Here is a 52,824-nt window from a genome sequence, read left to right as displayed (position 1 = left end):
GAGATCACGCCCCCCCCCCCCCCCCCACCCCCCCCCCCCCCCCTCCTCCCCCCCCCCCCCCCCCCCCCCCCCCCCCCCCCCCCCCCCCCGACCGGGTACGCCTCCAGACCGGGCGTGGCCAGCACATCGGCGATCAGCGCGGCCGAGCCGCACACATACGTGCTGACCAGGTCGACGTCACCGCCCACGCACCAGGCCCGGTCCTGCGGCCACCACAGGTCGGGCAGCTCGGCGAACTCGTCGGCCGACACCGGCGACAGGGCGTCGGCCAGGGGGCCGCGGAGCAGCACCTCGTCGCGGCCCGGCGTGACGAACGTGGGCACGCCGTCGAAGTCCCAACGGCCGTAGCCGTGCCAGAGGCCGAACCAGCACCGCTCCGCCGTGCCGGTGTGCCGGGCGAGCACGGGGATCAGCGCGTCGGCGACCTCGGGCGGCGTCGGGCCCTCCGCCGGGTGCTCGTCCCACACGCCCGACAGGCCGTACTCCGCGGCCTGTTGGTAGTCCCGGCCGGCCCCGATGACCTCGTACCAGTCGGTGAGCGGCCCCAGCTCACGCCCGTAGGCGGCGGCCACCGTGTCCCAGCGGACCGGGCGTTCGCCGAGGGAGGCCGGATGCAGCACACGGGCGCAGGCGTCGAACCCGGGCGCGGCGACACCTGCCACCTTCCCCAGACTCCAGTGCTCCGAGGGGCTCTTGCCGATCCACTCGGCGGGACCCAGGTCGTCGACGCACACCAGAAGCCGTCCGTACCGTTCGGGCGTGGGCTCTCGGTGCACCGGGGGGTAGTCGTTCATCCGCACAGTCTGCCCGGCCGCGCGCTCCGTTGATCGGACTTTGTTCCGACCCCGGGCGCGAGGCGGTCGCGGGGGCGGGGGATCGGCGAGGATCCGTGCATGGATGAGATCGTGCTCATGTCAGATCCGGAGATCGCCGCCATTCCCGTCGCCGACTGCGGTGAGCCGCTCGTCGACGTACGGCTCGACGGCTCACTCGTCGTGGACGCCCGCCAGGAGGACGGCCCGGGGGCCTTCGCGCACCTGCGGGAGGGCGTCCTGGCCCGGCTGGTCAAAGCCCAGGCCCAGCTCCCCGACGGACTGCGTCTGCTCTTCGTCGAGGGGTACCGGCCGCCCTCGCTGCAACGGCGGTACTTCGAGGAGTACGCCGCCGAGTTGCGCGCCGCGCACCCGGGCTGGCCCCCGGACCGGGTCCGCCGCGCCGCGAGCCGGTACGTGTCCCCGCCGGAGATCGCCCCGCACAGCGCCGGTGCCGCCGTCGACCTCACCCTCGTCGACGCGTCCGGGCGTGAACTCGACCTGGGTACGGCGATGAACGCGAACCCGGAGGAGAGCGGCGGGGCTTGCTACACCCACCACCCCCACATCAGTCCCGAGGCGCGGGCCAATCGCCGTGTCCTCACCGACGCGCTGACCTCGGCAGGTCTGGTCAACTACCCCACCGAGTGGTGGCACTGGTCCTACGGCGACCGCTACTGGGCCCTCACCACGGGCGAACGAACCGCCCGCTACGCCCCCACGGAACTCCACCCCTGACGCCCCGGGCCGGTGAGTGCCTCTGCGCAGTTCCCCGCGCCCCTGAGCCTGCGCAGTGGGTCGGCTGCCACGCCGGTGGGCGTGATCGCGCAGTTCCCCGCGCCCCTGAACGTTCACGGCTGCCAGGCCGGTGGTGTGTTTGCGCAGTTCCCCGCGCCCCTGAGTGTTCACGGCTGCCAGGCTGGTGGTGTGTTTGCGCAGTTCCCCGCGCCCCTGAGTGTTCACGGCTGCCGGGCTGGTGGTGTGTTTGCGCAGTTCCCCGCGCCCCTGAGTGTTCACGGCTGCCGGGCCGGTGGTGTGTTTGCGCAGTTCCCCGCGCCCCTTGGGTAGTTGGGGCTGGGGTCGGTCGGGAAGCGGGGCACCTCTGACGTGGCGGAGGGCAACGCGCAAAAGGGGCGCGGGGAACTGCGCGAACGCCCGCCCCGGGCGGTCAGCCGGAGACGGCCGCGAGGCACAGGGGCGCGGGGAACTGCGCAAATGCACCCACCGGCCGGTACGCCGACAACGCACCCCCACCCGCCCAGCCCAGCCCAGCGCAGCGCCTAGCCGCGACGGCCGTACGCCACGAAGTGACACGCGAAGAACCGCAGGTCGGCCGCATCACGCTCCAGGCCGTGGAACGCCTCGTCCCAACGGGCGAGATCGGCCGGTCCGGCCAGACCCTCCGCCACCAGCGCGTCCCGTGCCGCCCAGGCCGGCCCACGCATACCGGGCGGAGGAGCGACGACCTCGATGTGGCCCTCGAACTCCGCCACCTCCAGCCCCGCCGCGACGAGCAGCTCGTCGAGGCGCGCGCCGACGGCGAGATCGTTGCCCCGCCGCAGATGCAGCTCGCGGTAGCGGTCCTCCAGTTCGAGGAGGACCTCGGGCGCCCCGCGCAGCCGGAAGTTGCGGACGTCGATGTCCACCAGATACACCGCGCCCCCGCCCGGCCGGGCGAGCGAGGCCAGGTGGTCCACGATGGCCTGCTCCCGGCCGCCGTTGTGCGCGAGAACATGCCGGAGCATCACCAGGTCGAACGTCCCCGCGGGCAGCCCGGTCGCGTCCGCGGCCCCGGCGGCGGTGTGCACCGCCACCCCCGCCCGCCCCGCGAGCGCGTCGGCCGTCGCGAGAGCGTCACTGTCCCGGTCGACCGCCCAGACGCCGCCCTCGGGACCCGCCATGGCCGCCAGCCGGACGGAGACCGCCCCGGGACCGCATCCCACGTCGGCGATCCGCGCCCCGGGCACGGCCCCGGCGGCGCTCCACAGCTCGCGCTCGCGCCGCTCGGCGGCCTCGGCCATCATCCGGTAGCGGGCGATCTCCGGTTCACTGAGGGACAGCAGGTAGTCGGCCACCCCACCATCGTGCACCCGGCGGACCGGAGCCGCCCCCCGTTCGGCCGAAGGGCCGGAGAACGCCCGGGCTCAGGCGTCGTGCGCCGCGTACACCCGCCGCCCCTCCACGAACGTCTCCAGCACGCGCGTGGCGGCGATCTCCCCGGCCGGGCCCGCGAACGGGTCTCGGTCCAGGACCACCAGGTCGGCCGCCTTGCCGACGGTGATGCTGCCGGTGAGGCCGTCGAGACGGTTCACATACGCCGAGCCGGCCGTGTACGCGGCGATCGCGGTGCCCAGGTCGAGCCGCTGTCCGGGCAGGAACACGGGCGTGCCCTCGGGCGCGCCGGGCTCGACGCGGTTGACCGCCACATGCAGCGCCTGGAACGGGTCCGGGCTGCTGACCGGCCAGTCGCTGCCGGCGGCGAGGGTGGCCCCGGCCCGCAGCAGATCGCCGAACGGGTACTGCCAGGACCCGCGCTCGGCGCCGAGGAACGGCAGGGTCAGCTCGTCCATCTGCGGCTCGTGCGCGGCCCACAGCATCTGGAGGTTGGCGCTCGCGCCGAGTGCCCGGAACCGCGGCAGATCCTCGGGGTGGACGACCTGGAGATGAGCGAGGTGATGGCGGTTGTCGCGCCGCCCGTTGGCGGCCGCGGCCGCCTCCACCGCGTCGAGCGCCTCGCGCACGGCCCGGTCGCCCAGCGCGTGGAAGTGCACCTGGAAGTCCAGCGCGTCCAATTCGGTGACGTACTTCCGCAGCTCGCCCGGCTCCACGAAGCTGATGCCGCTGTTGTCCGAGGCGCACCCGCAGCCGGTGAGGTACGGGTCGAGCATCGCGGCGGTGCGGTTCTCCGCGATGCCGTCCTGCATGATCTTCACCGTGCTCGCGCGGAACCCCGCCCGGGTCAACTCCTCGCGCCGGGCGACGAGTTCGGCGATCTGCTCGGCGCCCCGCTCCCGGTCCCACCACAGCGCGGCGACCACCCGCGCGGTGAGCAGCCCCTGGTCCAGGGCCGCGTGGTACGAGGGTGCGGGGTCCGTCATGTTGGCGTACGCGCCGACGATCGCGTCCTGCCAGGCGGTCACGCCGTACGAGTGCAGCACGGCCTGGGCGCGCAGCAGTCCGGCGAGCTGCTCCTCGGGCGTCGGGTCCGGCACCAGGCGGCCTACCAGGTCGACCGCGCCCTCCTGGAGCATCCCGGTGGGGCGGCCCTGGGTGTCCCGCTCGATCCGGCCGTCCGCCGGGTCGGGGGTCCGCGCGTCGAGACCGGCCAGCTCCAGCGCCCGGCTGTTGACCCAGGCGCCGTGGTGGTCGCGGTTGGGCAGGAAGACCGGCCGGTCCGGCACGATCGCGTCGAGCGCGGCGGCCGTGGGGGAGCCGCCGGGGAAGGCCTCCAGTGACCAGCCGCCCCCGGTGATCCACCGGGCGTCGGGGCGGGAGTCGGCGTACGCCTTGATCCTGCGCAGGTACTCGGCCGTGTCGGTGGTGTCGCCGAGGTGGCACAGGCCCAGTTCCAGGCCCGCGCCCTGCGGATGGACGTGCGCGTCCTGGAAGCCGGGCAGCAGCAGCCTTCCGGCGAGGTCGACGACCTCGGTGTCCGGGCCGGTCAGCTCGCGGACCTCGTCGTGGCCGACGGCGACGATCCGCCCGCCGCGCACGGCCACGCTGCCGGCCGTCGCGCGGGCCGGGTCGACGGTGTGGACCGTACCGCCCGTGAAGAGGAGGTCGGCGGGTCCCTGAGGGTGTGTCATCAGTGCTGCTCCAGTGGGTGGTTCAGGCGGGGGTGCGGTCCATCGGGAGGGTCAGGGAGTCGGGATCGGTGCCCTGCCCCGTGGTGAAGTAGGGCGAGCGGCGGACGTACTTCGCCACGGCGGCCATGACCAGGCCGGCCAGGACGATCGCCGTGGGCAGCGAGAACATGAACCAGCCGTTGTCCGGGCTCAGTTCGAAATGGTCGCTCATGGTCAGGTACGAGTACGCGAGATAGCCGCCGAGACCCAGCAGGACCGCGCCCGACGCGGCGGGGACGACGACGGCGGGCAGGGCCTCGCGGGCGCCCTGGCGCAGCGCGGCGCGGAAGCGGACCGCGCAGGCCAGGGCGGTGAGGCCGTAGTAGAGGGCGACGACGAGCCCGATCGCGTTGACGGCGGCCAGCAGCATGTCGCTCAGCTTCGGCAGGGCCACGGCCAGTACGGCGATCGCGGCGGCCACGCCGAGCACGATGACGGTGCCCGCGGCGGGAGTGCCGTAGCGCGGGTGGATCCGGGTCCACACCTTGCCCATGGTGCGGTCGCGGCCCATGGCGAACAGGCCGCGCGCGGTGGGGATGAGCGTGGCCTGCACGGAGGCCACGGCGGAGAACATCAGGGCGAGCAGCGGCAGGGTCGCCCACGGCTCGGCGGCCAGCTTCGCGCCGAGGTGGGGGAGGGCCTGCGGGCCGTGGCGGACCAGCTCCGCCAGGCTCATCTCCCGCTGGAACGCCACCGAGCAGAACAGGAACAGGCCGAGCATGGCGAACAGGGCGATGAAGCCGCCCCGCGCGCTGTCTTCCGTGCGACGGGTCTCCTCGGTGACGCTGAAGACCGCGTCCCAGCCCCAGAAGAAGAACACCGCGAGCACCATGCCCTGGGCGAAGGCGGTGCCGTCGGAGATCGCGAACGGGTCGAACCAGGACCAGGAGAAGGCGTGGTCGCCGGTGACCAGGGCCCAGCCGCAGAAGACCAGCAGAACCGCGTACTCGAAGACGAGCAGCGCGAACTGGAGCCGGGTGGCGGACCGCACCCCGGTCACGGTGACCGCGGCCAGGGCGAGCAGCACCACCAGGCCCACCGCCGTACTGATTCCCGTGGACGCGGGGTCGAGGGCGACACCGGCGAGCGTGTGCAGGCCCGCGTTGTTCACCAGGTACAGCAGGGTCGAGCCCATCACCGCGCTGGTGTAGGCGCAGAACACGATGGAGCCGGCCAGGACGACCCAGCCGGTGAGGAAGCCCGGCCACGGGCCGAGGGTCCGGCCGACCCAGACGTAGCCGCTGCCGCAGTTGGGCTCGGCGCGGTTGAGACGGGCGTAGGCGACGGCGATACCGAGCACCGGGAGGAACGCCAGCAGGAGCAGCGCCGGGGCCTGGAGGCCCACCACGGACGCGACCGCGCCCATGCCGATGCCGATGCTGGTGGTGGCCGCGGTGCTGGACGCGGCGAGGGCGACACCGTCCACGACGCCCAGGGAACGGCGCAGGACGGGCGGGGACACGGGGGACGACATGGAAGGGCTCCTCGCTGTACGGGGGCGCTGATGTGGGGGAAGAGCCGCGCGGGACTGCGATCGAACAACCCGCCGTCATGTTGCGTCAATCCTGTTGACGTAAGGCGCCCGGGAGACGTTCACTGCGAGGCGACACCGCACCCGCGCCTAGGGAGCCCGCCATGCCGAGCCGTGTCCCGCCCGAGCGCCGCAGGCGCCGGCCCACCGCCTCCGGAGTCCTGCTCTCGGAGGAACTGATCGTGGACACCGCCCTGCGGCTGATCGGCGCGCACGGGGCGCAGGCGCTGAGCGTGCGCCGCCTCGGCGCGGCCCTGGGCTGCGACCCGACCGCCCTGTACCGCTACTTCCACGACACCGACGATCTGGTGCTCGCCGTCTCCGACCGGCTCATCGGCGACGCGATGAAGGGGTTCGTGCCCGGGGAGGACTGGGTGGCCTCGCTGCGGGAGATCGCCGTACGGGTGCGGGACGGCTACCTCGCCCATCCGAGGGCCGCCGCGCTGGCCGCCCACCGGGTCACCCGGCGGCCCAACGAGATCGGCGCGGTGGAGGCGGGCATCGGCCTGCTGCTGTCGGCGGGTTTCGAACCGGCCCGCGCCACCCGGATGTACCTGGCGTTCATCGACACCGTGCTGAGTCACGCGGCCACCGACGCGGCGTTCCACGCGCTGCCCCAGGAGCGGCGCGCCGCCGACGAACGGGCCTGGCGGGAGGTCTACCAGGACCTGGACCCGGCCACCCACCCGGCCCTGACGGCCGTACGAGAAGAACTGCCCGCGATGGCGGACAGTTCCTTCGAGGACGCGGTGGACCTGCTGCTCGAGGCGCTCGCGGCCCGGGCGCCGGGCGGCGGCGCTCAGCGCCGGGGGAGGTGACCCGGCGGCGCGCCCTCCGGCCGCCCGCTCAGGTCAGGGTCGCCCGCAGTGCCGCCTCGATCTCGAAGCGGGCGTCGGGGTCGGAGAGGGCGTCCCGGAACAGCGCCTGCACCTGGTGCAGGCGCTGCCGTGCCGTCTGGGGGTGGATGCCGAGGCGGGCCGCGATCTCCGGCGCCGTGCTGTGGGGCGTCTGGAGACAGGCCAGCAGGGTGCTGGCGAGACGGTCGCGCTGCTTGGGCGTGAGGGACGCCAGGGGCGCGAGATGCCGGTGCGCCATCAGCCGTACGAGCGCCGGGTCCGCGAGCAGCAGCAGCCGGGCGAGGGACGGATCGGTCACCGCCGGGGCGTCCGGAGCGGCGGCGGCCCCCGCGTCCCGCAGACTCCGGGCCCAGCGCAGCGAGTCGGCGGTCTGCGCGGGCGGTACGGCCGGTCCCACCACCGCGCCCGTCTCGCGCAGCAGTTGCAGCAGCCGTGGGTCGGCGAGCAGCAGATGCGGGGTCGGGACGACGAGGCAGGGCTGGGGGCTCTCCAGGTCGGCCAGCACGGAACCCGGCAGCCGGTGGCGGCGCAGGGCGGAGAGCGCGGCCCCGGCCTGGGCGGCCCTGGTCGCGGACGGCTGCCCGGCGGCTCCGGACTCCCCGGGGAACGCGCCCTCCCCGGCGAACACGGCCGACAGGACCGAGGCGGCGGCCGCCGCCGTCTCGGCCGGTTCGACGGAACCCATCGAGACGCCGGACCAGTTGAACTCGGCGGCTCCGTCCGCCGCGGCGGACGGGACGGCACGCGCGGCGCCGTGGTCCTCCGGCGCGGTGGAGCGTGCGGCCGCGGCGGCACGCGCGGCCCGCTCACGGCCGGCCGCGTGCTCACGGCCCGCTGCCTGCTCCCGGCCCACCGCCCGCTCATGGCCCGCCTCCCGGTCGCGACTCGCCTCCCGGTCGCGGCCCGCCGACGCGTCGGGCCCGGCGAAGGGGCCGGTGCCCGGGTTCCCCGCCGCGCCCGCAGCCGAGGGCGCCGACCCGGCCCGCCCGTCCATCAGCCGCAAGGGCCCCTGGTCCGCCCGGCGCCCCAGCGCCACCGCCGCCACCGTGTCCGGCAGCGGCCACTCCGCGTCGGCCGCCGCCTGCCTCAGGGCCTCGGCGTCGGGGCTGCCGGACGTGAGGAGCAGCAGCAGCCGGTGCCGCCGGCGCCCCACGGCACCCGCCTCGTCGGCCTGGGCCTCCGCGTAGGCCTGGACGGACACCGCGGCGATCTCGTCGATGTGCGTGAACACGGCCTCGGCGAGCAGCGCCACCGCCTCCGTGCCGAGCGCCAGCCGGCGGGCGACCCGGGCGTAGCGCCGCCAGGCGATCCGGGCGCCGAGGCGGTACGCGGCCTGGAGCGCGTCGAGGCTGCGGCCCTCGACCAGTTCCCCGCGCCCGAGCGCGCGGTACACCGGAACCCGGGCGGCCTCCAGCGGTCCGCCCGCGGAGGTGACGCGTTCGGCGAATTCGAGCAGCGCCGTTTCCACACCCTGCTGGATCGAGGCTCCGAATTGCCCCGAAAGCGGTCGGGAGAATTCCGGGATCTGGGATCTGATCTCGTGGATGATTTCTGCCGCGACCGTACGGTTCTCTTTCTGGAGTTCGGCCCCGAGGCGGCGTGGAAGGGCAGTCCACGGACCACCGCGGGGCTCCCTTCCCGGGCCGCGGCTCGCTCCGCCCGGCGCCGACTTCGTGGTCGTCACCCTGCGGAGTATGAGTACAAGTTACCGGCCGGTCAAGGGATCTGGCAGAGGTCAACTACCACTGCTAATCAACCTCTCCTCGTGTTTTGCCGGACCGTGAGACTTCGACGGACGCGAAAGCGCGCACTTGGGTGAGCGTTTTACGATCCGGCCTCCGGCGGAGCTGACACCTGGCTGAGCGGCGACCACCGGAGCGTGTTCGGTCCATTGCCCAGTGTTCCGGTTCCTTCCTACTTTCGCTGCCCAACCCCACCTCTATTCCAGGACAAGGGACGGAACTGGATATGAGCCGTAGAAACTTCACCCGTGCACTCCTCGCCGGAGCCGCCACGACCGCGCTGCTCGCCCTGAGCGGCGGCACCGGCTATGGCGCGGACGACCGCCTGGACGTCGAATACAGCTTCGCCGCCGGTTTCGCGAAGGGCGTGTTCCACCCCGCCGAGGCACCTCCCGGAGCCAACGACTGGGACTGCCGCCCCACCGCGGCGCACCCCGAGCCGGTGGTCCTCGTGCACGGCACGATGGAGAACATGAACGCCATCTGGCGCGGCGCAGCCCCGCTGCTGGCGAACGAGGGCTACTGCGTCTTCGCCTTCAGCTACGGCGGCGCCGACGCCGACGCGCCCCTCCAGGGCGTCGGTTCGATGGTGGACGGCGCGGCCGTGCTCGCCGCCTTCGTCGACCGGGTGCGCGCCGCGACCGGAGCCGCCGAGGTCGACCTCGTCGGCCACTCCCAGGGCGGCGGACCCGTGCCGCGCTACTACCTGAAGCACTTCCCCGGTGCCGCGGCCAAGGTCGACCAGCTCGTCGGCATCACGCCCTCCAACCACGGCACCACCCTGAGCGGGATCACCGAACTCGGCCGCACCCTGCACCTGCTGGAACCCGTCAACGGGATGCTGCAGAAGGACTATCCGGCGCTGGTGGAGCAGCAGATCGGCTCCGACTTCAACCGCGCCCTGGACGCCGGCGGCGACACCGTCCCGGGCGTCGACTACACCGTCGTCGTCACGCAGTACGACGAGATCGTCAGCCCCTACACCAACGGCTACCTGACCGCGGGCCCGGGCGCGACCGTCGACAACATCCATGTCCAGCAGACCTGCTGGCTCGACGCCACCGACCACCTCCAGGCGCCCTACGACCCGGTCGTCCTCACCCACGTCCTCAACGCCCTGGACCCGCAGCACCGGCGCACCGTTCCCTGCCAGGTGGTGCTGCCGCTGACCGGTCCGGTCCTCCCCGTGAACTGACCCTCGACGCAAGGCGGGTGGGGCGCGCACCGGCGCACCCCACCCGTGCCGCGTACGACGGACCCTCAGACCGCGGCAGCCGCGGCCGCCGCGGCGGCCCGCTCCTCACCCCGGCGGCGCGCCCGCTTGCCGTACATCGCGGTCCAGGCGCCCAGCGCGCCCAGGACGACGTAGATCAGGACCGGGCTGAGCACCACCATGGTGTCGGTGCTCAGCACGAGGACCAGCCCGACGCGGACGGCGGCCTCGACGCAGTAGGCGACACCCCAGACCGCCGTCATCGTGATCATGGTCCGGCGGAAGTCGGAGTACTGCCACAGCCCGTTCCACCACGCCGTGCTCCCGGCGGTGCCGTCGGTGGCGAACTTGCGGCCGAAGTAGAACATCAGCGGCCGCGGCGCCAGCAGCGTCGCCAGGCACAGCAGCCCGAACAGCCCCGTGACACCGGAGTCCTTGATCAGCAGGGCACGGGCGGAGTGCGCCCCGACCAGCGACACGACGGCGGTGATGACGAGGAACACCAGCGTCACCACGGCGAACTCGTCCAGGCGCCGCCGCCACGCGATGTGCACGACACTGTCCACCACCGGCCACGCGCTGCTCGCCAGCAGCGCGCCGAACTCGCTCCAGCCCTGGTCGCGCAGCGCGTTGTAGGTCAGGACCGGCGCGACGACATTGAGCCCGATGGTCAGCAGCCAGCCCCTCAGAGCGGCGCCTTTGGACCGCTCGGGTGCGGCCGGGCGTTCGCCGGCACCCGCGCCGGCCTCACCGCCCGCGGCCGGTCCGGTGTCTTCCTCGGCGTGTGCGGCCGTGGTGTCCTGCTGAGACACGATTCCCCCTGGTTCGGCGTCCGTTGCAGTGCGCAAACGTACGCCGACCGGTTGTGCCCGGACACCACGGCCACACCAAATGATCACCAAGAATGGCGGAGGTCCTGGTTCCTCATTCGCCCTTCGGCGCCGCCTGCTGCACCACCTCGAACGACCACAGGGTGGACCCGGAGGCCGCCGGCTTCGGCCGCTCCCCGCCCTCCGGGCCGCCGCCGCCCTGGTGGGCCGCCTTCATCGGGCCCTCCATCCAGGCCTGGAAGGACGCCTCGTCGCGCCAGCGCGTGTAGACGAGGTAGCTGTCGGTGCCCTCCACCGGCCGCAGCAGCTCGAACCACTCGAAGCCGTCGGAGTTCTCCACCGCGTGGGCGCGGGACGCGAAGCGCTTCTCCAGCACCTCGCGCTGCTCGGTGGGCACGGTCAGTACGTTGATCTTGACTACGCTCATGCCCTCATCCTGCCGCACCCCCGCCCGCCCCGGCCCGGCGCCCCGCGCGGCGCACGCGGGTCACCCGGTCCCGGACACCGGGTCCTGATCCAGGACTCCCAGGCTCTCGGCCCTGATCTCCGAGCGGACCAGTTCGAGCAGTCGGCCGATCCAGTTGCGGCCGGAGCCGCCGTTGTCGCCCCAGAAGTCGGAGTCCATGTGGTCGTAGACCAGCGTGGCGTCGGCGGTGTCCAGCAGGACCTGGGCCAACGGCGGGTGCTGGGCGTACTTGGCCCGCAGCAGCCGGGCCATCACCGCCGTGCGCGCGTGCTCCCAGCCCGGCCGGCGGCCCGCCGCGGCGGACAGTTCGCGGGCTGCGAAGGAGTTCGGGGCCTCGGCGATCGCGGCCCGGGCGGTCACGTCGTCGGTGGCGAGGGCCCAGTAGGCGTGCGTCACCGTCGGATAGACCGTGCGCTCGACCGTCACGGGCGCCGGATAGTCGTTGCGCAGCCCCTTCCTGCCCGGATCCGCCGAAGGCGTGAGCGGATAGCTCTGCGCGAGGTGGATCGCGGGGGAGAGCGGCGAGGCGGGCCCGTCCGCCGGCACCCGCAGAGGGCGCTCGGCGATCCACGTGGCGCGCTCCTCGAAGTAGGCGATCGCGTGGTCGTACCCCTCCTGGGACACCGGCTCCGGCGGCCCGTCCGGCAGCTGTCCGCCCGGCCCGGCCGCGAGCACCTTCAGCGGACCGTCCTTGTGGTCCATGTCCCCGAGCGCGTAACGCCGTTGGGTCGCGGGTATCGCCAGATACGCCTCGCGGAGCGCGGCGCGCCGCTCCTCGGTGCGGTCCGCCAGGAACGCGTCGACCGCCGTCAGGCACCGGTCCGTGGACGTCGGCCGCCCGTTGAGCTCGTCGACGGTGTCGCGCACCTCGGCCAGCAGCAGTTCGGGGGTGTACCAGGTCCGCGGCTCGGCGAACCGCCAGGCGGCCCCCAGTTCGAAGCCGGACGCGTCGCCCCCTTCCGGGAGTTCGGTGGCGACCCGGCCGCTGTGCAGCTTGCGCTCGAACTCCTCCAGGGTGACCAGGCCCCAGCAGTCGACGAGTCCGTCCGCGTAGATGAACAGGTCGGTCAGGTGATAGTCGAGGTTGCGGATGAAGACGTGCCGCCAGGTGCCGCGTACGCGCCTGCCGTCCGCCATGCGGTGGATGATCTTCTTGCCGAGCATCCCGGCATTCTGGCCCAGTGCCGACGCCCGCTCCACCGATTACCGCCGCGGCCCGTGCCGCCCCGCTCAGGCCACCGCGCTCAGCGTGTCCGCGAGGCGGCGGCGGGCCGACCGGGAGGCCGGGAGGGCCGCGAGGGCGGTCGCGCCCAGCACCGCGCTCGCGCACAGGAGCAGCAACAGCACGGGCGAGGGCCCCTGGGCGATACCGGCGCCGATGCCGCTGGACCGGCCCTGGGCGTCGATCAGCCAGTGGGCCAGCGGCAGCCCGAGGGCCGTGGCGAGGAGCACGGCCGCCAGGGCCGTACCGCCGGTCGCGGTGACCGTGATCGCGGTGATCTGCCGGGGCGACAGCCCGATGGCCTTCAGCGCGAGCAGATCGCGCTCGGACTCGCGGACCGTCCCGCCGATCGCGGTCAGCAGCTCCACCAGGCCGATCAGGGCGAGGACGGCGATCAGCCCGAGGACGACCCCGCGCAGCGGGGAGAGCCCGTCCGCCGGGTTCACCACCGCGTGCACGTCCAGATGACCGGCCCCCGCTCCGGCCAGCCGGCCGGCCACCGTGTGCGGGTCGGCGCCCGGGGCGAGACGGACCTGGTAGAGGGCCGGACTCAGACCGGGATCGTTCTCGCGCAGGGTGTCCAGCGTGGTCGAGATGACCCGGCCGGCGTTGTCCGGCTCGATGGAGCGGCCGACGATGTGCAGGATCTGCGGCTGGTCGCCGACCGTCATCCGCACCCAGTCGCCGACCCGTACGTCGAGCAGGTCGAGCAGCCCCTGACCGGCCACGGCCTCGTCGGGCCCGCGCGCCGGGCGGCCCTCGGCCAGGGCGTACGGGTAGGGGTCCTGGCGGGTGCCGAGGCCGCGCAGGGCGATGGTCTCGGTCTGCCCGGGGACCAGCGCGGCCACCTCTACGCCCGGGTACGCGGCGGAGACCTGGGGGTCCCGGTCGAGCAGCGCCTCGGTGCGCCCGGCGCCGAGGGACGCGTCGGGGTGGACGGTGAGCGCCGCGGGCAGGCCGATCTGGTCCGGCCTGCTGTGGAAGCGGTCCATCGTGGTCCAGGCGCTCATCGCCACGACGATCAGCAGCAGCGGCAGTGCCAGCCGGCCGATCGCGGCGAGGGAGCGGGGGTGACGGGCGAAGGCCCGGTGGCAGCCGAGGACCAGGGCGGGGGAGACGCGCAGCCGGGTCAGCGGGGAGCGGGCGGCGCGCAGCCAGGCCGCGGCGGCCCCGGCCCCTGCCGGACCGGACGCTCCGGCCCCTGCCGGACCGGACGCGGCGGTCCCGGCCTGCGCGTTTCGGCCGCCCCCGGCGCCGAGGGCCCAGCGGGCCGCTCCCGACAGCCGACCGCCCCGGGGCGCCGCGGGCCGGGGCACCGGCACCGGCGGTACCCGGCCCGCCCGCCACGCGGCCAGCCCCGTCGTCGCGCCGATGAACAGCACCGCCGCCACCGGCACCGCGAACAGCGTCACGGTCTGCCCCGGCAGACCCTGCCACACCCCGACGGCGTCCCCGAGGCGGCCCGGGACCAGACTGCCGAGGGCCTCGGTGAGCGCGGCGGCGGCCACCGCACCGAGCAGGGCGTAGGCGAGGTGCTGGAGCAGGAAGAGGCGCACGACCTGGGCGGGCGTGAAGCCGATCGCCTTCAGGACGGAGATGTCCCGCAGATGCCCTCTGATCCGGGTGCCGATGGCGCCGTGCACGGCGAACCCGGCGGCCAGCAGGGCGCCGAGCCCGAACAGGCCGAGCACCTGGCCGAGCAGCCGGTTGTCGTTCTGGGCCTCGGCCCGCGCCTGCTGCCAGGTGGCGACCTCGCCGATGGCGCCGGCGCCCAGCACGGTCACGGCCCGCTGGACGGCGTATCCCGTGTCCGAGGGGTCCTTCAGCCGCAGGCCGATCACCTGCCCGTCGGGGGCCGGCAGAGCGGAGGGCAGCGCCCAGACCAGGCCGCGCCGCTCGCCCGTCCGGTAGCGCGGCTCGGCGCTGTCGGCGACACCGACCACCGTGAGGCGCTGCGACTCACCCGGCAGGCTGAGCGTGTCGCCCGGCTCGGCCAGCAGCGCGCGGGCGAGCCGGGTCTCCAGCACGACACCGTCGGGTGTCGCCGGATCCAGCCAGCTTCCCGAGGTCAGCAGCGGACGGCCGATCCCGGGCCGGGCAGCCGTACCGCGCAGTTCCACCGAGGCGCGCGCCCCGCGCGTGGCCACCGTGACGGAGGCCGCCGGGTAGGGCCCGGCCACGGAGTCGACACCGTCGAGCGCGGACAGCTTCCCGGCGTCCGCGGAGGAATCGGTGTGCAGCCACACGTGCGCCCCGTTGGCCTGCGTGAACACCCGCTGCCAGGGGTTGGTGGCATACCCGAACAGGGCGGCCGCGAGCAGCAGCGACACGACGATGCCCGCGGTCGCGAGGACGAGGAACAGCGCCTCGCCGCGATGCGTCCGCAGATCGGAGTGCGCCCAGCGCAGAGTGGCCCGCATCTCAGTCCCTGAGCTCCAGCACCCCGGACGTCCCGGCCCGGCGAGGGGGAGCCGCGTCGAGTTCCGCGTCGTCGGCTATCCGTCCGTCGAAGAAGCTGATCACCCGGTCCGCGGCACTCGCGAGGCGGGCGTCATGGGTGACCAGGAGGATCGTCTGGCCGCGCTGGTGGAAACGGGACAGCAGCCGCATCACCTCGCGGGTGCCCTTGCTGTCGAGGCTGCCGGCGGGTTCGTCGGCGAGGAGCAGCGGCGGCTGGTTGACCAGGGCGCGGGCGAGCGCGACGCGCTGCTGCTCGCCACCGGACAGCTCGCCCGGTATCCGGCGCTCCTTGCCCGCGAGGCCCAGCTCGGCGAGCAGCTCCTCCCGCTCGGCACGGGCCCGCTTCGGCGGTATCCCGGCGAGCAGCGCGGGCAGCTCCACGTTGTCGGCGACGGACAAGTTCGACACCAGGTTGAAGAACTGGAAGACGATCCCGATCCGCCGGCGCCGTTCCACCGCCCAGCGGGACTCGCTCCAGTCGTCCGCGCGCACGCCGTCCAGCCACACACTGCCCGCGTCCGGCCGCTGGAGCCCGCCCAGCAGATGCAGCAGCGTGGACTTGCCGGCGCCGGACGGTCCGGTGATCGCCACGAACTCGCCCGGCCGCACCGAGAGATCCACACCGCGCACGGCGTGCGCGGGCGCTCCCTCGCCGTGGTGGGTCTTGGTCAGTCCCTCGGCGCGCAGTGCCGGTGTCACGGGAGCGGTGCCCTCGGTCACTCCAGCTCCTCCAGCTCTTCCTGGCACCGCTCCAGCCAGTCGAGGTCGGCCTGGAGGTGCAGCATCGCGCCCTCTATCAGCAGATGCGAGATGCGGTTGTCGCGGTCTTCGGAGGCGGCCAGCTTGGACAGCTGCCGCATGGTGTTCAGGTACTGGCGCCGCTGTCCGTTGATCAGGGCGATCTGGTCGGCGAGGCCGGTGCGCGGGGCCACGGCCAGCTTCATGAAGAACTCGTCCCGGACCCGTGGCTCGTCCTCGGGCTCCGCGAACCAGGTGCGCAGCGCCTCGCGCCCGGTGTCGGTGAGGTGGTAGACCTTCTTGTTGGGCCGGCTGGACTGCTCGACGTCCTCGCCCTCGATCAGACCCTGTTTCTCCAGGCGGCCGAGGGTGACGTAGATCTGGCCGACGTTCGGCTGAGGGTACGCGGAGCCCAGCAGTTGCTCAAGGTCCTGCTTCAGCTCGTAGCCGTGGGCCGGACCGCGGGCGAGGAGTGCCAGGAGGGGCAGGCGCACGCGTGCTGTCCTCCTGTCCTGGTGATGTGTGCCAGGCCCTAGTATCGCCCATGCCTAACAGGTATACATGGCCTTTGACGCCGTGCGAAGGTGCCCGGCGCCGGGGTACAGGGAGGAACCTATGCGGTGGACACGTGCCGCGGGTAGGGGCCTCCTCGTTCTCCTCGTCGTCCTGACCGGCTATGTCGCCTTCGGAACCCGTGCCCAGGAGGGCCCCGGTGAAGGGCGCGGACCGCTCACCCTGGCCACGGCCGGGGACCTCACGGGCTATCTCGGCCCGCTGCTGGAGGGCTGGAACGCCACCCATCCCGGCGAGGAGGTCACCCTCGTCGAGCTGCCCGACTCCGCCGACGAGACGCACGCGCAGATGGTCACCGACCTGCGCGGGGGCGAGCGCAGCCGGTTCGACGTCCTCAACATCGACGTCAACTGGACCTCGGAGTTCGCCGCCGCGGGCTGGATACGCCCGCTGGACCCCGACCGCTTCCCGCTCGGCACCTTCCTGCCGCCGGTCGTCGACACCGCGACCTACGACGGCCGTCTGTACGCCGTCCCGTACGTCACCAACGCGGGCCTGCTGCTGTACCGCAAGGACGTCCTCGAGGAGGAGGGCCTGCCGCCGCCCCGCACCTGGGCCGAACTGGAGCGCTACGCCGAGACCGTCGCCCCCCGGCACGGCCTGGGCGGCTACGCCGGACAGTTCCTGCCCTACGAGGGCCTGACGGTCAACGCGGCCGAGGCCGTCTACTCGGCGGGCGGCACGATCCTCGGCGACGAGGGCTCGCGCGTCACCGTCGACTCCGCCGCGGCCCGCGAGGGCATCGGCTTCCTGGTGCGCGGCGTCCGTGAGGGCTGGATCCCGCGCGAGGCGCTGACGTACAAGGAGGAGGAGTCCAAACAGGCCTTCCAGGACGGCCGGCTGCTGTTCCTGCGGAACTGGCCCTACGCCTATGTCGGCGCCTCCGCCGAGGGCTCACGGGTCGCCGGACGGATAGGCGCCGTCCCCCTGCCGGGCCCCGAGGGGCCGGGCACCAGTGTCCTCGGCGGCTCCAACCTCGCCGTCAGCACGCACGCGCGGCATCCGGACACGGCCGCGCGGCTGATCGCCTACCTCACCAGCGAGCCCGTCCAGCGTCAGGTCCTGACCCGGGGCGCGCTGCCCCCGGTGCGCGCCGACCTGTACGAGAACCCTGATCTGATCAGGGAGTTCCCCTATCTGCCGACGCTCCGCGAGAGCGTGCTGGCGGCCGCGCCGCGCCCCAGGAGCCCACGCTACGACCAGGTCAGCCTGGCGGTGCAGGCGGTCGTGCACGACGCGATGACCGGACACCAGACGCCCGAGGCCGCCGTGCGCCGACTCGCGCACGAGCTCGACGCCATCGCCCGCTGATAGTTACTTGTTAAGTAACGCCAGGGTCTCATCCCGCCTCTTCCTGCCCTGATTTATCCGTATTTTCGCGGTCAACTCATCGGTAGCTTCTGTCCAGTTCATTGACACCCCCTGGAAACGGCTACTTAACATGCATACATGTTGAGTAAGTACGACCGCTGGTGGCGTGACGCGGTGATCTACCAGGTCTACGTCCGCAGCTTCCTGGACAGCACGGGCGACGGCGTCGGCGATCTCGCCGGCGTCCGGGCGGGGCTGCCGTACCTGAAGAAGCTGGGCGTCGACGGGATCTGGCTGAGCCCCTTCTACCCGTCGCCGCAGCACGACCACGGCTACGACGTGGCCGACTACTGCGAGGTCGACCCGGTCTTCGGCGACCTCGCCGAGTTCGACCTGCTGGTGCGGGCCGCGCGCCGGCTCGGGATCAAGGTCCTGCTGGACGTCGTCCCCAACCACTGCTCCAGCGAGCACCCGTGGTTCCGCGAGGCGCTGGACGCCGAACCCGGCAGCCCGGCCCGCGCCCGCTTCCACTTCGCCGACGGCCGTGGCCCGGACGGCGCCGAGCCGCCCAACAACTGGCACGCCATGTTCGGCGGACCGGCCTGGACCCGGGTCGCCGACGGTCAGTGGTACCTGCACATGTTCACGCCCGAGCAGCCCGACTGGAACTGGCGCAACAGCGAGATCCCCGCCGAGTTCGACCGGATCCTGCGCTTCTGGCTCGACCGGGGCGTGGACGGCTTCCGCATCGACGTGGCGGCCGGTCTCTTCAAGCACCCCGAGCTGCCCGACTCCGACGACCCCGAGGCCGACGCCCGCACCCGCGACTCCGTCAACCCGCTCGCCTGGAACCAGCCCGAGGTGCACGAGGTCTGGCGGCACTGGCGCTCGGTCTGCGAGGAGTACACCGCCCGCGACGGCCGCGAACGCCTGCTGGTCGGCGAGGTGTCGGTGCCCACCGCCCGTGAGCACGCCCAGTACGTCCGCCCGGACGAGCTGCACCAGGCCTTCTTCTTCGACCTGCTCGGCGCCGCCTGGGACGCCGACGCCTTCCGCAAGGTCGTCTCCGAGGCCATGCAGGACATCGCCGGCACCGGCTCCACGGTCACCTGGGTCCTCAACAACCACGACCAGGTCCGCACCGTCACCCGCTACGGCGAACCCGCCCCCGGCGGCAGCGGACTCGGCGCCGCCCGCGCCCGCGCCGCCGCCCTGCTGATGCTGGCCCTGCCCGGCGCCGCGTACATCTACCAGGGCGAGGAACTGGGCCTGCCCGAGGTCGTCGACCTGCCCGACGACGTGCTCACCGACCCGATCTTCCGGCGCACCGGCGACCGCGCCCGCATCCGCGACGGCTGCCGGGTGCCGCTGCCCTGGTCGGGACAGGCCTCCCCGTTCGGCTTCACCTCCGGCGCCGAGAGCGCCAAGCCCTGGCTGCCGCAGCCGGATTACTTCGCCGAGTACGCCTTCGACCGCGCGCTCGTCGACACCCGCTCCTTCTGGCACCTGTACCGCGACGGACTGCAACTGCGCTCCGCGCTGCCCCAGCTGGGCGAAGGGACCCTTCGCTGGCTGGACACCCCGCCCGGCGTGCTCGCCTTCGTGCGCGGCGACGACCTCGTCTGCGCCGTCAACTTCGGGACCACCCCCGTGCCCGCGCCGGTCTCCGGCACCCCCCTGCTGTCCAGCGGCCCCTGTCCGGCCGGGGTGCTCCCCGGCTCGACGGCGGCCTGGTGGACAGACGACTCACCCACCCCCTGACCCACGACCTCCCACTCGACTCCTCACCCCCGCGAAGGGACATCGACGATGATGCGACGCACCACCCTGCTCAGCGGCTGCACCGCCCTGGTTCTCGCGCTCGGCGCCACCGCCTGCGGAGGCGGTGACGACGTCTCGGCCGGCGGCGGCGACAAGGCGCTGAACGGCAAGACGCTCACCGTGGCCGGTGTATGGACCGGCAGCGAGCAGAAGAACTTCCAGAAGGTGCTCGACGCCTTCGCGGAGAAGACCGGCGCCAAGCCGCAGTTCGTCTCCACCGGCGACAACGTCTCCACCGTCGTCGGCAGCAAGATCGAGGGCGGCAACGCCCCCGACGTGGTGATGGTCCCGCAGGTCGGCGTGCTCCAGCAGTTCGCCGCCAGCGGCTGGCTCAAGCCGCTGTCCGCCGCCGCCGAGAAGTCCGTCGACGCCAACTTCGCGCCCGTGTGGAAGAACTACGGCAGCGTCGACGGCGCCCTCTACGGCCTCTACTTCAAGGCCGCCCACAAGTCGACCGTCTGGTACAGCCCCGACGCCCTCGCCCAGGCGGGTGTCAAGGCCCCGAAGACGTACGACGAGATGCTCGAGGCCGGCCGGACCGTCTCCGACTCCGGGCTCGCCGCCTTCTCCGTCGCCGGACAGGACGGCTGGACCCTCACCGACTGGTTCGAGAACATCTATCTCTCCCAGGCCGGACCCGAGAAGTACGACGCCCTCGCCGCCCACGAGCTGAAGTGGACCGACGCCTCCGTGGTCGAGGCGCTCACCACGCTCGGCGAGCTGTTCAAGGACAAGCAGCTGATCGCGGGCGGCCAGAAGGGCGCCCTGAACACCGACTTCCCCGGCTCGGTGGAGAAGGTCTTCGGCCCCGAACCCGAGGCCGGCATGGTCTACGAGGGCGACTTCGTCGCCGGTGTGGCCAAGGACCAGTTCGGCAGGACCATCGGCGAGGACGCCGACTTCTTCCCCTTCCCACCGGTCGGCTCCGGCACCGCGCCCGTGGTCAGCGGCGGCGACGCGGCCGTGGTCCTCAAGGACGGCAGGAACGCCGACGCCGCCATGGCCTTCCTGGAGTACCTCGCCACCCCGGAGGCCGCGGCCGTCTGGGCCGAGGCGGGCGGCTTCCTCTCCCCGAACAAGAAGCTCGACCCCGCCGCCTACGGCGACGACACCACCCGCGCCACCGCCGAGTCCCTGGTCGCGGCGGGGGACTCGGTCCGCTTCGACATGTCCGACCAGGCCCCCGCCGCCTTCGGCGGCACCAAGGGCGCCGGTGAGTGGAAGATCCTCCAGGACTTCCTGCGCGACCCCTCGAACCCGGCGAACACCGCCGCCCAGCTGGAGTCCGCCGCGGCCAAGGCCTACAAGGGCTGACCGGTCATGACCGCCACGCTCGTGAAAGAGACGAGCCCTCCGCCCGCCGCGGGCGCCGGACATGCCCGGCGCCTGCGGCGGCGGGGCCGGGCCGTCGCCCTGCTCTTCGTCCTCCCGGCGCTGCTCCTGCTCGGCGCGCTGGTCGTCTACCCGGTCCTGTTCTCCGTCGGCCGTAGCTTCTTCGACGCCTCCGGCACACAGTTCGTCGGCGGCGACAACTACACCGAGATGTTCAGCGACCCGGCCACCATGAGAGCCGTGCGCAACACGGCGATCTGGGTCGTGGTCGCCCCCACCCTGCTGACCGGCCTGGGCCTGATCCTGGCCGTCCTGGTGGAGAAGATCCGCTGGGCCACCGCCTTCAAGCTGCTGCTGTTCATGCCGATGGCCGTGTCCTTCCTCGCGGCCGGCATCATCTTCCGCCTCGCCTACGACGAGGACCCCGACAAGGGCGTGCTGAACGCGGCCGCGGTCTCCGTCCACGACGCCTTCGCCGGCACCCCGGCCTACCCGAGCGCCCGCGCCCGCGACGGCCAGGGACTCGCCAGGACCGCCGACGGCGGCTACCGGACCACCGCGACCGTGTCACCGGGCGACTCGCTGACCCTCGGCCTGGTCGGCGTACAGCCCAAGGACCTGCCGGCCGACGCGGCCGCCGCCCGGACCGCCGCGGCCGCGCCCGGCGAACTGCGCGGTGTGGTCTACCTGGACTTCACCCCCGGAGGGGGCGGGGAACAGGGCGCGGTGGACCCGGAGGAGAGCGGACTGCCCGAGGTACGGGTCGAGGCCGTGCGCGACGGCGACACGGTCGCCTCCACCACCACCGCCTTCGACGGCACCTTCCGCTTCGAGGGACTCGACGACGGCCGGTACACGGTGAACCTGCCCGCCTCGAACTTCGCCGCCCCCTACGACGGCATCTCCTGGCTCGGGCCCACGCTCGTCACCCCGGCCATCATCGGCGCCTATCTGTGGATCTGGACCGGCTTCTCCATGGTCCTCATCGGCGCCGGACTGTCCACCCTGCCCAGGGACGCGCTGGAGGCCGCGCGGATCGACGGCGCCAGTGAGTGGCAGATCTTCCGGCGCATCACGGTCCCGCTGCTCGCGCCTGTGCTGACCGTCGTGTTCATCACCCTGGTGATCAACGTGATGAAGGTCTTCGACCTCGTCTACATCATCGCGCCCGGCCCCGTGCAGCAGGACGCGACCGTGCTCGCGACGCAGATGTGGCTGGTGTCGTTCGGCGGCGGCAACGACCAGGGCCTCGGCAGCGCGCTGGGTGTACTGCTCCTGCTGCTCGTGGTGCCCGCGATGGTCTTCAACGTCCGCCGTTTCCGAAGGAGCCAGCGATGAACACCGCCCGCCGCTATCTGGGCAACGGGGTCGTCCAGGCGTTCCTGGTGATCGTCGGACTGCTCTGGATGACACCGCTGGCCGGACTGCTCCTGTCCTCGATGCGCTCCGCGGAGGACACCGCGAAGGGCGGCTGGTGGACGGTGTTCACCAGCCCGGGACAGCTGTCCTTCGACAACTACTCGGCGCTGCTGGAGAACGCGGGCATGACCCGGGCGTTCTGGAACACCGTGCTGATATCGGTGCCCGCCACCTTCCTGGTGGTCGTCCTCGCCGCGCTCGCCGGATACGCCTTCGCCTGGCTCGACTTCCCCGGCAGGGACGCCGTCTTCCTGCTGGTGGTCGCCCTGTTGGTGGTGCCGGTGCAGATCGGGCTGCTGCCCGTCGCCAAACTCTTCGGCCAGCTCGGCCTGTTCGGGACGATCCCCGGCGTGGTGCTCTTCCATGTGGCCTACGGGCTGCCGTTCGCGGTGTTCCTGCTGCGCAACTACTTCGCGGAGATCCCGAAGGAGATGCTGGAGGCGGCCCGGATGGACGGGGGCACGGAGTGGCGCATCTTCACCCGGCTGGTACTGCCGGTCGGCCGGCCGGCCATCGCGAGCCTCGCCATCTTCCAGTTCCTGTGGGTGTGGAACGACATGCTGGTCGCGCTGCTGTTCGCGGACAGTTCCGCGCAGCCGCTGACCGTGGAACTCCAGTCGCAGATCCGGCAGTTCGGCAGCAACATCGATGTGCTGGCACCGGGCGCGTTCCTGTCGCTGATCGTCCCGGTGGCCGTGTTCTTCGCCTTCCAGCGGCACTTCGTGCAGGGGGTGATGGCGGGCTCCGTCAAGTAGGGAGCCGAGGGGCGCACCCAGGAGCCGGCCGGTGCCGACGAGCCGGTACGGCACCTGGGTGCGAGCAGGGAGCCGGGCGGCCGGCCGCCGCGGGGGCGGGGCCGGCCTCCGGTGCCTCATCGGGGGCCGGTGTCTCACCGGCCCGTGTCTCACCGACGGCTGGTGTCTCAGCGGCCCCTGGGCACCTCCTTCATCTCGTCCACGACGGCCCGCTTCATCACGGCGCTGGTGGAGATGACCGTGCCGGGCTTGATCAGGCCGTCCTCGCCGCTGGTCCCGCTCACCTGCACGGACCGCTGGCCCAGATAGACATGGGTCTTCTTGTCGAAGATCCACTCCTCGCGCACACCGTAGTCCTCCCGGGCCACCGCGACGCCGTGCCGGCCCACCGCGTCCACCGCGTCGTTCACCACGACGACCCCGGGGATCTTCGCGGCGGCCTTGAACAGCGCCGGGTACAGCTTCGCGGGCGGGTAGCTCTCGTTGAGGAGGTCGCCGATGGTGGTGAACGCCTGCTGGTCGGGGGAGTTGCCCATCCCCTCCGTCTCCTTGTAGATCTTGGCGAGCAGTTCGTCCGGGTCGGTCGTCAGCGCGGCCAGGTAGTCGTAGGACGGGGCGTTCAGGGTGGCCTCGGGCGTATTGCCCTGCTCGTCGGGGAGGGAGAGCGTCTCGCCCTCGGGGCCCTCGTTGACGCGCGGGTCGATGAGCCAGCCCCTGGTGCCGTCGGCGGACTCCCAGATCTGACGCGTGCTCAGGTCGTGGCTGACGAGGCTGGACTTGCCGTGGTCGACCTTGACGAAGGTGCCCGTGCCCCGGCTCTCGATGTAGATGTACTGGCCGGGACCGACCTTCGGGTGGCTCTCCTCGCCCGCCGCCACGGCGATCTCGTCGACCAGCTGCGGAAGGCCCGCGGTGGTCACGGCGCCGACGGGCGTGGTCAGGGCGGGACCGGTGCCGAGGCCGCCGCCCGGCGCCTCCTGGCCCTGCGTCAGCGTCAGGGCGAAGAACGCCCCGGCGACGGCGGTGGCGATCACCGGGAGGGCGATCGCCGGGCGCATCAGCCGCTTGCGGCGCGGCTGGGCGGCGGCGGTGGTCGGGACGTGCTGTTCCTGCTGGATCTGGGCCATCAGACGCTCCTTGTGGAACTGGTGACGGCCCGCCGGCAGATCACGCGCCGTCCGCGAGAACAGCTCGGTGGCGTCCTCGTGCTCGGCCGGACTCTGCCGGGGCGTGTGCGCGTTCATCGGTTTCCTCCCTGCGCGGGCCGGACCACGTGAGTGTGATCGCCATTTGTCTGTCGAGCGGGGCGGCCGAATTCCCGGTTTCCCGGAAATTCTTTCGCGGCCCCCGCTCCGGAGGCCCGCGCCGAGGGCGCGCCCGGTGGCTCGTCCTCGGCGAGACGGCGCAGTTTCTTCCGGGCCCGGGACAGCCGGGAGGCGACCGTGCCGACCGGAATGCCGAGGGCCTCCGCGGCAGCCTCGTACTCCAGGCCCTCGCCCAGGCACAGGGCCACCACCTCGCGCTCGGTCCGGCGCAGCGCGGCCAGCGCGGTCAGGGCCTTCGTGAGGCGGCGCCGGTCGTCGACCCGCTCGGCCACCTCGTCGGCGTGGTCGGGCACCGACATCTGAGCCGCGGCGGCGGCACCGGCCGCCGCCCGGTAACGGCGGTTGCTGCGGTACTGGTTGCGCGCGGTGTTCGTCGCGATGCCCAGCAGCCACGGGCGCAGCGAGCCGCCCTCGGCGTCCACCCGGTCACGCAGCCGCCAGGCCTCCATGAAGGTGGCCGCCATGACGTCCTCGGCCGTCGACCAGTCCGCCGTCAGCCGGTAGGCGTGGTTGTACACCGCGCGGGCGTAGCTGTCGAAAAGCTCCGCGAAGGCGCTCGGATCCCCGTCCCGTACCCGGGTACGCATTTGAGTGCTCACATCCGTCAGCTGTCCGGCACCCCGGTCCGACTTCCCGTGACCTGCGTCACAGGCCCGGCGGGGTTTCCCGGCACGCGGTTCATCCCCGTGCCCTGCGCAGTATCCGGCGGGCCCGGCCCGCGGCACCGTAGGCGACATCGCGGGCGGCGAAGCCCTGGCTGACGAGAACCCGGCCCAGGCCGCCGCCCGTCGCGCGCCGGCCGTCGCCGCGCCGCGCCGCCAGCGCCTCCTCGAAGAGCAGCTCCGCGCGGGCCACCACGGGACCGGGCGCGAACCGGCGCGCGTTCTCCGCCGCCGTACGGCCCATGCGGCGGCGCCGCTCGTCGTCGCCGACGAGTTCCAGCAGGGCGGCGGCGAGCGCGTCGCGGTCCCCGACCGGTACGAGCCGGCCGTCGGCCCCGTCCCGGATGATCTCGCCCGGCCCGTAGGGGCAGTCGGTGCTCACGAAGGGCAGACCGCAGCGCATGGCCTCGACGAGGGTCATGCCGAACGGCTCGAAGTCGGAGGCGGCGGCGCCGATCGAGCCCTTGACCCACTCGGCCTCCATCGGGGACGCCACGCCCATGAGCCGGACGTTACCGGCGAGGTCCAGGTCCTCGACCAGCTGCCGCAGCCGGGGCAGTTCCTGGCCCTTGCCGTAGATGCGCAGCTGCCAGTCGGGGTGCTCGGCCGCCACCCGGGCGAACGCCTCGATCAGCAGGTCGAAGCGCTTGACCGGAACGAGCCGCCCGGCCGCCACGACAACCTTCGCGCTGCCGTCGGACACCGGCAGCACGGGGTCGGGCACGCTGTTGGGCAGGGCCGCCAGGCGCACCCCGGGCAGCAGCATCTTGCGCCGGTAGGCGGCCGCGTCCGCCTCCGTGACCGTGGTGAGCACGTCCAGGCGCCGGTAGGCGCGGCGCAGCGCGGTGCGCAGCCGGGGCGGATGGTTGTCCAGGGTGAGATGCTCCTGCCCGACCCGCACACTGCGCTCGGGCCCCTGGAGCGCGAGATGCACATTGAGGCCGGGCCGGGTGCCCACCAGCACATCGGCGTCGCTGGCCGCGAGGCATTCGGCGATCCGCCCGTCGGTCAGCTCGCTGTACTGCCGGTACCGGTACTCGGCGGCCGGGAAGACCGCCGCCGGTCTGCGGTGCAGCGGGTGGTCCCGCTCCTCGCGCAGATCCACGAGCGGCCGCAGCGCCACCCGTGGGTCCAGCGCGATCTCGGGTCTCTCCCGATGGCGCATCACGGACACGATCTCCACGTCGTGGCGGTCCGCCAGCGCCCCGGCGAGATTGAACGTCGTGCTGATCGTGCCGCCGATGCCGTACGCGTTGTGCAGCAGGAACGAGATCTTCATGCCGGTTGAGAGTGCCCGTACACCTGTCCGGTTCCCCGCCGTCGCCACGACGAACACCGGCCGGGTGGCGTGTCGTTGGGCCGAACGGCGGGCCGGTGTCACATCTTGGTGCCGAAGACCTGTGTCCACCACGGTCCGCCCGAGCCCTGGTGGACTCCGAGACCCGTCTCCTTCACCGAGCAGTTGAGGATGTTCGCGCGGTGCCCCGGGCTGTCCATCCACGACTGCATCACGTCGGCGGCCGTCTGCTGGCCGCGGGCTATGTTCTCGGCGTAGGTGCTCCAGGTGTAGCCCGCCGCCGTGATGCGGTCGCCCGGGTCCTCGCCGTCCGGGTTGGTGTGGTCGAAGAAGCCGCGGGCGGCCATGTCGTCGGAGTGCCTCTGCGCGGCCGTGTCCAGCGTGGAGTTCTGGGTGACGGGTGAGCAACCCGCCTTCGCCCGCTCGGCGTTGACCAGCGCGAGCACCTGCCCGGCGACGGAGCTCGGGGGCGCCGGGGCGGCCTCCGGAGTGACCGGGTCGGGCGCGGGGGGCGGTGTGCTGCGGGTCGGGGTGGGGGTGGGCTTCGGCCTGGGCTTCCTCGTGGGGGCCTTGGTGCTGGGCGAGGCCGAGGGGCTGGCCTTGGAGGGCGACGCCGAGGGGCTGGCCTTCGAGGGCGACGGCGAGGGGGCCGGGGCCGACAGCGCGGTGTCGGCGGGCGCGTCCTGCGCGGTCACGGGCCGGCGGGTGTCGTCGGCGTCGCCGGGTATCAGCAGGGCCGCGCTGCCGCCGCCCGCCACCAGCGCGGCCACCGCGGCCACCGCCACCCGGCGCCGACGCCGGCGGCGCAGGCTGTGCCGCTGCTGGAGACGGCCGCCGGGGGCGCCGTCGGCCAGGTCCGTGCGGTCGTGGACCAGCGGCTCCTGCCCGCCGGTCAGAGGATCGCCGTACACGCCCGCCGCCCGCGCGTCCGCCGCGAGCGCCACGTACTCCCGCGGCGACAGCGTGGCCAGTGCCCCGCCCACCGGGACCAGGGCCAGGCCGACGAGCAGACCCTCCGCCGGGGCCAGACCCACGCCGAAGCCGCCGCACACCGTGCAGTCACGGGTGTGCCGGGCGATCCGCTTGCGCCACAGCGCCGACGGCGCCCCGTCCCAGGTCGCCACCAGATCGTCGAGCAGCACACAGCGCGGCACCGCCGACAGGGCCCGCACCACGACCCGGGCCGTCTCCAGCCGCTCCTTCATCCGCTGCACCCGCACGGCGGTGTGCTGCGGGGACAGTTCCATCGCGGCCGCGACCTCGGCGCGGGTGAGCCGCCCGGCGGCCTCCAGCCACCACAGCGACAGCAGGTCCCGGTCCTCCGCGTCCATCCACCGCGCGGCCTCGGCGACCTCGCGGCGCTGCCCGGACAGCCCGAGCCGCAGGATCGTGAGCCCCTCGAAGTCGGCGCCCGGGTCCGGCACGTCGTACGCCTCGTGCAGGCCGTGCTCGGCCGGCGCGTGACGGTCCTGGCGCAGGCTGCGGACCCGGTTCATCGCGATGGCGACCAGCCAGGAGCGGAAGCCCGCGGGGTCACGCAGCGAGCCGAGCCCGTTCAGTGCGCGGATCATCGTCTCCTGAACCACGTCGTCGACGTCGGCGTGCCCGTCCAGGGCCCGGCCGACGATGTTGTACACCAGCGGCAGATAGGTCGCGACGAGTTCCTGCTGGGCCCGCCCGTCGCCCTGCTGTGCCGCCTTCACCAGCGCCACTTCGCCTTGGCTGCTCACCCTGGGACCACTCTCTTCCTCGCTCCTGCCCGCGTGGCGGCGTACACCGCACGCGGTCCGTCACAGGGGAGACCCTGCGACGGGACGCCGAATAACACAATCTTTCGAGGCGGAGAGTGAATCTTCTCCCGCCCGTCCGCTCCCGGCGCGGCCGCCCCCCTCGGACGTCACGGAAAGCGGGGGCGGTCCCGCCTGGAGATACGGGCGCGAGGACGGCTCTGATCAGCCGGATCGTGAGGGAATCGTGGAGGAGTCGCCATGAACCGGGCGAAGAAGTCGCCATGAACCGGACGGAGGAACTGGTAGGAACCGGTAGGAATCAGACGGTGGGTGAGATGTCCGGCACGGCGGGCCGCCGCCCCTACCGCCTGCCGCCGAACTCCCACGAGTACACCTCGGTCCCGGCGTACGCGTCGGCGGTGAGCACCGACCGGGCCCGGTCCGCGTCCGGCGCCCGGACCAGCGCGGCCGTGCCCAGCCAGGCCGTGCCGTCGTCCGACAGCAGCGGACCGTACGCGATCAGGTCGTCCCCGCCCGGCGGCACGGTGAGATCGACGGCCTCGCCCCGCCCGAGCCCGAGCACCAGATAGCGGTTGCCGCCGGAGCTGCCGCCGGGGAACTCCCACATCGTGCGCCCCAGCAGATTCCGCCACCGCCGCAGCAGCACGTCCCGGTACACCCCGGCCTGGTACGTGGGCTCGTCGAAGGCGAACGCGCGGGCGGCGGCCGGGTCCGGCAGGCCCACGATGTGCACGCTCCCCACCAGCGCGGCGTCGTCCCCGTCCCCGTCGAAGACCGGACCGCGCGCGATCAGCTCCTTCTCGAAACGGTCCATGTAGGACCAGTGCTCCTCGATCATGGCCTCCCGCAGCGGGAGGGAGCCTGGCCGGTCACGGTGAAAGCAGAAGAAGTCCATACCCCCGACCCTGTCCGACCGGCCCGGCTCCCTCAACGGAAATTCCGTGCGGCCGGGGCGCGGGTGCCGTCAATGCCCGGTTCGCGGCCTTCGCGCACCGACGATGACGGCATGACCTCCGCGACCCCCCAGCGCGCCGGCACCCTGCTCCGGCACGCCCAGCTCTGGCTCGTGCCGACCGTACTGAGCGGGCTGGTGGCACTGGTGCTGTCCCTGCTCTACATGGGCGGCATCCTCGATCCGAACGGCAACCTCGACCGGCTGCCCGTCGCCGTGGTGAACGAGGACCAGGGCCGGCCGCTGCCCGGCCAGCGGGAGAACCTGGGGGCGCAGATCACGGTCGCCGTCACCGGTTCCGAGGCCACCGAGGGCGTCCGCTGGAAGGTGCTGACCCGCGCGGAGGCCGAGGACGAACTCGCCTCCGGCAAGGTGTTCGGCGCGCTGGTCGTGCCACGCGACTTCACCGCGTCCGTCAGCGCCCTGACCACCTCGGGCGCGACCACCCGCCCCACCCTCACCGTGCTCACCAACCCCGGCATGGGCAGCCTCGGCTCCTCACTGGCCGCGCAGATCAACCAGGCCGCGGCCCGCGGTGCCTCCCAGAAGATCGGCGAGCAGCTCACCGCGGCCTCCCGCGCCGACGCCACGACCCGCACGCTCCTGGCCGACCCGGTGACGGTGACGACCCGGCCCGGCCATCCGATCGGCCGCCACAGCGGGCTCGGTCTCAGCGCCTTCTACTACACCCTGCTGCTGGTCCTGTCCGGGTTCATCGGCGCCAACCTCGTCAACACCGGGGTCGACACCGCCCTCGGCTACGCGGACAGCGAGATCGGGCCCTGGCACACCCGCCACCCCACCGTGCCGATCACCCGCACCCAGACGCTGGTGCTGAAGATGGTCATGACCGCGGGCATCTCCCTGCTGACCACGAGCCTGCTGATGGTCGCCACCATCGCGATCCTCGGCATGGACTCCGCCCACGAGCCGCTGCTGTGGGTGTTCTCCTACTGCGCGACCGTCGCCGTGGGCCTGGGCGTGCAGGCCATCAACGCGGCGTTCGGCGGGATCGGCCAGCTGGTGTCCATGTTCGTCTTCATCGCGCTGGCCCTGCCGTCGTCCGGGGCCACGGTCCCGCTGGAGGCGACCCCCGGCTTCTACCGCTTCCTCGGCGCCTTCGAGCCGATGCGGCAGCTCACGGACGGCGTGCGCGCCATCCTCTACTTCGACGCCCGCACCGACGCCGGGCTGGGCCGGGCCTGGGCGATGGTCGCGATCGGCTTCGTCGGCGCACTGGTCTTCGGGTTCGCCATGACCCGCTACTACGACCGCAAGGGGCTGGCCCGGCTCACCCCGCAGCCGGAGCCCGGGCACGCCTGAGCGACGCGGGCCCGCTCGAGCGACCCGAGCGCGCGTGAGGGACCCGGGCGCGGATGTGCGTCCCGGGCCCGCTCGATCGGCTCGGGCCCGGCGGCGGGCCGCCGGGGCCGGGCGTCGTGGAAGACCTTCGGCCGGGTCCTAGGTCCTGTCGTCGAACTCCTGCCTGCCCCGCGGGCGACGACGGGAGTTCGACGACAGGACCTAGTCCGCCTGCCGCTCCGCGTCCGGCGGCAGGCCCACGTCCTCGCGGTCCTCCTCGACGCGTTCCTCCAGCTGCTCCTCGTCCGGACGGCGGGGCATGCCGCGGCCGTGGCCGGTGTCCGGATCGCCCTCGACCTGCTCGTTCGACTTGTGGTGGTGCCTGCTCATCACTGTCCTCCTTCGGTTCCGGACGCCTGCCGGCCGGCGGCGTCCAACTCGCCCTTGCGGATCGTGCAGTGCAGGGAGTCGTCCGTGACATCGGCGACGATCGTGTCGCCGGGGTCGGCCTCACCGACGAGGAGCAGCTCGGCGACCCGGGTGTCCAGCTCGGTCTGGATCGTGCGGCTCCGGCGCCGCGGTCGGCGCGCCTTCGGGCGGCCGGTGCCTTCGGGGCCGCGGGGCTGCCGTCGGCGCGTGCCGCCTGCTCGATGGCGCCGCGCAGCTTTCTCACGTCCGTGTTCTCGGCGGCCGGGAACCGGCCCGCGCAGGAGTCCGAGTCGGACAGCAGCGCCGTCAGGGTGTGTTCCGGGCCGATGTACGACGCCCCGGCGGTCCGCGAGGCGTTGTACGCGGTGGCGAGAGTCCGCTTGGCCGCCGGGGTCAGGCCTGGTTCGGAGGACGGCTCGGCGGACTCCCCGGGCAGCACCTGGGCGATCCTGACGCCGAGTGCATCGCGGCGAACCGAAGGGTGAACCGAACGCCATCGACATCGCTGCTCCTGCCGGACTAGGGAACGAATTCACTCAAACCCTGCGTTTCACCGCCCGCAACCGGGGCGGAAGCGCCCCGCGGCTGCGATGGCGGCGCCTGATCGACGGTCCTAGCCTGGCCGAAAGGCGTCTACCGGACCGCTGTGCGCGGCGTAGGGGTGAGTGACGTGAGTGCTTCCCGGGCTCCCCGGCCCTCCGGATCTTCTGGTTCCTCCGGCTCGTCCGATTCCTCCGGGGCCTCCGGATCTTCCCGGTCCTCGGGCTCCGGCGGTTCCTCCGGGGCTTCCGAGGCAGTCGCCGACACGGCGGAGGAGCCGACGGGGACCCCCGTCGGCCCCAGCCCCGACGGCGAGCCCGAGTACCACCCCTACCACCACCCCGCGGCGGGCTGGGGCGCGGCGAAGAGCGTGACCCGCTTCATGGCCCGCGAGGGCGCCCTCCCGCTGGACGGCCCGCGCGCGATCCTGAAGATGAACCACGAGGACGGCGGCTTCGACTGCCCCGGCTGCGCCTGGCCCGACGACACCAAGGGCCTGCACCTCGACATCTGCGAGAACGGCATCAAGCACGTCACCTGGGAGATGACCAGCAAGCGCGTCGGACGCGGCTTCTTCGCCGCGCACTCGGTGACGGAGCTGAGCGACTGGAGCGACTACGACCTGGAGAACCAGGGCCGGCTGACCGAGCCCATGGTGTACGACCCCGACACCGACCACTACGTCCCCGTCACCTGGAAGGACGCCTTCGAACTGGTCGGCTCCACCCTGCGGGAACTGGACTCCCCGCACCGGGCGGCGTACTACACCTCGGGCCGGCTCGGCAACGAGGCCACGTTCCTCTACCAGCTGATGGCCCGCGAACTGGGCACCAACAACCTGCCCGACTGCTCCAACATGTGCCACGAGGCGAGCGGCCGGGCCCTGTACGCCGCTCTCGGCACCGGCAAGGGCACGGTCGACCTCAAGGACTGGGAGACCACCGACGCGCTGTTCATCCTCGGGGTCAACGCCGCCTCCAACGCGCCCCGGATGCTGACCGCCCTGACCGAGGCCCACCGGCGCGGCGCGGCCATCGTGCACATCAACCCGCTGGTGGAGGCCGCCGCCCGGCGCGCCATCATCCCGCACGACTTCAAGGACATGGCCACCTTCCACGCCACCCGCACCAGCAGCCTCAACCTCCAGCCGCGCATCGGCGGCGACATGGCGCTGCTGCGCGGCATGGCGAAGGCGATCCTGGAGCAGTCCGCCCACGATCCCAAGGCGCTGGACCGGGAGTTCGTCGACCGCCACACCACGGGGTTCGAGGACTACCGCCGGGTGTGCGAGAGCACGCCCTGGGCGGTGATCGAGCGTCAGTCCGGGGTCGGCCGTGACGGCATCCTCGAGGCCGCCCGCGTCTACCGCGACGCCGACCGCTCCATCTTCAGCTGGTGCCTCGGCGTGACCCAGCACGAGCACGGCGTCGACACCGTCCGCGAGATCGTCAACCTCCTGCTGCTGCGCGGGAACCTGGGCCGCGAGGGCGCCGGTCCGTCGCCGGTGCGCGGCCACAGCAACGTCCAGGGCAACCGCACCTGCGGCATCGACCACCGCCCCGAGCCCGAGTTCCTGGACCGCCTCGCCGGGATCTGCAAGATCGAACCGCCCCGCGAGCACGGTCTGGACACCGTCGGCACCATCAAGGCCATGCACACGGGCGAGGTGACGGTGTTCATCGGCATGGGCGGCAACTTCGCCCTCGCCGCGCCCGACACCCCGTACACCTACGAGGCGCTGCGCAAGTGCGAGCTCACCGTCCAGGTCAGCACCAAGCTGAACCGCAGCCATCTGGTGCACGGCAGGCGGGCGTTGATCCTGCCCTGCCTCGGGCGCACCGAGAAGGACCACCAGCGGGCGGGCGTGCAGAGCACGTCGGTCGAGGACTCGATGAGCATGGTGCACCTCTCGGTGGGCATGAAGAAGCCCGCCTCACCCCATCTGCTCTCCGAACCGGCCGTCATCGCGGGCATGGCCCGTGCAGCCCTCCCGGACAGCGAGACGCCCTGGGAGTGGTACATCGAGGACTACGACCGCATCCGCGACACCATGGCCCGCGTCCTGGACGGCTTCGAGGACTTCAACCGCCGGGTGCGGCTGCCGCTCGGCTTCCGCATCAGACAGCCTGCGCGCGAACTGGTCTTCCTCACCCCGTCCGGACGCGCCGAGTTCTCCAGCGCGCCGCTGCCCGACGTGGTCCCGGAGCCGGGCACGCTGGCCCTGGGCACCATGCGGTCGCACGACCAGTGGAACACCACCATCTACTCCGACGACGACCGCTACCGCGGCATCAGGAACCTGCGCACGCTCGTCTTCATGAACCGCGACGACATGCGCGAGCGCGGCATCGCCAAGTTCGACCCGGTCGACATCACCAGTACCGCCAGGGACGGCAGCCACCGTGAGCTGCGGGGCTATCTGGCCGTGCCGTACGACATCCCGCGCGGCTGCGCGGCCGGCTACATGCCCGAGATGAACGTGCTGTGCGCGCTGGACGACCACAGCACACAGAGCGACCAGCCGATCATGAAGCACGTGAAGGTGACGGTCGTCCCCGCCGCCTGAGCCGCCCCCGCCATCGCCTCCAGCAGTGCCCGTGGTCATCGCGCAACCTGTCGCCGAACCGCCCGCGAACGCCGCGATGTTCCTGTTCCTCACCGTGGCACGGGCGGTGAGGCCGCGGCCCGGGACGTGCTCGGGAACCTCGCCGGGCCGACCCGCTCCGTGGGCTTCCGCGCCCCCGAGGACGCCCTCGGCTGTGTCGCCGGGATCGGGGCGGAGGTCTGGCCGCGCCTCTTCGGCGGGCCGCGGCCGCGCTGACCGCGGTCAGCCCGGTTCGCGCTCGACGCCGGTGATCCGCACGGTGGTGGGTGACGCGAGACCGCCGGCGACGGCCTCGACCACGGAGGTGGACACGGACGTGGTGGCGGACTCGCCGGGCCACAGGCCGTTGACCGCGGCGACGCCGAGGGTGGTGTGCGGCACGGTGTCGCCGTGGTGCAGGTGGGAGAACTCGACCGTGACCCGGAACGAGCCCGGAGTGCTGCCCCGGTTGGTGACCCGCACCGACCGCCAGGTGCTCTGGTCCCAGCAGTCGGGGTGCGCCCGTGAGGTCACGAGGAGCGCGGTGGCCTGATCACGGGTGAGTTGTCGGCCGCCCTCGGCGAAGGGAAGGCACGGCGGGGTCCGGACGGGCGCCGGTCCGGGCGCTCCCGGGCCGGCGCACCCCGTGAGTGCGGCGCCCAGCACGACGGCGGTGAGGCGACGGGAGTTCACGAGTCGGGGATTCTGCCAGGGCGGTGACCCGGCTGCCGGACTGCCGCCGGGATACGGCCACTTGGCGCTGCGGCCCGCACGGCCGGGGCTCAGGGAGGCGCCGGGGACACCGGTTCGCTCTTCTCCCGGCGCGGTCGCCGGTTGTCCGCGAAGGCTTGCCCGCACTGATCTCCCCGTGTCGCGCCCTGGGCTCGCACGACCGCCCCGGCCCCGTGACGCGCGTCACAGGCGCCGGTCTGTCACATCGGGACCTTCTCCCGGGTCAGTGAGGTGAAGCAGCCAACGATCCGAGGAGAACACGATGGAAGCGCGTATCGACTACTACGGCAACCCGGTCGCCGCGAAGTTCGCCAAGTACATCAACTCGGCGGGCCGGGCGGTCTCCGACTCCACGCTCCCGGCGGCGACGCAGGAGCTGGTGAAGATCCGGGCCAGCCAGATCAACGGCTGCGGATTCTGCACCGACATGCACACCAAGGACGCCGCGCACGCCGGTGAGACCCAGACGCGGCTGAATCTGATCGCCGCCTGGCGCGAGACGACCGTCTTCACCGACGCCGAGCGCGCCGCCCTGGAACTGACCGAGCAGGGCACCCGTATCGCGGACGCGGCCGGCGGGGTCGGCGACGAGGCGTGGGCCGAGGCGGCCAAGCACTACGACGAGGATCAACTCGCCGCGCTGGTGTCGCTGATCGCCCTGATCAACACCTACAACCGGATGAACGTGATCGTCCGGCAGCCGGCGGGTGACTACCGGCCGGGCCAGTGGGGGTGACCCCGGCGGCGGGGTCTGTCCGGCTTCCTGGCACTATCTGTGGACAGGGAGCCGGTGATGTCGGTGGCGGACCGTAGGCTGTCCCGCACAGCGCAGTTACGACTTCGCTGATCCGATGATCCGAGAGGCAGGCCGAATTCACCGTGTTCCTGGAAACCCCCATCTACAGCCGCCTCGTTGCCGAACGAGGCGACATCCCCGCCCAGGTGAGCGGTGAAGCCGACCGGCTGATGCGTGAGTTGGCCCGGGTCATACCCCCGATGTCCCCGCCAGGACACCCCGGTCAGCAAGGCAGACCAGGACCCTGGGCGGCAGGGGCGCCGACCGGGCCGTGACGCACGGGGGGTGACGAGGATCTCCTGGCCGGCCACCTCGGCCGGCCATCGGCCCCCGTCGGAAGGGCCCTGGGTCAGGGGCTGTCCGGCAGCCCGTCCACGAAGTCCGCGACGAGCGCGGCGACGGTCTCCGGGCGTTGCAGATGGAGGTCGTGCCCGGTGTCCGGCACACAGACGGAAACCGTCGACGGCCGCAGCCGGAGCATGGTGTCGTACTCCCGGGCGGGGATGAAGCTCGACCGGGCCAGCACCAGCAGAGCGGGACAGCCGACCCGTTCCCACTCGGCGACGAAGGACCGCCGGCCGAGTTCGGCCAGCGAACGGATCAGCACCTCCGGGTCGAAGCGCGGCCACCAGCCGCCGTCCCGCTCCTGAAGGCCGCCCGCCCAGCCTTCGCCCAGGAGACCGCCGCCGAAGTACTGCACGGCCACCTCCCGTGACCGGAACGGCACCGGCCAGGAGCGCAGCCACGCGCCGAGCTGGATCGGCACCGAGGGATCGGGCTCGCCCGCCCCGGCCTCGACCAGCACCACACCCCGCACGGCCTCCGGACGCTCGGCCGCGGTGAGGAACGCGGTGTGCCCGCCCAGCGACTGACCGACCACCACCGGCGCGCCCAGGCCCAGCTCGTCCGCCACGGCCACGACGTCGGCGGCGTACGCGGCGCGGGACACGTCCTCGGGCCGCTGCTCGGAGGCGCCGTGCCCGCGCTGGTCGAGCGCGACGACCCGGTACCGGGGGCTCAGCAGCGCGGCCGTCGCGTCCCACTCACCCGCCTGACCGGCGAGCCCGTGCAGCAGCAGAACGGCGGGCCCGTCCCCGCCCCAGTCCCGGCAGACCAGCCGCACACCGTCCCGCACGACCACGCGCTCGTCCCACGCCACCGTTCGCCCCCTCCTCACGGCACACCGGCCGAGATCGTCTCACGCGAGCCGAAATCCCGCATGGACGGCGCCCGTTGGTGTGTCAGGTCCGCCACGGCGGGGGCGCCGCACCCGTGACGAGCCCGGCCGGGTTTTGGTGCGGGGCGGCCCGTCGAGGGTGTTCCCGACATTTATGAAGACGCCTGCCGGAAATCCACGGAATTCGCACACGGAAAAGGCACGCAGTCGACGGGAACGGGCGTTTGGTGTTCGCGGAACCAGGCAGGAGGGAAGGCAGAACTCCCCTACAGATCGGAATTCCACACCGTGAGCAACTACGACCCGGTCGACGGACAGTGGACCTACCACCGTCCCCCACCACCTCCGGAGCACGCCGACCGGCGCCCCGACACCGCACGCCGGACGGCCCTGGCCATCCGCACCGTCGCCGACATAGCCGCCGGTCTGCTGGTGCTGTGGATTCTGCTCTTCCTGCTCGACGCCAATCGGGCGAACGTGTTCGTCGATTTCGTGCGGGGCACCGCCGACTGGCTGGCCTGGTGGTCGCAGGACATTTTCACGATGGACACAGAAGGCCTGCGGGTCATCCTCGATTATGGACTCCCGGCTCTTATGTACGCCCTCGTGGGTCACGGCATGGCGGCCCGGCTCAACCGGGCCTGAAAGTGACGGAAGGGCCGACCATGACACGCGGCACCACGGGAGACGCCCCGATCTACGACGACCTCGTACGCGAGTACGGCGATGTCGTCGCGGCGGCACGGTGGGCGGCCGACCGCCTCGAGTACGAGGCGGCCGGCGTGCTGGGCGGACAGTACGTGCCCCGGCAGCTGTTGCAGCAGGCGGGCGGAGAGGGGCCGGGAGGTGCCGTGCGTCAGTAGGCCCGTGCGCGGGGCCGGGTGCCGGCGGTCCGGGCGCCCGGGCCCCGGCGCGGCTCAGCGGCTCAGCGGTGCCGGTCCGACTCGGCGAGTTCCGCCTCGGGCAGGCTCTCGGGGACGGCCGACTTCGGCTGTGCGGCCGCGCGGCGGTTGGCCAGCCAGGTGACGAACGGCTCGGTGTAGCGGGCGGTGAGCGGTCCGACGATCACCAGGATCAGCACATACGCCGTGGCCAGCGGGCCGAGGGACGGCTCGATCCCGGCCGTCACCGCGAGCCCCGCGATGACGATGGAGAACTCGCCGCGGGCGACCAGGGTGCCGCCCGCGCGCCAGCGCCCCTTGGGGGAGATCCCGGCGCGGCGCGCGGCCCAGTACCCCGTGGCGATCTTCGTCCCCGCGGTGACCACGGCGAGGGCGAGGGCGGGCAGCAGCACCGGCGGAATGGTCGACGGGTCCGTGTGCAGACCGAAGAACACGAAGAACACGGCGGCGAACAGGTCGCGCAGCGGGGCCAGCAGGTTGTGCGCGCCCTCGGCGACCTCGCCGGACAGCGCGATGCCGACCAGGAACGCCCCGACGGCGGCGGAGACCTGCAACTGCTGCGCGATACCCGCCACCAGCAGCGTCAGCCCGAGCACCACCAGCAGCAGCTTCTCCGGGTCGTCGCTGGAGACGAAGCGGGAGATGTGGCGCCCGTAGCGCACCGCGAGCACCAGCACCAGCGCGGCCGCGCCGAGCGCGACGGCCAGCGTGACACTGCCCGCCGCCAGACCCGCACCGGCCAGCAGCGCGGTGAGGATGGGCAGATAGACCGCCATGGAGAGGTCCTCCAGCACCAGGATGCTGAGGATCACCGGGGTCTCCCGGTTGCCCAGCCGGCCCAGGTCGCCGAGCACCTTGGCGATCACCCCGGACGAGGAGACCCACGTCACCCCGGCGAGCACCACCGCGGCCACCGGACCCCAGCCGAGGAGCAGGGCCATCGCGGCCCCCGGCAACGCGTTCAGGGCGCCGTCGACGAGCCCGGCCCGGTACTGGGTCCTGAGATTGGAGACCAGATCGCTGGCCGTGTACTCCAGCCCGAGCATCAGCAGCAGCAGGATCACGCCGATCTCGGCGCCGATCGCCACGAACTCCTCGCTGGAGCCCAGCGGCAGCAGCCCGCCCTCGCCGAACGCGAGCCCGGCCAGCAGATAGAGGGGGATCGGGGAGAACCGGAAGCGCGCGGCGAACCGCCCCAGCAGACCGAGGCCGAGGATGATCGCGCCGAACTCGATCAGGAAGACAGCGGAGGAATGCATCCGGTCACTCCCGCCCGAGTATCGCCGCGGCCGCGTCCACGCCCTCGCGGGTACCGATCACGATCAGCGTGTCGCCGCCCGCCAGCCGGAAGTCCGGCCCCGGTGACGGAACCGCCTCGGCCAGCCGCAGCACGGCGACGATCGACACCCCGGTCTCCGTGCGCATCCGGGTCTCCCCGAGCAGCCGGCCGTTCCAGTGCGAGACCGCCGACAGTTCGACCCGTTCGGCCACCAGGCCCAGTTCGGTCGTCGAGAGCAGATTCGGGCTGTGGTGTGTCGGCATCAGCGCGTCGATCAGCGTCTCCGCCTCACCGGAGGACAGCCGCACGGACAGGGCGCAGGCGTCCGGGTCGTCGTCGCGGTACGCGCTGAGCGTGCGGGTCCCGTCCCGGTGAGCCACGACGGACACCCGGCGCTGCTCCTTGGTGGTCAGGTCGTAGCGGACCCCGATGCCGGGCAGCGGCGTACTGCTCATGCGGGGAGCACCCACGGCTTTCCTCCTGTCTGGCTGGGCGTTTGACCGATTCTTGGCGAAGCGATCAGTGACACTTTAACCGGATGGTCCGACCGGCCCCGGCGCAACAGGTCTGATCACGCACTGAATCGGAAGTCACCCCTCCGCGACTCGCCCGCCACGGGCGAGCTCAGCCCGTGGCCTCCGCCGTGCGGAAGCGCTCCGCGTGTTCGGTCACCCACTCGGTGAACGTGCGCGCGGGCCGGCCGGTGATCCGCTCGACGGTGTCGACGACCGTCGAGGCCTCCTCGGGCGGATCGGCGTACCAGCCGATGACGTAGTCCGCGTCGGCGCGGGACACACCGGTGGCCATCAGCCGCTCCACGGCCTGCTCGTGGGTGATCGGGGCGAAGGCGATGCCCCGGCCTACGGCCCCGGACAGGATCGCGATCCGGTCGCGCGTCGTCAGCGCCTCGGGCCCGGTCAGGTTGTGCGCGCGGCCCGCGTGGCCGTCCTCGAGCAGCGCCGCGGCGGCGACGGCCCCGATGTCCGCCTCGTGCACGAGCGCGCTCGGCAGGTCGTAGGGCTCGCGGACGACGCCCTCGCTGTGGATCGAGTCGAGCCAGGTGAGCGTGTTGGACATGAACTCCTGGGGCTCCAGGCGTGTCCACTCCACCCCCGACGCCGCCACGGCCTCCTCGACCGGTCCCACCCAGCCGCCCCACAGCACGGTGATGCGCCGCACGCCCGCGTCCACCGCGCGCCGCACCAGCTCGGGCCCGGCCTCGGTGAGCCCGGCCGTCACGGTGATGTGCAGCCGGTCGGCGCCGTCCAGCGCCGAGTCCAGTGTCTCCGGAGCGGTGTGGGTGCCCGCCACCGCTTCCACCCCGGCCGGGAACGTCCCGGCGGCCCTGGCCGGATCCCGGGTCAGCGCCCGGACTCGCTCACCCCGGCGGGCCAGTTCGGCCACCACATGCCGGCCCGTGTTCCCTGTGGCCCCTGTGACCAACGTCGTCACTGTCGGCTCCTTTCGTCACCGAGGACGCTACGAACTCAACCGCGCTCGAGGTCAAGGTCGTTCGGGCGGGGCTCAGATTTGGCTCAGATCCTCCCGCAACCGTCCGCCCCGGACACGCCGACGGCCTAGCGTGACCCTTGTCGATCACTGTGGAGGTGACTGTGGGCATCGTGAACCGCGGCGGGCGTGCGGCTGTCCGGCTGCTGCCGGTACTCGCCCTGGCGGCCTGTACGTCGACGTCGGTCTCGACGTCGCCGGCGTCGTCGACCTCGGCACGCCCGCCCACCGCCGACGTACGCTCCGGCGCCCCGACCACGACGGCGCCCGCCCGCAAGCCCGTCGAGGTCGAACTCCCCACCCTCGACGCGGGCCAGATACTGGCCGGGCAGCAACGGCCCACGCGCGGCAACGCCGTCTTCGAATACGGTGCCGGCCCGCGTGGCAAGGCGCTCGTCGTGGTCGTGAGCTGCCGGGGCGAGGGCAAGATCACCGTGGCCCTCCCCGGGATGCGGACGTGGTTCGACCACACCTGCACCCCGGGGGAACCGGCCCTCGTCCAGAACGAGTTCGCCGTGGCGGGCACACACCGGCCCGGCAGCGTCTCGGTGCGCGCTTCCTCCACGGTCACCTGGTCCGCGGCGGTGGGCCGGGGAGAGCCCACCGAGACGGACTAGGACTTCTCCTCGGCGGTCACCGCGGCAGGAGCACGAGCGCGTCACCGTCGGGGCGCTCGCCCGTCGCGTCGCTGGGGCGGCCCTGGAGCCTGTTCCCGACGATCATGGCCGTCGAGCCGCCGCCGTCGAGGTTCACGGCGTTCACCGCGCCGAGGGCCCGCATGACCGCCGCGGTCTCGGGGACCGTCAGACCGGCGCTGTGGCCGGGCCGGCGTCCGTCGGCCGTGAGCAGGACGATCCGTCCGTCCACGGTGGTGCCGGCCGCGGTGCGCGGATTGCGGCGCAGATACCAGGCGTTGTACAGGCTGGCGCGCTCCGCGCCCTCGATGGTCTCGGGGCTCCAGCCGTCCCGCACCGGGTCGAGGGCCGTCCGGTTGTTGCGCAGCAGCAGCGGAGCGCCGTTGACGACGGAGGTCTGCGAGGTGAGCGGCACGCGCGCCCCCGTCGTGGCGTCGGTCACCGCGCGGTTCAGTGTCATCCTCGTTCCGACACGGGCGTGGGTGCGCAGCCACTCGACCGCGGAGCCCGTGCCCTGGAGCAGGGTGCCCCGTGCGGGCACGGCACCGCCCCGGCTCGCCCGGACCGCGGTCACCTTGCCCGCGGCGTCCAGGGTGACCTGGTAGCCGCTGCCCTCCGGCGCGACCTTGCCGAACTTCGGTGTGACGGCGACGAGTTCGTTCCTGTTGCCGCAGGTGTAGTCCTGGGCGGGGTGCGAGAAGGGGGTCGCGGTCCCGACGCCGCCGCAGTTGACGATCAGCCCCGACTGCCGGTTCAGGCCCGTCACCAGCCGCGTCGCGCCGTCCGCCGATCGGACCGTGACCTTGGTCCTGAGCCTGCGCACCGAGGTGCCCTTGCCGGAGACGGTCGGCACGATCAGCGCGGGCCGGTCGTTCACGGCCTCCGAGACCAGGTCGCCGTCGCTCACCGCGATGCCACCGAGGTCGCCGTCGGTGCCGGCCAGCCAGTTGCCGGGGGTCGTCTTTCCGCTGCCGATGACGAAGAAGCCGCCGTTGACCGCGGCGAGGGCGCCGGTGCGCTTCGCCATCGAGCTGGTGGTCTCCCGGCCCGGCACGATCCCGTTGGCCACCTCGGAGCGCAGCCGGCCGCGGAATCGCGTGGGGTCGACGATCAGCACGTCCAGCGACCAGGGTCCCGTGGTGGTGTGGCCGTCCTCGCTGGTGTGCTGCACGGACGCCTTCAGACCCCTGGCCGTCATGTCGCGTTTGGTCTGGTTCGCGGCGTCCTGGGTGGTGTACCGGCCCACCCGGACCGACCAGCCGAGCGGCTTGTCGAGCGGGCCCCGGGGGTCGGGCCCGGCGGTGCGGTCGCGGCGCGGCGTGTACCCGGCGGCGCGGACCTCGGCCTCCACCTCCGCCAGCTGCGCCTCGGTCCGGCCGAAGCCGGCCGTGACGGTCCAGAAGTCGTCCGCCGACACCTTGCCGCGCTCGATCGCCACATGCGTGAGGCCCGGGGCGATCTGACGGGTGGTCCGGGTCTCCGGCAGCGAAGCCGGGCCCAGCGGCAGCTTCGCGGCGGCGGCCGCCGCCGCGACGGGCCGCGCGGCGGGACGGGCCGGCTGTCCGGGGGACCCGGACCGGTGATCCTTCTCGGACTGCGTGGCCACCGAGGTGGCCATCGTGCCGGCGACCAGGGCGACGGTGATCGCCCCACCGATCAGTCCACGGCGTGCCATTCGGTTGCTCATGCGACATGCCCTTTCGCTCAAGGGAAGTTGCTGCGACCGTGCCCGGCGCGTGTGTCGCGGAGTCGGCCGTCCACCCGCGGTGCGGTTACGGCGGAGTGGCGGTACGGATGCCGCGCCGACCTGGCGGTTCGGCGCGGGCACGGCTGAGGACCGCCGTGGCTCGCCGAGGCCCGGGAGGGCACGCGAAAGGAGCGGTTGCAGGAGGGACAGCGGTGGGGGCGAGGCGTGGGCGGGGCCCGGGTGACCGGGGCCGGGTGACCGCGACCGCGGTCAGGGGGCGGCCGCGACCGCGTCCGGCGGGGCGCGCGGGACGGCCGGTCCCGGCCGCGGAAGGCCGGTGGCCGTCGCGGAGGGGAGTCGCCCCGGCGCGCGCCTCAGGTTCAGGCGCGTGAACGGTCGTCCTGGCATCCGGACATCGGTCCGGCTGCCGGCCGGCCCTGCTCACGGCTCGCCGCGGGGCGCCTTCGTCAGGCGCAGTAGCGGGAGTTCCGGTCGCGCGTCTTCGTCAGGCGCAGGCGCGGGAGTCCCGGTCGCGCTGCACCTTCAGCGCGGCGACCTGGACGGAGTCGGGTGGCAGTGCTGGCGAGGCGATGCCGTGGGGATGACCGTCCCCGGAGTCGATCAGGGCCGGGCCGCCCTCGTACCCGTTCGCGGAGAGCAGGTAGTCGGCCCAGTTCCTGGGGAGGAACAGCGCGATCACGCGGCCCTTGAGGTACTGGTCGGCGTTGCCGAGCCGGATGACCTTCGACCACGGTGTGCGCCGGTCCGACGGGAGGACGTCACCGTCGGCCGGGCCCATGAGGTTGTACCTCCGGTCATGGGTGTAGCGGACGGCGAACCACAGGCGCTTGCCCTCGGGCACCCGGGCGGTCCCCGTGAGACGGGCGCAGTGCGCCACCTTCACATAGGCGTCGCCCTGCGGCGCCGGATCGGTGAAGACCACGGCGGCGGCGTCGGCCGCCCTGCCGCCGGTGCCGCCCGGGGAGGGCGGGACGCCCGGCACAGTCGCGCCGCCGCCCGAGGCGCCGCCGGAGCCGCCCTGCGTGTGTCCTTGTCCCTGCCCGTCGCCGTGGTTGTCGCCGTCGCCGTGGTCGCCGCTCGGGCCGGGCGAGGCGGCCAGGCCGGTGGCCGACGCGGTGCCGCCGGTGGGACCCGGGGACGCGATGTCGGGCGTACCACCGGCCTCGGTCTCCGCCGCCGACGCGCTCGCGGGTGCCCGGCTGGCGGGGCCGGGGGCCGCGTCGCCCGTCCGCTGGTCGGGCCGCGGCAGCGCCGAGGAGTCGTCGTCGGGGCCGGGGGCGAGCAGCAGACCGGTCAGTGACGCCACGGCCACCAGCAGGAGGCAGGCGAGCAGGGCGTACCGGCGGCGGGTCCGGTGGACGGCCCTCGCCCGGCCGGAACCGCGGTCGCCGGGAGGCGCGGTGAGGACCACCGTGGGCAGTTCCATCTCCGACGGCTGTGCCGGTGCGGACAGCGGGTCCTGGTTCGGGGCGGGGGAGCCCGCCGTACCTCGGGCGTCATGCCGGGTGGGGCCGGACATAGTGCCTCCTGTGCCGAAGGTGACCGGTGGTGGGCGTTCAGCAGTTGGTGTCGCCCTGGGAGCGCCGGACGGTGACGCTGTCCATGTGCCGCTCGTCGGAGCCCGGGGGAAGGGCGATGTTGAACAGACCCGCGGCCGAACCGGTTCCGTCCTGCTTCTGGAGCAGCGGCCGGTTCCGGCTGTCGGTGATGCCTCTGAGGTACTCGGCCACGTCGGCGGGCACGGGCACGGCGACGACCTCGAAGGTCCGGCCGCCCTCGGTGACTCCGCCCAGCTGGGCCGTGGCCCGCCATCGCCCGGTGGCGGGCGAGACACTGGCCTCGACGTACAGTCCGTAGCGGCTGTCGGTGTCCGTGTGCCCCGCGAGCCACAGCGTGTAGTCGGGCGCCAGCCGGGCCGTGCCCCGGAACTCCTGGCACTGCTCCACCTCGACCTGTACGCCCCTGCGCGTGGTGGGCTGCTCGATCGTCACCGAGGAGACGGGCGCGGCGGGGGACGCGGAGCTGGGGGCGGGGGTGGGGCTCGGGCCGGGGGTGGTCCGGTCCGGGGACGGTGAAACGCTGTGGTCCGGGGCGGCGTTGTCGCGGAACCAGTCCGCGGGGCTGCCCCCGTTCAGCAGGGCGACGGCCGTCAGGAGCGCCGCCGCGCCGCCGAGCCCGCCCACCAGGGCGAACGATCGGACCGGCCTGCTCAGATCGGTGTCCGGGGGAGTGCCGTCCGGCCCGGGCCGAGCGGTCGAACGGCCGTCGTCCCCGGAACCTGGGCCCCGGGGACTGCCGCCCGGTGCGGGAGTGGGGTCCGCACCGGGCGTTCCCGTGGTGCCGGTCGTTCCCGGAGTCCCGTTCGCGGACGGCGCTCCGCCGGGGCCTGATGTCGGTTCGGGTGGAGTGCCGGGCGGCGTGGACATGGGTCTGACCCTCCGGTCCGGGCCCCAGGGCCCGGGGTGCGACGCCGGCTCGGCCGGAATCGGTGTGACGGGTCTGGATGATGCTCACGGGCCACAAGGGCCAAACGCCGCATGACCGTTCATCGCGGCATTCATCTGGATTCAGTCCGCTCGACCGCCCGGAACGGATCGCATCAGCTGTCGGATCGTCAAATACACCTGCTCCAGGCGCAGTTCACCTACGCGGAACGCACTCCGCCGCCACCCGGTCCTGCCGTACGCCACCCGGTCACCGTCCGGCCGGGCGCGTTCAGCTCGCTGCGCCGAACCACCTCGACAACGCCGCCGGCAGTTCCCGCGGGTCGTCACCGGCCCATGCCACATGTCCGTCCGGCCGCAACAGCACGGCGGGTACGTCCAGTTCCTCGCTGACGTCGACGACATGGTCGACCCGGTCCGCCCAGCCCGCCACGGAGAACCCGCCCGTCCGGTCGAGCAGCAGTCCGCGGCCTGTGTGCAGCCGGTCGTAGAGGCTGCCCCGCTTCAGCGGCAGGTCCTTCAGCCGGCGGCCGAGCAAGGGGTGGCCCTCGCCGAAGTCGTAGCGCACCGAGATCGCGGTGATCTTCTCGATCAGGTACCGGTTCACTTCCTCGAACTCCATCAGCTCGGCCAGCAGCCTCCGTACCGCCTGCGCGCCCGGTTCGGTGGACAGCAGCTGCATCTGGGCGCGCGTGTTGTCGAGCACGGCGGCCGCCACCGGGTGCCGCTCGGTCTGATACGTGTCCAGCAGCTCGTCCGGCGCCCAGCCGTCGACCTCGGCGGCCAGCTTCCAGCCGAGGTTGAACGCGTCCTGGATACCGAGGTTGAGGCCCTGCCCGCCGGTCGGCGGATGGATGTGCGCCGCGTCGCCCGCCAGCAGCACCCGGCCCACGCGGTAGCGCTCGGCGAGCCGCGTGGCGTCGCCGAAGCGGGACATCCAGCGCGGGGCGTGCACACCGAAGTCGGTCCCGGCGGTGGCGCGCAACCGCTCCGCGAACTCCTCCAGCGTCGGCGCGGCCGAACGGTCCTCGGCCAACCCGTCGGCGGGCACGACGATCCGGTACACCCCGTCGCCGAGGGGCATCGCGCCGAACCGCCCCTGGGTCCGGCGGACTTCGGCCATGACGGCCGTCAACTCCTCCTGCGAGGCAGTCACCTTCATCTCGCCCAGCAGGGTCTCGACCCGGGCGGGCTCCCCGGGGAAGGCGACGCCCAGCAGCTTGCGCACCGCGCTGCGGCCGCCGTCGCAGCCGACGACCCAGCGCGAGCGCAGGGTTGTGCCGTCGGCCAGGGCGACGGTCACGCCCTCCTCGTCCTGGCTCAGCCCGGTCACCTCGCGGCCCCGCCGGATCTCGGCGCCGAGCTCGACCGCGCGCTCGGCCAGCAGCCGGTCGGTGTCGGTCTGCGGGATGCCGAGGACATACCCGTGCATGGTGTCGAGCCGCTCGGGCCACGCCGTGGTGATCCCGGCGAAGAAGCCGCCGACCTCGTACTTCCGGCCGAGCGCGAGGAACCGCTCCAGCAGACCGCGCTGGGCCAGCACCTCGATGCTGCGGACGTGCAGTCCCAGCGCGCGGACGTAGGGGGCGGGTTCGGTGTCCTTCTCCAGCAGGAGCACGCGCACACCGTGCAGCCGCAGTTCGCTCGCCAGCATCAGGCCCGTCGGGCCGGCGCCGACCACGATCACATCGGTCTTCATCACACCACTCATTTCCGCAGGTCCGGGCTTCGGCCCGGAGATTCTGCGGCATGAGCGGGGCCTTGCCGCAAGGCCCCCCACGCGCTATAACTTGAGGGTGGCAAGGAGCGTGTGCGCTCCTTGCCTTCGTCATTTCCGGGCCCTGCGCGTCCGACGGGCTCGGTGTGTGCGAGGCCCCGGCTCGAAGCGCCCGCGTACCACTCAGCCGGCGGTCGGCTTCAGCAGCACGAAGTCCGCGTTCGACGGGTCGAGGCAGACGGCGAGCCGTCCGACGCCCTCGAAGTCCGCCGGACCCATCTGCGTACTGCCGCCGCCGGCGACGACCCTGGCGACCGCCGCGTCGCAGTCGTCGACGTTGAACACCGGGTGCCAGTAGGGCTTGCCGCCGTTGAGGGACAGATCCTCCGCGGTCATGCCCATCACTCCGCCGTGCATCCGCTCCTCCGGCTGCCCGGCCGGGGTGATCATGGAGTACGCGCCCGCGCCGCCCGGCAGTTCCATGTCGCTGTACCACCAGCCGAGGACGTCGCCGTAGAACTTCTTCGCGCCGTCCGCGTCCGTGGTGTACAGCTCCGTCCAGGACAGTGAGCCCGGGGCGTCGACCAGTTCCACGCCCTTGCTGGTACCGGGCTGCCAGACGGCGAACTGGCCGCCGAGCGGGTCGCTGTACTGCGCCATCCGGCCCCATTCCTCGAGGTCCATCGGCGGTACCCGCACCGTGCCGCCCGCCTTGGTGACGGCCTCCGTCGTGGCGTCCGCGTCGGCGACGCTGTAGTAGATCATCCAGGCGGAGCGGGCACCCTCCTCGGTGAGTTTGCCGAGCCCGGCGACGATCTTGCCGTCCTTGCGGAACATCCCGCCTTCCATGTCCTCGCCGCCGCCCTCCATGGGCTCGTACTCCCAGCCGAGCACCGCGGAGTAGAAGGCCGCCGTGGCCGGCACGTCGGGCGTGCCGAGGTCGAGGAAGCAGGGCGAGCCGGGGACGTAGTCGGTCGTGATCATGGCGATTCCCTTCGCAGATCCTTGCCACCTCAGCCTGACACCGGGCCGAGGCGCCCGCACGGCAACATGGGCCGGAAGGCACGGCTGAGGTCCGGCAGGCTCGCCAGGACGTCGTCCGGGTCGCCGTCGGCGAGAGCGGTCAGACGGGCGAGGAGTTCCGCGGGCAGGGACGGGTTGGTGGCGAGGCCCTCCAGGAGGTCGTTCACGAGCCCATGTTGTCCTGCCGGTGAGCGAAGGGGCGTCGAATTTCCGGGCGTTGGCCGTCGGCAGGCGTGTCGGGTGCGCGGGTTCGGGCCACCGCCGTGGCCGTCAGGAGTGCGGTGAGGGCGACGAGGGCGGTGCCGTGCCAGCCGAGCAGGTTCAGCAGAGGCGCCGCGAGGGCGGTGCCGAGTGCGCCGATCGTGAAGTACAGGACGAGGTAGACGCTGCTCAGGCTGCCGGAGCGCGCGGGGTCGAGGGCGATGACCCGGCTCTGGTTGGCGGCCTGGGCGGCGAAGCAGCCCGCGTCGAACAGGGCGAGCCCGGCTGCGGTGACCAGGGGCCTGTCCAGGCCGGTGGCCAGGACGGCCGTGCCGGCGGCCGCCGCGAGCAGGGACCCGGTGATCACCGTGCGCGGGCCGTACCGGTCGGTGAGGCGTCCGGTGAGCGGCAGTGCGGCGAAGCCGAGGAGCCCGGCGAGGCTGTACAGGCCGATGGAGGTGGGGCCGAGGGAGTGCGGCGGCTGCGCGAGGGCGAGCGCGAGGGCGACCCAGACCAGGTTGAACGCGACGTACCAGAGACCGCCCGCGGCCACCGCGCGCCGCAGTTCGCGATGGCGGCGCAGCAGCGGCGGGAGTGCGGCGAGGGTGGCGCCGTAGCCGGTGCGCGAGCCGGGGCGTTCCCCGGGCAGGAGCAGGGCCGCCGCGAGCGCGCAGGCCAGCGCGAGGGCGGCGAACACCCGCAGCATCGGCCGCCAGCCGAGGAGGTCGGCGAGCGTCCCGCCGACCAGGCGGCTGAGCAGGATCCCGGCGGACAGCCCGGCGGCGACCACGGCGACGCCCCGGCCCCGGCGTCCGGCCGGCGCGTGGCGGCCCGCGATGCTGCCGGCCTGGGCGGCGACACTGGCGGCCGCGCCGATCAGCAGATAGGCGGCCAGCAGGACGGCCGGTCCGGAGGCCGCCGACGCGAGTCCCAGGGCCGCGGCCAGGGCGACGAGCTGGGCGGCGACCAAGCGACGCGGGGCCAGGTGGTCGGCGAGGGGGAGCAGCAGCGCGAAGCCGGTCATGCAGCCCGCCAGCGCGGCGGTGGGGACCAGGCCGATCACCGCCAGCGGGACGCCGAGGTCCGCGGCGACCGTGGTGAGCGCGGGCTGGAGGGCGTAGTTGTTCGCTATCGCCGTGGCGGCGACGAACGCGAGCAGGAGGGTGCCGCCGCCGACCAGGGGGCGCGTCACGGCCGCTCGCCCCGGGCGAGGACGACGACGTAACGGCACTCGGCGTCGGAGGTGTTCGCGAAGACGCGCGGCGCGGGCTCGCCGAGCTCGATGGTGTCGCCCGCGTCGAGCTCATGGACGGTGTCGCCGTCGTGGAAGGTCAGCCGGCCGTCGAGCACCCACACCACCTGACGTACGAAGGCGAAGGCCGCGGCCGGGTACGGCACGGTGGCGCCGGCGGGGAGCCGGATCTCGGCGATCTCCGCCGGGAAGCGGGGGCCGCTGATCTGGCGGCGCAGATAGCCGGTGCCGGGGTCGCGCCACTCGCCCGCGTCGCCCACGCGCCGCACGCCCACCGGGTCCGCCACCTCCTGCGGACGCCCCTCGGCCAGCGCCAGCAGCGAGGCCACACTGAGCTGGAAGGCGGCCGACAGCTTGCCCAGGACGACCGCCGTGGGGCTGCTCTCGCCGCGCTCGATCCTGCTGATCATGGCCTGGGAGACCCCCGAGGCGTCGGCGAGCCGGGCCAGCGTCCAGCCGCGGCGCTCCCGCTCGGCACGGATGCGGGCGGCGATCTGCCCCACCAGGGGATCTACTATGTTGGACATGATTCCAATATACGAGAGAAGGTGCGCGGTGGAGGTACGTCCGGCGCACCCCGGTGACGGGGAGGCCATCCGCGCGATCCGCAACCACGCGGTCGAGCACTCCACGGCCCTGTGGACGCAGGCCCCGCAGTCACCCGCCGAGGCGGAGGTCTGGCTGGCGGCGCACCTGGAGCGCGGCTCGGCGCTCGTCGCGGAGTCGGAGGGCGAGGTGGTCGGCTTCGCGGTGTACGGCCCGTGGCGCGCGCTGGACGGATACCGGCACACCGTCGAGGACTCGGTCTACGTCCGTGAGGGCCGGCACGGCCTCGGTGTCGGCTCGGCGCTGCTGGCCGCTCTCGTCGACTCGGCGCGCGCGGCCGGCCACCATGTGGTGATCGCCGGGATCGAGGCCGAGAACACCGCCTCGATCCGCCTCCACGAGCGCTTCGGCTTCCGGCACGTCGGCACCGTCCCGGAGGTCGGCACCAAGTTCGGCCGCTGGCTCGACCTGACGCTGATGCGACTGCCGCTGTGACCTGAACTTCGGTTCCCGGAAGGGGACATGCCCCACCCCGTTCGTGGGGCGGGACATGACCGGGCGGGTCAGAGCGGGTTCTCCAGTACCTGCGCCACCGTCACCTCGCTCGACGCCTGGTGCTTCGGCCACGGCGTCGCCACGTCCCCGACGGCGGACCCGCCCGCCCGGACCGTACGCCTGACCCACTTCGAGTCGGAGAAGTCGGGGCCGTCGAAGGTGAACCTGATCCTGTACTCGACCGGGGCCGGGCCGGGATTGCGGATCGTGTACTCGGCGGCGAACACCAGCTCTCCCTTGCGGAGTTCGGTGCCGTACCCGTTCACCTCGACCTCCTTCCCGGGGGCCGGGGCGGGGGCCGGGGCGGGGGCCGGCGGGTCACCGGCGCAGCCGGACAGCGCGGCGAGGAGCAGCAGGACGACGGTCGGTGCGGCGACAGGACGCGACATACCTGAGGAGTCTACGGACGGGCCGTCGGGCGCAGGCGCCGGGCGGGGGAGCCGTCGCGGGTGCGCGAGACGTCAGGAGGCTGGTGCGGACCGATGCTCAGCCCGTGCGGGGGTCCCGAGGTCAGCCGGTGAGCGCGTCCGCGGTCAGCGCGGCCAGGGTGGCCAGCCGGTCGTGGGACGGGGTGCCGGGCTCCGCGGTCCACACGACCAGCCGCTGCGTCGGGTCGTGGGCGCAGGTGAGCGCGTCCCAGTCGAGGGTGAGGTCGCCGACGACGGCGTGCCTGAGCCGTTTGGAGCCCCCGTTGTCGGAGGCCACCTTGTGCTCGCCCCACCAGCGGTCGAAGTCCTCGTCCGTGCCGCGGAGCTCGGCGACCAGATCCGCCAGCCGCTGGTCCTCGGGACGGCGTCCCGCCTCCCTGCGCAGTACGGCCACGCACACGGCACCGATGTTCTCGAAGTCCTGGTGCAGGGCGCGCATGGCCGGGTCGCGGAACATCAGCCACGCGTAGTTCCGCCGCTCCGAGGGGAGCAGGGAGAAGTCGGCGAGCAGCGCGGCGCCGAGGGGGTTCCAGGCCAGGATGTCCATGCGCCGGCCCATCACCAGCGCCGGGAGGGTCGTCAGCCCGTCGAGAATCCGCCGCAACTGGGGCTGCGCGGTCTGCGACGCCCGGCCGCCGCCTCCGGGGGGCGCTTCCTGGCCGGCCAGCTCGTGGAGGCGGGCGCGTTCCTCGTCGGTGAGCCGCAGGGCGGCGGCGAGCACGTCCAGTACGGGCGCGGAGGCGTGACGGCGCCCCTGTTCGATGCGGGCGTAGTACTCGGGGCTGATCGACGCCAGCTGCGCCACCTCCTCCCGCCTGAGCCCCTCGGCCGGTCGGTTGCCATCGGTGTCCGGCAGTCCGACGGCGGCGGGGGTGAGTGCGGCCCGGTGGGCCTTGAGGAAGTCGCCGAGCGGGGTGGGCGGTGCGGTGCTGGGAGTCATGGCGGCACGCTCACAGGAGAAATGAGGTGGCACTCTCACAGGACAAACGGACTAAAACAGCATAGCCCCGGCTCGCTGTCGTGAAGGACAGCAAGCCGGAGCGTGCTTGGGCGGACGGTCCGAGGGAGGTGACGCCGCCGGCCGCGCGGATGCCGTTCCCCGGTGTCGACGGGCCTGATCGGGTCCCGGCCGGCGGCGTCACCCGCACCGGACCACCGGTGCGGGCGATGCCACTGACCGGGCGGCCGCGCGGGGCGTGGGGTCGGCGGCCGTCCGGTCGTCCCTGGTGCTACCCGGCGTAGGTCTCGTACTCGGCGACCTGCGGGGTGCCGGTGGCGCCGGTGATCTCGAAGGTGATCTTGCTGAGAGTGGTGGTCGGGACGCTGATGACGCCCGCGCCCGATCCGGTCTTCAGCACGGCGCCCGTGTCGGCGTTGACGACCTTCCAGGAGCCGATGCGCCCCGTGGCGCCGGACGCCTCGCGGATGTTGATCCGGGAGACCGTGGTGGGCGAGCCCCACTTGATCGAGACGGCGCCGGTGGTGCCGGCCGGCGACCAGTACGTGGCGAGGTTGCCGTCACGCACGTTGCCGTAGCTCGTCCCGTCGGCCTTGCTGGAGCCGTCCGAGCCCGCGCCGATGCTGAGGTTGGTCCCCGACGGCTGGGTCGGGGTCGGCGTCGGCGTGGGGTCGGTGGGCGTGGGCGTCGGAGTCGGCGTCGGTGTGGGGGACTGGGGCGTGCAGGAGCCGTCGGAGACCAGCAGTCCCTTTCCGGCCCCCGCCGTCCTGCTCACGACGGACGGGACGCAGTCGGCGGCGTCCAGGCTGTACGCGTACGGGACGGAGACCGTGGTGTTGGACTGCGGCGAGGGGCCCGCCGGATGGCTGCCGGAGCCGGGGCTCGACCAGGTCACGTTGTCGTAGATGTTGCCGCTGACCTGCCAGTAGCCGAGCGCGTCCGTGTAGAACGTGCCCAGGACGTCCTTGGAGTCCTCGAAGTAGTTGTTGTCCACCTTGGCGCGGGCCCCGGCACGGGAGTTGATGCCGGACTCGTTCAGGCTCACGTAGTGGTTGTTGTAGATGTGGGAGACGCCGCCGCGCAGCAGGGGTGTGCGGGAGTCGATGTTCTGGTACAGGTTGTGGTGGTACGTGATGAACCCGTTGCTCAGGTCGCTCTCGCTGGACCCGACGAGGCCGCCGCGCCCGGAGTTG

General features: G+C 72.9%; 47 protein-coding genes and 2 pseudogenes (1 of these 49 cut by a window edge). 15 read left to right on the top strand and 34 right to left on the bottom strand.

Annotated elements, in window-relative coordinates:
• Positions 1 to 794: hypothetical protein (locus ACZ6SQ_RS07930; RefSeq protein ID WP_469557779.1), on the bottom strand; the 794-nt coding region annotated here is incomplete at its 3' end.
• Positions 795 to 893: 99 nt separating this feature from the next.
• Between ACZ6SQ_RS07930 and ACZ6SQ_RS07925 the strand changes: the two genes are divergently transcribed.
• Positions 894 to 1,550, top strand: coding sequence for a M15 family metallopeptidase (locus ACZ6SQ_RS07925; protein WP_469557778.1), 657 nt, complete (start codon positions 894 to 896; stop codon positions 1,548 to 1,550).
• 542 nt (positions 1,551 to 2,092) lie between these two features.
• Here ACZ6SQ_RS07925 and ACZ6SQ_RS07920 read toward each other — a convergent pair.
• The 3 genes from ACZ6SQ_RS07920 to ACZ6SQ_RS07910 all read right to left on the bottom strand — a co-directional run bounded on the left by ACZ6SQ_RS07920 (position 2,093) and on the right by ACZ6SQ_RS07910 (position 6,131).
• Positions 2,093 to 2,887, bottom strand: coding sequence for a class I SAM-dependent methyltransferase (locus ACZ6SQ_RS07920; RefSeq protein WP_469557776.1), 795 nt, complete (start codon positions 2,885 to 2,887; stop codon positions 2,093 to 2,095).
• Between the two features lie 69 nt (positions 2,888 to 2,956).
• Entirely contained in the window at positions 2,957 to 4,618 is a 1,662-nt protein-coding gene (locus ACZ6SQ_RS07915) for an amidohydrolase (RefSeq protein WP_469557775.1), read from the bottom strand.
• Between the two features lie 22 nt (positions 4,619 to 4,640).
• Entirely contained in the window at positions 4,641 to 6,131 is a 1,491-nt protein-coding gene (locus ACZ6SQ_RS07910) for an APC family permease (protein WP_469557772.1), read from the bottom strand.
• 161 nt (positions 6,132 to 6,292) lie between these two features.
• Between ACZ6SQ_RS07910 and ACZ6SQ_RS07905 the strand changes: the two genes are divergently transcribed.
• A complete protein-coding gene (locus ACZ6SQ_RS07905; protein WP_469557771.1) occupies positions 6,293 to 7,006 on the top strand; it encodes a TetR/AcrR family transcriptional regulator in 714 nt (237 codons plus the stop codon).
• Positions 7,007 to 7,034: 28 nt separating this feature from the next.
• Here the strand turns inward: ACZ6SQ_RS07905 and ACZ6SQ_RS07900 are convergent, their stop codons facing one another.
• Positions 7,035 to 8,729 carry a PucR-like N-terminal domain-containing protein gene (locus ACZ6SQ_RS07900; RefSeq protein ID WP_469557769.1) on the bottom strand — a complete coding sequence of 565 codons (1,695 nt, stop codon included), beginning with the start codon at positions 8,727 to 8,729 and terminating at the stop codon, positions 7,035 to 7,037.
• 284 nt (positions 8,730 to 9,013) lie between these two features.
• On the opposite strand from ACZ6SQ_RS07900, the gene ACZ6SQ_RS07895 reads away from it, so the two are divergent.
• A complete protein-coding gene (locus tag ACZ6SQ_RS07895; protein WP_386383770.1) occupies positions 9,014 to 9,982 on the top strand; it encodes an esterase/lipase family protein in 969 nt (322 codons plus the stop codon).
• Between the two features lie 65 nt (positions 9,983 to 10,047).
• Here ACZ6SQ_RS07895 and ACZ6SQ_RS07890 read toward each other — a convergent pair whose 3' ends face one another.
• From ACZ6SQ_RS07890 to ACZ6SQ_RS07865, 6 genes and pseudogenes are all read right to left on the bottom strand, one after another.
• A complete protein-coding gene (locus ACZ6SQ_RS07890) occupies positions 10,048 to 10,812 on the bottom strand; it encodes a VC0807 family protein (protein WP_469557767.1) in 765 nt (254 codons plus the stop codon).
• A 112-nt stretch (positions 10,813 to 10,924) separates the two neighbouring features.
• On the bottom strand, positions 10,925 to 11,257 hold the full coding sequence (locus ACZ6SQ_RS07885) for an antibiotic biosynthesis monooxygenase family protein (RefSeq protein WP_469557765.1): 333 nt from the start codon (positions 11,255 to 11,257) through the stop codon (positions 10,925 to 10,927).
• 60 nt (positions 11,258 to 11,317) lie between these two features.
• Complete coding sequence (locus tag ACZ6SQ_RS07880; RefSeq protein ID WP_469557763.1) at positions 11,318 to 12,460, bottom strand: NADAR family protein; 1,143 nt, start codon at positions 12,458 to 12,460, stop codon at positions 11,318 to 11,320.
• Positions 12,461 to 12,526: 66 nt separating this feature from the next.
• Positions 12,527 to 14,938: an FtsX-like permease family protein gene (locus tag ACZ6SQ_RS07875; protein WP_469557762.1), complete on the bottom strand. Its 2,412-nt coding sequence runs from the start codon at positions 14,936 to 14,938 to the stop codon at positions 12,527 to 12,529.
• 1 nt (position 14,939) lies between these two features.
• A pseudogene (locus ACZ6SQ_RS07870) lies at positions 14,940 to 15,593 on the bottom strand (ABC transporter ATP-binding protein); the annotation flags it as partial.
• A gap of 101 nt (positions 15,594 to 15,694) precedes the next feature.
• The gene (locus ACZ6SQ_RS07865; RefSeq protein WP_469557760.1) at positions 15,695 to 16,210 is read right to left on the bottom strand and encodes a PadR family transcriptional regulator; all 516 of its coding nucleotides are present in this window, start codon (positions 16,208 to 16,210) and stop codon (positions 15,695 to 15,697) included.
• A 121-nt stretch (positions 16,211 to 16,331) separates the two neighbouring features.
• On the opposite strand from ACZ6SQ_RS07865, the gene ACZ6SQ_RS07860 reads away from it, so the two are divergent.
• From ACZ6SQ_RS07860 to ACZ6SQ_RS07840, 5 genes are all read left to right on the top strand, one after another.
• Positions 16,332 to 17,600, top strand: a complete 1,269-nt coding sequence (locus ACZ6SQ_RS07860; RefSeq protein ID WP_469557759.1) for an ABC transporter substrate-binding protein — start codon at positions 16,332 to 16,334, stop codon at positions 17,598 to 17,600.
• A gap of 138 nt (positions 17,601 to 17,738) precedes the next feature.
• Positions 17,739 to 19,361, top strand: coding sequence for a glycoside hydrolase family 13 protein (locus ACZ6SQ_RS07855; RefSeq protein ID WP_469557757.1), 1,623 nt, complete (start codon positions 17,739 to 17,741; stop codon positions 19,359 to 19,361).
• Between the two features lie 48 nt (positions 19,362 to 19,409).
• Complete coding sequence (locus ACZ6SQ_RS07850; protein ID WP_469557756.1) at positions 19,410 to 20,735, top strand: ABC transporter substrate-binding protein; 1,326 nt, start codon at positions 19,410 to 19,412, stop codon at positions 20,733 to 20,735.
• Between the two features lie 6 nt (positions 20,736 to 20,741).
• Positions 20,742 to 22,091, top strand: a complete 1,350-nt coding sequence (locus tag ACZ6SQ_RS07845; protein ID WP_469557755.1) for an ABC transporter permease — start codon at positions 20,742 to 20,744, stop codon at positions 22,089 to 22,091.
• The gene (locus ACZ6SQ_RS07840) at positions 22,088 to 22,927 is read left to right on the top strand and encodes a carbohydrate ABC transporter permease (RefSeq protein WP_469557753.1); all 840 of its coding nucleotides are present in this window, start codon (positions 22,088 to 22,090) and stop codon (positions 22,925 to 22,927) included. The genes ACZ6SQ_RS07845 and ACZ6SQ_RS07840 overlap by 4 nt, the downstream gene beginning before the upstream one ends.
• 167 nt (positions 22,928 to 23,094) lie before the next feature.
• On the opposite strand, the gene ACZ6SQ_RS07835 is transcribed toward ACZ6SQ_RS07840, so the two are convergent.
• From ACZ6SQ_RS07835 to ACZ6SQ_RS07815, 5 genes are all read right to left on the bottom strand, one after another.
• Positions 23,095 to 24,171: a CU044_5270 family protein gene (locus tag ACZ6SQ_RS07835; RefSeq protein ID WP_469557752.1), complete on the bottom strand. Its 1,077-nt coding sequence runs from the start codon at positions 24,169 to 24,171 to the stop codon at positions 23,095 to 23,097.
• Positions 24,168 to 24,839 (bottom strand): RNA polymerase sigma factor, encoded by a 672-nt coding sequence (locus tag ACZ6SQ_RS07830; protein WP_469557750.1) that lies wholly within the window; start codon positions 24,837 to 24,839, stop codon positions 24,168 to 24,170. The genes ACZ6SQ_RS07835 and ACZ6SQ_RS07830 overlap by 4 nt, the downstream gene beginning before the upstream one ends.
• Before the next feature lie 91 nt (positions 24,840 to 24,930).
• The gene (locus ACZ6SQ_RS07825; RefSeq protein ID WP_469557748.1) at positions 24,931 to 26,193 is read right to left on the bottom strand and encodes a glycosyltransferase family 4 protein; all 1,263 of its coding nucleotides are present in this window, start codon (positions 26,191 to 26,193) and stop codon (positions 24,931 to 24,933) included.
• Positions 26,194 to 26,291: 98 nt separating this feature from the next.
• A complete protein-coding gene (locus ACZ6SQ_RS07820) occupies positions 26,292 to 27,941 on the bottom strand; it encodes a sigma-70 family RNA polymerase sigma factor (RefSeq protein WP_469557746.1) in 1,650 nt (549 codons plus the stop codon).
• A 361-nt stretch (positions 27,942 to 28,302) separates the two neighbouring features.
• On the bottom strand, positions 28,303 to 28,857 hold the full coding sequence (locus ACZ6SQ_RS07815; protein ID WP_469557744.1) for a YciI family protein: 555 nt from the start codon (positions 28,855 to 28,857) through the stop codon (positions 28,303 to 28,305).
• A 111-nt stretch (positions 28,858 to 28,968) separates the two neighbouring features.
• Between ACZ6SQ_RS07815 and ACZ6SQ_RS07810 the strand changes: the two genes are divergently transcribed.
• Positions 28,969 to 30,237, top strand: coding sequence for a YhgE/Pip domain-containing protein (locus ACZ6SQ_RS07810; RefSeq protein ID WP_469557743.1), 1,269 nt, complete (start codon positions 28,969 to 28,971; stop codon positions 30,235 to 30,237).
• 201 nt (positions 30,238 to 30,438) lie between these two features.
• Here the strand turns inward: ACZ6SQ_RS07810 and ACZ6SQ_RS07805 are convergent, their stop codons facing one another.
• Together ACZ6SQ_RS07805 and ACZ6SQ_RS07800 are read right to left on the bottom strand one after the other, a co-directional pair.
• The gene (locus tag ACZ6SQ_RS07805) at positions 30,439 to 30,606 is read right to left on the bottom strand and encodes a hypothetical protein (protein ID WP_469557741.1); all 168 of its coding nucleotides are present in this window, start codon (positions 30,604 to 30,606) and stop codon (positions 30,439 to 30,441) included.
• 208 nt (positions 30,607 to 30,814) lie between these two features.
• A pseudogene (locus ACZ6SQ_RS07800) lies at positions 30,815 to 31,111 on the bottom strand (Clp protease N-terminal domain-containing protein); the annotation flags it as partial.
• Positions 31,112 to 31,315: 204 nt separating this feature from the next.
• Here ACZ6SQ_RS07800 and ACZ6SQ_RS07795 point away from each other — a divergent pair.
• Positions 31,316 to 33,751, top strand: coding sequence for an FdhF/YdeP family oxidoreductase (locus ACZ6SQ_RS07795; protein WP_469557738.1), 2,436 nt, complete (start codon positions 31,316 to 31,318; stop codon positions 33,749 to 33,751).
• Positions 33,752 to 34,012: 261 nt separating this feature from the next.
• On the opposite strand, the gene ACZ6SQ_RS07790 is transcribed toward ACZ6SQ_RS07795, so the two are convergent.
• On the bottom strand, positions 34,013 to 34,462 hold the full coding sequence (locus ACZ6SQ_RS07790; RefSeq protein ID WP_469557737.1) for a hypothetical protein: 450 nt from the start codon (positions 34,460 to 34,462) through the stop codon (positions 34,013 to 34,015).
• A 301-nt stretch (positions 34,463 to 34,763) separates the two neighbouring features.
• Here ACZ6SQ_RS07790 and ACZ6SQ_RS07785 point away from each other — a divergent pair, with 301 nt between their 5' ends.
• On the top strand, positions 34,764 to 35,237 hold the full coding sequence (locus ACZ6SQ_RS07785; protein WP_469557735.1) for a carboxymuconolactone decarboxylase family protein: 474 nt from the start codon (positions 34,764 to 34,766) through the stop codon (positions 35,235 to 35,237).
• 409 nt (positions 35,238 to 35,646) lie between these two features.
• Here the strand turns inward: ACZ6SQ_RS07785 and ACZ6SQ_RS07780 are convergent, their stop codons facing one another.
• Positions 35,647 to 36,456 (bottom strand): alpha/beta fold hydrolase, encoded by an 810-nt coding sequence (locus tag ACZ6SQ_RS07780; RefSeq protein WP_469557733.1) that lies wholly within the window; start codon positions 36,454 to 36,456, stop codon positions 35,647 to 35,649.
• A gap of 306 nt (positions 36,457 to 36,762) precedes the next feature.
• On the opposite strand from ACZ6SQ_RS07780, the gene ACZ6SQ_RS07775 reads away from it, so the two are divergent.
• Together ACZ6SQ_RS07775 and ACZ6SQ_RS07770 are read left to right on the top strand one after the other, a co-directional pair.
• Positions 36,763 to 37,119 (top strand): hypothetical protein, encoded by a 357-nt coding sequence (locus ACZ6SQ_RS07775; protein WP_469557732.1) that lies wholly within the window; start codon positions 36,763 to 36,765, stop codon positions 37,117 to 37,119.
• 20 nt (positions 37,120 to 37,139) lie between these two features.
• Complete coding sequence (locus tag ACZ6SQ_RS07770) at positions 37,140 to 37,337, top strand: hypothetical protein (protein ID WP_469557730.1); 198 nt, start codon at positions 37,140 to 37,142, stop codon at positions 37,335 to 37,337.
• Between the two features lie 62 nt (positions 37,338 to 37,399).
• Here ACZ6SQ_RS07770 and ACZ6SQ_RS07765 read toward each other — a convergent pair whose 3' ends face one another.
• The 3 genes from ACZ6SQ_RS07765 to ACZ6SQ_RS07755 all read right to left on the bottom strand — a co-directional run bounded on the left by ACZ6SQ_RS07765 (position 37,400) and on the right by ACZ6SQ_RS07755 (position 40,107).
• Complete coding sequence (locus ACZ6SQ_RS07765; protein ID WP_469557728.1) at positions 37,400 to 38,635, bottom strand: cation:proton antiporter; 1,236 nt, start codon at positions 38,633 to 38,635, stop codon at positions 37,400 to 37,402.
• Between the two features lie 4 nt (positions 38,636 to 38,639).
• The gene (locus ACZ6SQ_RS07760; protein ID WP_469557726.1) at positions 38,640 to 39,110 is read right to left on the bottom strand and encodes a cation:proton antiporter regulatory subunit; all 471 of its coding nucleotides are present in this window, start codon (positions 39,108 to 39,110) and stop codon (positions 38,640 to 38,642) included.
• A gap of 169 nt (positions 39,111 to 39,279) precedes the next feature.
• Complete coding sequence (locus tag ACZ6SQ_RS07755) at positions 39,280 to 40,107, bottom strand: NmrA family NAD(P)-binding protein (protein WP_469557725.1); 828 nt, start codon at positions 40,105 to 40,107, stop codon at positions 39,280 to 39,282.
• A 161-nt stretch (positions 40,108 to 40,268) separates the two neighbouring features.
• On the opposite strand from ACZ6SQ_RS07755, the gene ACZ6SQ_RS07750 reads away from it, so the two are divergent.
• Positions 40,269 to 40,781, top strand: coding sequence for a hypothetical protein (locus ACZ6SQ_RS07750; protein WP_469557724.1), 513 nt, complete (start codon positions 40,269 to 40,271; stop codon positions 40,779 to 40,781).
• A 16-nt stretch (positions 40,782 to 40,797) separates the two neighbouring features.
• Here ACZ6SQ_RS07750 and ACZ6SQ_RS07745 read toward each other — a convergent pair whose 3' ends face one another.
• The 8 genes from ACZ6SQ_RS07745 to ACZ6SQ_RS07710 all read right to left on the bottom strand — a co-directional run bounded on the left by ACZ6SQ_RS07745 (position 40,798) and on the right by ACZ6SQ_RS07710 (position 49,671).
• Entirely contained in the window at positions 40,798 to 42,486 is a 1,689-nt protein-coding gene (locus tag ACZ6SQ_RS07745; protein WP_469557723.1) for a phosphodiester glycosidase family protein, read from the bottom strand.
• Between the two features lie 505 nt (positions 42,487 to 42,991).
• Entirely contained in the window at positions 42,992 to 44,026 is a 1,035-nt protein-coding gene (locus tag ACZ6SQ_RS07740) for a hypothetical protein (RefSeq protein WP_469557721.1), read from the bottom strand.
• A 37-nt stretch (positions 44,027 to 44,063) separates the two neighbouring features.
• Entirely contained in the window at positions 44,064 to 44,690 is a 627-nt protein-coding gene (locus ACZ6SQ_RS07735; protein WP_469557720.1) for a hypothetical protein, read from the bottom strand.
• Between the two features lie 532 nt (positions 44,691 to 45,222).
• A complete protein-coding gene (gene rox / locus ACZ6SQ_RS07730; RefSeq protein ID WP_469557718.1) occupies positions 45,223 to 46,650 on the bottom strand; it encodes a rifampin monooxygenase in 1,428 nt (475 codons plus the stop codon).
• A gap of 201 nt (positions 46,651 to 46,851) precedes the next feature.
• Positions 46,852 to 47,652: a VOC family protein gene (locus ACZ6SQ_RS07725; RefSeq protein ID WP_469557717.1), complete on the bottom strand. Its 801-nt coding sequence runs from the start codon at positions 47,650 to 47,652 to the stop codon at positions 46,852 to 46,854.
• Between the two features lie 29 nt (positions 47,653 to 47,681).
• The gene (locus tag ACZ6SQ_RS07720) at positions 47,682 to 47,858 is read right to left on the bottom strand and encodes a hypothetical protein (RefSeq protein ID WP_469557715.1); all 177 of its coding nucleotides are present in this window, start codon (positions 47,856 to 47,858) and stop codon (positions 47,682 to 47,684) included.
• Positions 47,855 to 49,084, bottom strand: coding sequence for an MFS transporter (locus tag ACZ6SQ_RS07715; RefSeq protein ID WP_469557713.1), 1,230 nt, complete (start codon positions 49,082 to 49,084; stop codon positions 47,855 to 47,857). The genes ACZ6SQ_RS07720 and ACZ6SQ_RS07715 overlap by 4 nt, the downstream gene beginning before the upstream one ends.
• Entirely contained in the window at positions 49,081 to 49,671 is a 591-nt protein-coding gene (locus ACZ6SQ_RS07710; protein ID WP_469557711.1) for a helix-turn-helix domain-containing protein, read from the bottom strand. Before ACZ6SQ_RS07710 ends, ACZ6SQ_RS07715 begins: the two co-directional genes overlap by 4 nt.
• On the opposite strand from ACZ6SQ_RS07710, the gene ACZ6SQ_RS07705 reads away from it, so the two are divergent.
• On the top strand, positions 49,670 to 50,185 hold the full coding sequence (locus ACZ6SQ_RS07705) for a GNAT family N-acetyltransferase (RefSeq protein WP_469557709.1): 516 nt from the start codon (positions 49,670 to 49,672) through the stop codon (positions 50,183 to 50,185). The two genes, ACZ6SQ_RS07710 and ACZ6SQ_RS07705, sit on opposite strands and share 2 nt — an antisense overlap.
• A gap of 68 nt (positions 50,186 to 50,253) precedes the next feature.
• Here the strand turns inward: ACZ6SQ_RS07705 and ACZ6SQ_RS07700 are convergent, their stop codons facing one another.
• The 3 genes from ACZ6SQ_RS07700 to ACZ6SQ_RS07690 form a co-directional block, all read right to left on the bottom strand.
• Complete coding sequence (locus ACZ6SQ_RS07700) at positions 50,254 to 50,634, bottom strand: hypothetical protein (RefSeq protein WP_469557707.1); 381 nt, start codon at positions 50,632 to 50,634, stop codon at positions 50,254 to 50,256.
• A gap of 121 nt (positions 50,635 to 50,755) precedes the next feature.
• A complete protein-coding gene (locus ACZ6SQ_RS07695; RefSeq protein ID WP_469557705.1) occupies positions 50,756 to 51,613 on the bottom strand; it encodes a helix-turn-helix domain-containing protein in 858 nt (285 codons plus the stop codon).
• 289 nt (positions 51,614 to 51,902) lie between these two features.
• On the bottom strand, positions 51,903 to 52,824 hold the 3' portion of the coding sequence (locus tag ACZ6SQ_RS07690) for a pectate lyase family protein (protein WP_469557703.1). 629 nt of this gene lie beyond the right edge of the window; only the last 922 of its 1,551 coding nucleotides appear in the window; its start codon lies off the right edge, out of view — the gene reads right to left on this strand; its stop codon occupies positions 51,903 to 51,905.

The sequence above is a fragment of the Streptomyces sp. NPDC048600 genome (assembly GCF_055587025.1).
Note: the sequence above shows the minus strand (reverse complement) of the source record. Positions and strands in the feature narration are given on the sequence as shown.

Excerpts from the sequence above, each read along its gene's own strand:
- ACZ6SQ_RS07925 (WP_469557778.1), top strand. The coding sequence starts at position 894 with ATGGATGAGATCGTGCTCATGTCAGATCCGGAGATCGCCGCCATTCCC.
- ACZ6SQ_RS07915 (WP_469557775.1), bottom strand. The coding sequence starts at position 4,618 with ATGACACACCCTCAGGGACCCGCCGACCTCCTCTTCACGGGCGGTACG.
- ACZ6SQ_RS07910 (WP_469557772.1), bottom strand. The coding sequence starts at position 6,131 with ATGTCGTCCCCCGTGTCCCCGCCCGTCCTGCGCCGTTCCCTGGGCGTC.
- ACZ6SQ_RS07905 (WP_469557771.1), top strand. The coding sequence starts at position 6,293 with ATGCCGAGCCGTGTCCCGCCCGAGCGCCGCAGGCGCCGGCCCACCGCC.
- ACZ6SQ_RS07895 (WP_386383770.1), top strand. The coding sequence starts at position 9,014 with ATGAGCCGTAGAAACTTCACCCGTGCACTCCTCGCCGGAGCCGCCACG.
- ACZ6SQ_RS07885 (WP_469557765.1), bottom strand. The coding sequence starts at position 11,257 with ATGAGCGTAGTCAAGATCAACGTACTGACCGTGCCCACCGAGCAGCGC.
- ACZ6SQ_RS07880 (WP_469557763.1), bottom strand. The coding sequence starts at position 12,460 with ATGCTCGGCAAGAAGATCATCCACCGCATGGCGGACGGCAGGCGCGTA.
- ACZ6SQ_RS07875 (WP_469557762.1), bottom strand. The coding sequence starts at position 14,938 with ATGCGGGCCACTCTGCGCTGGGCGCACTCCGATCTGCGGACGCATCGC.
- ACZ6SQ_RS07860 (WP_469557759.1), top strand. The coding sequence starts at position 16,332 with ATGCGGTGGACACGTGCCGCGGGTAGGGGCCTCCTCGTTCTCCTCGTC.
- ACZ6SQ_RS07855 (WP_469557757.1), top strand. The coding sequence starts at position 17,739 with ATGTTGAGTAAGTACGACCGCTGGTGGCGTGACGCGGTGATCTACCAG.
- ACZ6SQ_RS07850 (WP_469557756.1), top strand. The coding sequence starts at position 19,410 with ATGATGCGACGCACCACCCTGCTCAGCGGCTGCACCGCCCTGGTTCTC.
- ACZ6SQ_RS07845 (WP_469557755.1), top strand. The coding sequence starts at position 20,742 with ATGACCGCCACGCTCGTGAAAGAGACGAGCCCTCCGCCCGCCGCGGGC.
- ACZ6SQ_RS07840 (WP_469557753.1), top strand. The coding sequence starts at position 22,088 with ATGAACACCGCCCGCCGCTATCTGGGCAACGGGGTCGTCCAGGCGTTC.
- ACZ6SQ_RS07835 (WP_469557752.1), bottom strand. The coding sequence starts at position 24,171 with ATGAACGCGCACACGCCCCGGCAGAGTCCGGCCGAGCACGAGGACGCC.
- ACZ6SQ_RS07830 (WP_469557750.1), bottom strand. The coding sequence starts at position 24,839 with ATGCGTACCCGGGTACGGGACGGGGATCCGAGCGCCTTCGCGGAGCTT.
- ACZ6SQ_RS07825 (WP_469557748.1), bottom strand. The coding sequence starts at position 26,193 with ATGAAGATCTCGTTCCTGCTGCACAACGCGTACGGCATCGGCGGCACG.
- ACZ6SQ_RS07815 (WP_469557744.1), bottom strand. The coding sequence starts at position 28,857 with ATGGACTTCTTCTGCTTTCACCGTGACCGGCCAGGCTCCCTCCCGCTG.
- ACZ6SQ_RS07810 (WP_469557743.1), top strand. The coding sequence starts at position 28,969 with ATGACCTCCGCGACCCCCCAGCGCGCCGGCACCCTGCTCCGGCACGCC.
- ACZ6SQ_RS07805 (WP_469557741.1), bottom strand. The coding sequence starts at position 30,606 with ATGAGCAGGCACCACCACAAGTCGAACGAGCAGGTCGAGGGCGATCCG.
- ACZ6SQ_RS07785 (WP_469557735.1), top strand. The coding sequence starts at position 34,764 with ATGGAAGCGCGTATCGACTACTACGGCAACCCGGTCGCCGCGAAGTTC.
- ACZ6SQ_RS07770 (WP_469557730.1), top strand. The coding sequence starts at position 37,140 with ATGACACGCGGCACCACGGGAGACGCCCCGATCTACGACGACCTCGTA.
- ACZ6SQ_RS07765 (WP_469557728.1), bottom strand. The coding sequence starts at position 38,635 with ATGCATTCCTCCGCTGTCTTCCTGATCGAGTTCGGCGCGATCATCCTC.
- ACZ6SQ_RS07760 (WP_469557726.1), bottom strand. The coding sequence starts at position 39,110 with ATGAGCAGTACGCCGCTGCCCGGCATCGGGGTCCGCTACGACCTGACC.
- ACZ6SQ_RS07745 (WP_469557723.1), bottom strand. The coding sequence starts at position 42,486 with ATGAGCAACCGAATGGCACGCCGTGGACTGATCGGTGGGGCGATCACC.
- ACZ6SQ_RS07740 (WP_469557721.1), bottom strand. The coding sequence starts at position 44,026 with ATGTCCGGCCCCACCCGGCATGACGCCCGAGGTACGGCGGGCTCCCCC.
- rox (WP_469557718.1), bottom strand. The coding sequence starts at position 46,650 with ATGAAGACCGATGTGATCGTGGTCGGCGCCGGCCCGACGGGCCTGATG.
- ACZ6SQ_RS07725 (WP_469557717.1), bottom strand. The coding sequence starts at position 47,652 with ATGATCACGACCGACTACGTCCCCGGCTCGCCCTGCTTCCTCGACCTC.
- ACZ6SQ_RS07705 (WP_469557709.1), top strand. The coding sequence starts at position 49,670 with ATGATTCCAATATACGAGAGAAGGTGCGCGGTGGAGGTACGTCCGGCG.
- ACZ6SQ_RS07710 (WP_469557711.1), bottom strand. The coding sequence starts at position 49,671 with ATGTCCAACATAGTAGATCCCCTGGTGGGGCAGATCGCCGCCCGCATC.
- ACZ6SQ_RS07700 (WP_469557707.1), bottom strand. The coding sequence starts at position 50,634 with ATGTCGCGTCCTGTCGCCGCACCGACCGTCGTCCTGCTGCTCCTCGCC.
- ACZ6SQ_RS07695 (WP_469557705.1), bottom strand. The coding sequence starts at position 51,613 with ATGACTCCCAGCACCGCACCGCCCACCCCGCTCGGCGACTTCCTCAAG.